General features: G+C 76.0%; 46 protein-coding genes, 1 other RNA gene and 1 pseudogene. 28 read left to right on the top strand and 20 right to left on the bottom strand.

All coding sequences use genetic code 11. The features are described 5' to 3' along the window. The 6 genes and pseudogenes from KVT14_RS12375 to smpB form a co-directional block, all read left to right on the top strand. Positions 1-370 (top strand): annotated as a pseudogene (locus tag KVT14_RS12375) (ABC transporter permease); the annotation flags it as partial. A 27-nt stretch (positions 371-397) separates the two neighbouring features. Then, positions 398-1,669 (top strand): ROK family protein, encoded by a 1,272-nt coding sequence (locus KVT14_RS12370; RefSeq protein WP_217615942.1) that lies wholly within the window; start codon positions 398-400, stop codon positions 1,667-1,669. A 204-nt stretch (positions 1,670-1,873) separates the two neighbouring features. Continuing rightward, a complete protein-coding gene (ftsE, locus tag KVT14_RS12365) occupies positions 1,874-2,563 on the top strand; it encodes a cell division ATP-binding protein FtsE (protein ID WP_147794012.1) in 690 nt (229 codons plus the stop codon). A gap of 13 nt (positions 2,564-2,576) precedes the next feature. Beyond that, positions 2,577-3,494: a permease-like cell division protein FtsX gene (gene ftsX / locus KVT14_RS12360; RefSeq protein WP_217615941.1), complete on the top strand. Its 918-nt coding sequence runs from the start codon at positions 2,577-2,579 to the stop codon at positions 3,492-3,494. Between the two features lie 10 nt (positions 3,495-3,504). Continuing rightward, the gene (locus tag KVT14_RS12355) at positions 3,505-4,842 is read left to right on the top strand and encodes a M23 family metallopeptidase (RefSeq protein ID WP_217615940.1); all 1,338 of its coding nucleotides are present in this window, start codon (positions 3,505-3,507) and stop codon (positions 4,840-4,842) included. A 106-nt stretch (positions 4,843-4,948) separates the two neighbouring features. Then, complete coding sequence (smpB, locus tag KVT14_RS12350; RefSeq protein WP_147794009.1) at positions 4,949-5,419, top strand: SsrA-binding protein SmpB; 471 nt, start codon at positions 4,949-4,951, stop codon at positions 5,417-5,419. 102 nt (positions 5,420-5,521) lie between these two features. Here smpB and KVT14_RS12345 read toward each other — a convergent pair whose 3' ends face one another. Beyond that, the gene (locus KVT14_RS12345) at positions 5,522-7,690 is read right to left on the bottom strand and encodes a thioredoxin domain-containing protein (protein WP_217615939.1); all 2,169 of its coding nucleotides are present in this window, start codon (positions 7,688-7,690) and stop codon (positions 5,522-5,524) included. A 121-nt stretch (positions 7,691-7,811) separates the two neighbouring features. Here KVT14_RS12345 and KVT14_RS12340 point away from each other — a divergent pair, with 121 nt between their 5' ends. Together KVT14_RS12340 and KVT14_RS12335 are read left to right on the top strand one after the other, a co-directional pair. Beyond that, positions 7,812-8,663 carry an alpha/beta fold hydrolase gene (locus tag KVT14_RS12340; RefSeq protein WP_217615938.1) on the top strand — a complete coding sequence of 284 codons (852 nt, stop codon included), beginning with the start codon at positions 7,812-7,814 and terminating at the stop codon, positions 8,661-8,663. Further along, entirely contained in the window at positions 8,657-9,358 is a 702-nt protein-coding gene (locus KVT14_RS12335) for a triacylglycerol lipase (protein WP_217615937.1), read from the top strand. Before KVT14_RS12340 ends, KVT14_RS12335 begins: the two co-directional genes overlap by 7 nt. A gap of 109 nt (positions 9,359-9,467) precedes the next feature. On the opposite strand, the gene KVT14_RS12330 is transcribed toward KVT14_RS12335, so the two are convergent. The 5 genes from KVT14_RS12330 to KVT14_RS12310 all read right to left on the bottom strand — a co-directional run bounded on the left by KVT14_RS12330 (position 9,468) and on the right by KVT14_RS12310 (position 14,614). Next, a complete protein-coding gene (locus KVT14_RS12330; RefSeq protein WP_217615936.1) occupies positions 9,468-10,841 on the bottom strand; it encodes an NAD(P)/FAD-dependent oxidoreductase in 1,374 nt (457 codons plus the stop codon). A gap of 98 nt (positions 10,842-10,939) precedes the next feature. After that, a complete protein-coding gene (locus KVT14_RS12325; RefSeq protein WP_217615935.1) occupies positions 10,940-12,019 on the bottom strand; it encodes an ATP-dependent DNA ligase in 1,080 nt (359 codons plus the stop codon). Between the two features lie 72 nt (positions 12,020-12,091). Further along, positions 12,092-12,844, bottom strand: a complete 753-nt coding sequence (locus KVT14_RS12320; RefSeq protein ID WP_217615934.1) for a histidine phosphatase family protein — start codon at positions 12,842-12,844, stop codon at positions 12,092-12,094. A gap of 61 nt (positions 12,845-12,905) precedes the next feature. Continuing rightward, positions 12,906-13,640, bottom strand: a complete 735-nt coding sequence (locus KVT14_RS12315; RefSeq protein ID WP_217615933.1) for an ABC transporter permease — start codon at positions 13,638-13,640, stop codon at positions 12,906-12,908. Then, positions 13,637-14,614 (bottom strand): ABC transporter ATP-binding protein, encoded by a 978-nt coding sequence (locus tag KVT14_RS12310; protein WP_217615932.1) that lies wholly within the window; start codon positions 14,612-14,614, stop codon positions 13,637-13,639. Before KVT14_RS12310 ends, KVT14_RS12315 begins: the two co-directional genes overlap by 4 nt. A gap of 197 nt (positions 14,615-14,811) precedes the next feature. Here KVT14_RS12310 and KVT14_RS12305 point away from each other — a divergent pair, with 197 nt between their 5' ends. Then, positions 14,812-15,624, top strand: coding sequence for a TetR/AcrR family transcriptional regulator (locus KVT14_RS12305; RefSeq protein ID WP_217615931.1), 813 nt, complete (start codon positions 14,812-14,814; stop codon positions 15,622-15,624). Between the two features lie 13 nt (positions 15,625-15,637). Here the strand turns inward: KVT14_RS12305 and KVT14_RS12300 are convergent, their stop codons facing one another. After that, positions 15,638-16,165: a DUF6328 family protein gene (locus KVT14_RS12300; RefSeq protein ID WP_217615930.1), complete on the bottom strand. Its 528-nt coding sequence runs from the start codon at positions 16,163-16,165 to the stop codon at positions 15,638-15,640. 217 nt (positions 16,166-16,382) lie between these two features. Here KVT14_RS12300 and ssrA point away from each other — a divergent pair. Both ssrA and KVT14_RS12290 read left to right on the top strand, forming a co-directional pair. Continuing rightward, positions 16,383-16,749: a transfer-messenger RNA gene (ssrA, locus tag KVT14_RS12295) on the top strand. A gap of 249 nt (positions 16,750-16,998) precedes the next feature. After that, entirely contained in the window at positions 16,999-18,849 is a 1,851-nt protein-coding gene (locus KVT14_RS12290) for an HNH endonuclease signature motif containing protein (protein ID WP_217615929.1), read from the top strand. Between the two features lie 28 nt (positions 18,850-18,877). Here KVT14_RS12290 and KVT14_RS12285 read toward each other — a convergent pair whose 3' ends face one another. After that, positions 18,878-19,327 carry a MarR family winged helix-turn-helix transcriptional regulator gene (locus KVT14_RS12285; protein WP_217615928.1) on the bottom strand — a complete coding sequence of 150 codons (450 nt, stop codon included), beginning with the start codon at positions 19,325-19,327 and terminating at the stop codon, positions 18,878-18,880. Positions 19,328-19,373: 46 nt separating this feature from the next. Between KVT14_RS12285 and KVT14_RS12280 the strand changes: the two genes are divergently transcribed. Next, the gene (locus KVT14_RS12280) at positions 19,374-19,766 is read left to right on the top strand and encodes a VOC family protein (protein ID WP_217615927.1); all 393 of its coding nucleotides are present in this window, start codon (positions 19,374-19,376) and stop codon (positions 19,764-19,766) included. Positions 19,767-19,836: 70 nt separating this feature from the next. On the opposite strand, the gene KVT14_RS12275 is transcribed toward KVT14_RS12280, so the two are convergent. The 3 genes from KVT14_RS12275 to KVT14_RS12265 all read right to left on the bottom strand — a co-directional run bounded on the left by KVT14_RS12275 (position 19,837) and on the right by KVT14_RS12265 (position 22,187). Next, positions 19,837-20,283: a GNAT family N-acetyltransferase gene (locus tag KVT14_RS12275; protein WP_217615926.1), complete on the bottom strand. Its 447-nt coding sequence runs from the start codon at positions 20,281-20,283 to the stop codon at positions 19,837-19,839. A gap of 13 nt (positions 20,284-20,296) precedes the next feature. Beyond that, the gene (locus KVT14_RS12270; RefSeq protein ID WP_217615925.1) at positions 20,297-21,640 is read right to left on the bottom strand and encodes an ABC transporter substrate-binding protein; all 1,344 of its coding nucleotides are present in this window, start codon (positions 21,638-21,640) and stop codon (positions 20,297-20,299) included. A 115-nt stretch (positions 21,641-21,755) separates the two neighbouring features. Next, the gene (locus KVT14_RS12265; RefSeq protein ID WP_217615924.1) at positions 21,756-22,187 is read right to left on the bottom strand and encodes a type II toxin-antitoxin system PemK/MazF family toxin; all 432 of its coding nucleotides are present in this window, start codon (positions 22,185-22,187) and stop codon (positions 21,756-21,758) included. Positions 22,188-22,379: 192 nt separating this feature from the next. Between KVT14_RS12265 and KVT14_RS12260 the strand changes: the two genes are divergently transcribed. Continuing rightward, on the top strand, positions 22,380-25,085 hold the full coding sequence (locus KVT14_RS12260) for a right-handed parallel beta-helix repeat-containing protein (RefSeq protein WP_217615923.1): 2,706 nt from the start codon (positions 22,380-22,382) through the stop codon (positions 25,083-25,085). Continuing rightward, complete coding sequence (locus KVT14_RS12255; RefSeq protein ID WP_217615922.1) at positions 25,082-25,843, top strand: DUF429 domain-containing protein; 762 nt, start codon at positions 25,082-25,084, stop codon at positions 25,841-25,843. The genes KVT14_RS12260 and KVT14_RS12255 overlap by 4 nt, the downstream gene beginning before the upstream one ends. On the opposite strand, the gene KVT14_RS12250 is transcribed toward KVT14_RS12255, so the two are convergent. Further along, positions 25,827-26,930 (bottom strand): winged helix DNA-binding domain-containing protein, encoded by a 1,104-nt coding sequence (locus tag KVT14_RS12250; protein WP_217615921.1) that lies wholly within the window; start codon positions 26,928-26,930, stop codon positions 25,827-25,829. The two genes, KVT14_RS12255 and KVT14_RS12250, sit on opposite strands and share 17 nt — an antisense overlap. A 31-nt stretch (positions 26,931-26,961) precedes the next feature. Continuing rightward, positions 26,962-28,335: an FAD-binding oxidoreductase gene (locus KVT14_RS12245; protein ID WP_217615920.1), complete on the bottom strand. Its 1,374-nt coding sequence runs from the start codon at positions 28,333-28,335 to the stop codon at positions 26,962-26,964. Between the two features lie 134 nt (positions 28,336-28,469). On the opposite strand from KVT14_RS12245, the gene KVT14_RS12240 reads away from it, so the two are divergent. The 6 genes from KVT14_RS12240 to KVT14_RS12215 all read left to right on the top strand — a co-directional run bounded on the left by KVT14_RS12240 (position 28,470) and on the right by KVT14_RS12215 (position 30,995). Beyond that, positions 28,470-28,760, top strand: coding sequence for a DUF1905 domain-containing protein (locus tag KVT14_RS12240; RefSeq protein ID WP_217615919.1), 291 nt, complete (start codon positions 28,470-28,472; stop codon positions 28,758-28,760). 1 nt (position 28,761) lies between these two features. Further along, complete coding sequence (locus KVT14_RS12235; protein WP_217615918.1) at positions 28,762-29,037, top strand: hypothetical protein; 276 nt, start codon at positions 28,762-28,764, stop codon at positions 29,035-29,037. An 85-nt stretch (positions 29,038-29,122) separates the two neighbouring features. Next, positions 29,123-30,058 (top strand): aldo/keto reductase family oxidoreductase, encoded by a 936-nt coding sequence (locus KVT14_RS12230; protein ID WP_217615917.1) that lies wholly within the window; start codon positions 29,123-29,125, stop codon positions 30,056-30,058. 57 nt (positions 30,059-30,115) lie between these two features. After that, positions 30,116-30,349 carry a YlcI/YnfO family protein gene (locus KVT14_RS12225; RefSeq protein ID WP_217615916.1) on the top strand — a complete coding sequence of 78 codons (234 nt, stop codon included), beginning with the start codon at positions 30,116-30,118 and terminating at the stop codon, positions 30,347-30,349. Then, on the top strand, positions 30,349-30,654 hold the full coding sequence (locus tag KVT14_RS12220) for a type II toxin-antitoxin system PemK/MazF family toxin (protein WP_217615915.1): 306 nt from the start codon (positions 30,349-30,351) through the stop codon (positions 30,652-30,654). The genes KVT14_RS12225 and KVT14_RS12220 overlap by 1 nt, the downstream gene beginning before the upstream one ends. Before the next feature lie 38 nt (positions 30,655-30,692). Next, a complete protein-coding gene (locus KVT14_RS12215) occupies positions 30,693-30,995 on the top strand; it encodes a DUF1905 domain-containing protein (RefSeq protein WP_217615914.1) in 303 nt (100 codons plus the stop codon). Positions 30,996-31,016: 21 nt separating this feature from the next. Here the strand turns inward: KVT14_RS12215 and KVT14_RS12210 are convergent, their stop codons facing one another. Continuing rightward, the gene (locus KVT14_RS12210; protein ID WP_217615913.1) at positions 31,017-31,364 is read right to left on the bottom strand and encodes a hypothetical protein; all 348 of its coding nucleotides are present in this window, start codon (positions 31,362-31,364) and stop codon (positions 31,017-31,019) included. 154 nt (positions 31,365-31,518) lie between these two features. Here KVT14_RS12210 and KVT14_RS12205 point away from each other — a divergent pair, with 154 nt between their 5' ends. Next, on the top strand, positions 31,519-32,421 hold the full coding sequence (locus KVT14_RS12205) for a LysR family transcriptional regulator (RefSeq protein WP_217615912.1): 903 nt from the start codon (positions 31,519-31,521) through the stop codon (positions 32,419-32,421). Between the two features lie 45 nt (positions 32,422-32,466). Further along, a complete protein-coding gene (locus KVT14_RS12200) occupies positions 32,467-33,714 on the top strand; it encodes an FAD-dependent oxidoreductase (protein WP_217615911.1) in 1,248 nt (415 codons plus the stop codon). Positions 33,715-33,732: 18 nt separating this feature from the next. Here the strand turns inward: KVT14_RS12200 and KVT14_RS12195 are convergent, their stop codons facing one another. Genes KVT14_RS12195 through KVT14_RS12185 form a run of 3 tightly spaced genes read right to left on the bottom strand, consistent with a single transcriptional unit; the run spans position 33,733 to position 36,403 of the window. Beyond that, the gene (locus tag KVT14_RS12195; RefSeq protein WP_217615910.1) at positions 33,733-34,242 is read right to left on the bottom strand and encodes a DUF6584 family protein; all 510 of its coding nucleotides are present in this window, start codon (positions 34,240-34,242) and stop codon (positions 33,733-33,735) included. Continuing rightward, a complete protein-coding gene (locus KVT14_RS12190; RefSeq protein ID WP_217615909.1) occupies positions 34,190-35,395 on the bottom strand; it encodes a glycosyltransferase family 2 protein in 1,206 nt (401 codons plus the stop codon). Before KVT14_RS12190 ends, KVT14_RS12195 begins: the two co-directional genes overlap by 53 nt. Before the next feature lie 3 nt (positions 35,396-35,398). Beyond that, positions 35,399-36,403: a phosphodiester glycosidase family protein gene (locus KVT14_RS12185; RefSeq protein WP_217615908.1), complete on the bottom strand. Its 1,005-nt coding sequence runs from the start codon at positions 36,401-36,403 to the stop codon at positions 35,399-35,401. Between the two features lie 193 nt (positions 36,404-36,596). Between KVT14_RS12185 and KVT14_RS12180 the strand changes: the two genes are divergently transcribed. From KVT14_RS12180 to KVT14_RS12160, 5 genes are all read left to right on the top strand, one after another. Then, a complete protein-coding gene (locus tag KVT14_RS12180; protein ID WP_254630835.1) occupies positions 36,597-37,481 on the top strand; it encodes a class I SAM-dependent methyltransferase in 885 nt (294 codons plus the stop codon). A gap of 69 nt (positions 37,482-37,550) precedes the next feature. Next, the gene (locus KVT14_RS12175; RefSeq protein WP_217615907.1) at positions 37,551-37,973 is read left to right on the top strand and encodes a VOC family protein; all 423 of its coding nucleotides are present in this window, start codon (positions 37,551-37,553) and stop codon (positions 37,971-37,973) included. Further along, positions 37,940-39,832, top strand: a complete 1,893-nt coding sequence (locus tag KVT14_RS12170; RefSeq protein WP_217615906.1) for a bacterial transcriptional activator domain-containing protein — start codon at positions 37,940-37,942, stop codon at positions 39,830-39,832. Before KVT14_RS12175 ends, KVT14_RS12170 begins: the two co-directional genes overlap by 34 nt. Positions 39,833-40,019: 187 nt before the next feature. Next, positions 40,020-40,310 carry a hypothetical protein gene (locus tag KVT14_RS12165; RefSeq protein WP_217615905.1) on the top strand — a complete coding sequence of 97 codons (291 nt, stop codon included), beginning with the start codon at positions 40,020-40,022 and terminating at the stop codon, positions 40,308-40,310. Continuing rightward, positions 40,307-40,618 (top strand): hypothetical protein, encoded by a 312-nt coding sequence (locus KVT14_RS12160; RefSeq protein WP_217615904.1) that lies wholly within the window; start codon positions 40,307-40,309, stop codon positions 40,616-40,618. The genes KVT14_RS12165 and KVT14_RS12160 overlap by 4 nt, the downstream gene beginning before the upstream one ends. 22 nt (positions 40,619-40,640) lie before the next feature. On the opposite strand, the gene KVT14_RS12155 is transcribed toward KVT14_RS12160, so the two are convergent. Together KVT14_RS12155 and KVT14_RS12150 are read right to left on the bottom strand one after the other, a co-directional pair. After that, on the bottom strand, positions 40,641-41,417 hold the full coding sequence (locus KVT14_RS12155; RefSeq protein WP_217615903.1) for a peptidase M10A and M12B matrixin and adamalysin: 777 nt from the start codon (positions 41,415-41,417) through the stop codon (positions 40,641-40,643). A gap of 277 nt (positions 41,418-41,694) precedes the next feature. Further along, positions 41,695-43,062 (bottom strand): NYN domain-containing protein, encoded by a 1,368-nt coding sequence (locus KVT14_RS12150; protein WP_217615902.1) that lies wholly within the window; start codon positions 43,060-43,062, stop codon positions 41,695-41,697. Positions 43,063-43,142: 80 nt separating this feature from the next. Here KVT14_RS12150 and KVT14_RS12145 point away from each other — a divergent pair, with 80 nt between their 5' ends. Further along, entirely contained in the window at positions 43,143-44,696 is a 1,554-nt protein-coding gene (locus KVT14_RS12145; protein WP_217615901.1) for a PucR family transcriptional regulator ligand-binding domain-containing protein, read from the top strand. Here KVT14_RS12145 and KVT14_RS12140 read toward each other — a convergent pair whose 3' ends face one another. After that, positions 44,697-45,257 (bottom strand): hypothetical protein, encoded by a 561-nt coding sequence (locus tag KVT14_RS12140; RefSeq protein WP_217615900.1) that lies wholly within the window; start codon positions 45,255-45,257, stop codon positions 44,697-44,699. Positions 45,258-45,352 lie beyond the last annotated feature (95 nt).

Raw genomic sequence — 45,352 nt, 5'->3', positions numbered from 1 at the left:
GACGCGGACCGCGTTCGGCCGTCACGTGTACGCGGTCGGCGGGAACGCCGAGGCCACCCGCCGGGCGGGCATCCCCGTGGCCGTCGTCCGGCAGCTCTGCTTCATCATCTGCTCGACCATGGCGGGGGTGGCGGGCGTGTTCGCGGCGTCCCGGGCCACGTCGGTCGCCCCGATCGCCGGCGGGTCCAACGCGCTGCTGTATGCGGTGGGCGCGGCCGACAACGGCGGGACCGCCGTCATCGACAACGGCATGGGCCTGCTCGGGTACTCGGCGGGCGTCAAGTACGTTGTCACCGGCGGCGTGCTCGCGCTGGCCGCAGCCGTGGACGCCCTGTCCCGGCGCCGGGCGCGGGCCACCGGCCGCGTCTGAGGACGGCGACGACGAGGAGGGCGGCCCGTGCGGCTCGGTGCTGGCCCGCCGGTGCGGCGCGCGGACGCCTCGGGCCCGGTCGAGGTGCGGCGCGCCAACCTGTCGGCGGTGCTCCGCCAGCTGCACGTGGGTGGTGCGGCGACCCGGTCGGACATCGTCGCGGCCACCGGGTTCAACCGCTCGACGGTCGGCGCGCTCACCTCCGAGCTGGCCCGGGTCGGGCTGGTGCGGGAGCGGCCCGGCGTCGTGCGCGGCAAGGGCCGCCCGTCGCTCGTGGTCGAGCCGGTGAGCACCAGCGCCCACGTGCTCGCGCTGGACGTCACGCAGTCCAGCGTCGGCGCGGCGGCGGTCGGGCTCGGCGGCTTCCTGCTCCAGGTGCGCCGGCGGCTGCACCGCACCGACCCGTCGGACGTCGCGGGCGTGGTGGCGCTGGTCGCGGGGCTCGCGGCCGAGATGCAGGCGCGCGCGACCCCGGGCTCGGTCTGCCTGGGGATCGTGGTGTCGATCCCGGGCAGCGTGCGGCAGCCCGACGGCCTGGTGCGGCGGGCGCCGTCGCTGCGCTGGCTCGACGTGCCGTTCGCCGACCTGCTCCGGGCCGCCACCGGCGGGACGCTGCCGGTGACGGTCGGCAACGACGGCGACCTCGGCGTGGTGGCGGAGCACCTGCGCGGCGCGGGCCGCGGGTTCCGGGACGTGCTGTACGTCCGCGGCGAGGCGGGTGTCGGCGGCGGCGTGGTCGTGGACGGCGAGCTGCTCAAGGGCGTCGGCGGCTACGCGGGCGAGGTCGGGCACATCGTCGTGCGTCCGGGCGGCCGGCCGTGCGCGTGCGGCGCCCGCGGCTGCTGGGAGGCCGAGATCGGCGACGCGGCGATCATCCGGGCGGCCGGCCGGGACCCGCGGGAGTCCGACATCGAGGACGTGCTGGCGGACGTCGCGGTCGGCAACCGGCGCGCGGTCGCGGGGGTGCGGCGCACGGGGGAGTGGGTCGGCACCGGGCTCGCGACGCTGGTGAACCTGTTCAACCCGGCGGTCGTGGTGCTGGGCGGCACGCTCGGAGCGCTGTACCCGACGATGGAGCCCGCGCTGGAGGCGACCTACGCGCGGGCGCTCGGCCCGATCCGGGAGCAGGCGGCCCTGGTCCGGTCGGGGCTGGGCTCGGACGCGCAGCTCGTGGGCGCGGCGGAGGTCGCGTTCGCGGACGTGCTGGAGGACCCGGTCGGCACCGTCGAGACGCTGCGCGCCGGCGCGGCGCTGGTGCCGCACCCGCGCGGGGGCGAGCCGGCGGCGGACCCGGCGTGACGCGGGTCGCACGGGGTCCGCGGGGCGTGCGCGGCGGGGCGAACCGGACGATCTACGCGATCCGGGCGCAGCGGCCGTTCTCACAGGGAGCGACCGGCGTGTCACGGACGGGTCACGACGGGCCGCTGCCTACGCTCGACGCGGCCAGGTCCCGCACCACCCTCCGCACGCCCTCAGTCCCCGACCGGCTGGCCGCAGAACCCCGTGATCAGATTCGAGAACGTCACCAAGGTCTACGCGCGCGGCGCGCGACCCGCGCTGGACCACATCAGCCTCGAGGTCGAGCGCGGCGAGTTCGTGTTCCTCGTCGGCGCGTCCGGCTCCGGCAAGTCGACCTTCCTGCGGCTGGCGCTGCGCGAGGAGCGGCCCTCGGCGGGCAAGGTCTTCGTCGCGGGCAAGGACCTCACTACCCTGTCGTCGTGGAAGGTCCCGCACCTGCGCCGCCAGATCGGCGCGGTGTTCCAGGACTTCCGGCTGCTGCACAACAAGACGGTGTTCGAGAACGTGGCGTTCGCGCTCCAGGTGATCGGCAAGCCGCGGCACCACATCCTCACCACCGTGCCCGACGTGCTCGAGATGGTCGGCCTGGCCGGCAAGGAGAAGCGCCGCCCGCACGAGCTGTCCGGCGGCGAGCAGCAGCGCGTGGCGATCGCGCGCGCGTTCGTGAACCGGCCGTCGATCCTGCTGGCCGACGAGCCCACCGGCAACCTCGACCCGACGACCTCCCTGGGGATCATGCGCCTGCTCGACCGGATCAACCGCACGGGGACCACGGTCGTCATGGCGACGCACGACGACGAGATCGTCGACCAGATGCGCAAGCGCGTCGTGGAGCTGTCCGGCGGCGAGATGGTGCGCGACCAGTCGCGCGGCGTCTACGGCTCGGACCGCTGAGGGGAGGATCGACGTGCGACTGCAGTTCATCCTCTCGGAGATCGGCATCGGCCTGCGCCGGAACCTCTCCATGACCATCTCCGTCGTCCTGGTCACCTTCGTGTCGCTGACGTTCGTCGGCGCCGCCGCGCTGCTGCAGATGCAGATCGGCAAGATGCAGGACGACTTCTACGGCAAGGTCGAGGTCGCGGTGTACCTCTGCCCGGCCGGGACCTCCTCCGAGCCCACCTGCGCCGGCGGCGAGGTCACCGACGACCAGAAGCAGGCGATCCTCGACGCGCTCGACGCGCCGGACGTGTCCCCGTACATCGAGAGCGTCACGGCGGAGTCCAAGGAGCAGGCGTTCGAGACGTTCCAGCGCCAGTTCGAGGGCCAGTACTGGGCCCAGGTGATGACCGTCGACGACATGAACGAGTCGCTGCGGATCAAGCTCACCGACCCGGAGAAGTTCGAGGTCGTCGCCGACGTGCTGCAGGGCCGGCAGGGCGTCGAGACCGTGCAGGACCAGCGCGAGCTCTACAACACGCTCTTCCGGGTGCTGAACTCCGCGACCCTGCTGTCGCTCGGCCTCGCGGGGGTGATGCTGCTCGCCGCCGTCCTGCTCATCACGACGACGATCCGGCTGTCCGCCCTCAGCCGCCGGCGCGAGACCGGGATCATGCGCATGGTCGGCGCGTCCAACCTGTTCATCCAGCTGCCGTTCATGCTCGAGGGCGCGATCGCCGCGACCATCGGCGCGGCGCTGTCCGTCGCCGGGCTGTGGGCCGGCGTGCGGTATCTCGTGACCGACTGGCTCGGCGGCCAGGTCGCGTGGATCCCGTACGTCACCACCAACGAGGTGTGGCAGGTGGCGCCGTTCCTGGTGGCGGCCGCGATCCTGCTCGCCGCGATCTCGTCCCTGGTCACCCTGAGCCGCTACACGAAGGTCTGAGATGGCGAGCATGCGCACCCGCACCCCCCGCCGCGCGCGCGGCACCCGCGCCGTCGCCGCGTCGCTCGCCGGCGCGCTCGCGGTGCTGCTCGGGCTGACCGCGGCCGGGTCCGCCGTCGGCGACGACCTCGACGACCGGCAGGCCGCGCTGCAGCGCCAGCAGCAGCAGAACGAGCAGCAGCGGGCCGACGCCGAGGCGGCGCTGGAGGGGCTCAGCGCGCAGTACCAGCAGACCGCGCAGGACCTGCTCGCGGTCCAGCAGCAGCTCGCCCCGGCGCAGGCGGCGCTCACCGCGGCGCAGGCGGCGCTGGCCGGCTACGAGCGCGAGGCCGAGCTCATCGCGGCGCGGCTGCAGGACGCCGAGGACCAGGAGACGTCGATCAGCTCGACGATCGCCACGGACACCCAGCGCTCCGACGAGATCCGCAGCCAGATGCGGCAGATGGCGCGCCAGGCGTACCAGGGCGGCCCGAGCCTGTCCGGCCTCAGCATCATGGTCGGCGCGCAGACCGTCGAGGAGTTCACCGAGCAGTACGGCCTGGCGTCCGCCGCGCAGCGCACCCAGAACCAGGTGCTCGACGAGCTCGCCGACATCGAGGCCGCCAACAAGAACAGCCAGGCGCGGCTCACGGCCGTGCGCGAGCGGATCACCGAGCTCAAGGCCGAGGCGGACGCCAAGGTCGAGGAGGCGGAGCGGGCGCGCCAGGAGGCCGCCGACCGCCAGGCCGAGGTCGAGCGGCTCATCGCGGAGCAGACCGCCAAGCAGCAGGCCCTGGCCTCGCAGAAGGCGGCCGCCGAGGCCGAGGTCGCGTCCATCGACGCGGAGAAGAAGTCGATCGAGTCGGAGCTGACCAAGGTCGCGAACGAGCAGCGGGCCCGCGCGGCGGCGGCCGCCGCCGCGGCGGGGCAGCCGGCGCCCGCCGCCGGGCCCGTCTCCGGCGCGCTGTTCGGCAACCCGACGTCGATCAACCCGATCCACGTCACCAGCGAGTACGGCATGCGGCTGCACCCGATCCTCGGGTACTACCGGCTGCACGCGGGCATCGACCTGCGCACCTACTGCGGCACCCCGATCTACGCGGCCCGCGAGGGCACCGTGCAGTGGGCGCGCTGGCGCAACGGCTTCGGCAACCAGGTCATGGTCGACCACGGCCTGTACAACGGCAGCTCGCTGATGACGTCGTACAACCACATGACGAGCTTCGTGGTCGGCGGCGGGCAGCACGTGTCCCAGGGTCAGCTGCTCGGCTACTCGGGCAACACCGGGACGTCGGCGGCCTGCCACCTGCACTTCGAGGTGTACGTCAACGGCGCGACGCAGAACCCGCGGCCGCTGCTCGGCCTGTAGCGGAATCCGGGCGACGCGCGGGGCGGGGCCGGTTAGGCTGCTGCGTCGCCCCCCGGATCCGTCGGGGCACCCGCACGATCCCGTGCACGACCCCAGGAGGAGAGTCATGGCCAAGCAGAGCGGTCGGTCGCTCGTCGCGTCCAACCGCAAGGCGCGCCACGACTACCTGATCGAGGACGTGTTCGAGGCCGGCGTCGTGCTGAGCGGCACCGAGGTCAAGGCGCTGCGCGCCGGTCGCGCGTCGCTGGTCGACGGCTGGTGCTCGGTCGACGGCGGCGAGGCCTGGCTCGAGGGCGTGCACATCCCCGAGTACTCGCAGGGGACGTGGACCAACCACGCCCCGCGGCGCAAGCGCAAGCTGCTGCTGCACCGCGAGGAGATCGACCGGCTCGAGGCGAAGACGCGCGAGAAGGGCCAGACGATCATCCCGCTGTCCCTGTACTTCCTCGACGGCCGTGCGAAGGTCGAGATCGCGCTGGCGCGAGGCAAGCGCGAGTACGACAAGCGGCAGGCCCTGCGCGAGCGCCAGGACAACCTCGAGGCGGTCCGCGCCATGCGGGAGAAGCGCGACCGCTGACGCGCGGCGCGGGTCTCGCTCCGCCCCGTCTCGCCGAGTCTCCGTCTCCGGACCGTTCGCGCGCGGGTGCGGGGAGACGAGAGACGGAGACTCGGCGAGGGGCTACGCGAGCGACGCGCGCAGGGCGCCCGGGTCGGTCGTCGGGCGGTCGCAGACGAACCCGCGGCACACGTACGCCGCCGCGCGGTCGCCCACCAGCGGGCGGTCGCGGAGCAGGCCCACCGCCGCGGGGTCGGCGGCCACCTCGTCGGGGTCGCCCTGCGCGAGCACCAGCCCCGGCGCGGGGGAGCGCAGCGCTGCGCGCACCAGCGCCACCCGGCCCGGGTCGTCCGCCCGGCCGAGCACCGCGACCTCCCGCGGCCCGTCCAGCACCGCCTCGGCGGTCGCCAGCGCCCAGGCCACCGCGCGCGGGTGCTGGTGCGCGATCGACAGCGGCCCGGCGAGCGCGAGCTCCGCGGCGCGCCGGTCGGTCGCCGAGCCGGTCAGCGCCGCGCGGGCGAGCAGGGCGCCCGCCGCGGCCGACTGCCCCGCGGCCGAGGGCCCGTCCGCGACGTCCGGCCGGGTGGACAGCCGCGCGACGACCGGGTCGGTCTGGTCGTCGGCGGTGTCCCGGAACCCGTGGCCCGGCGCGCGGAACCGCGCGAGCACCGTGTCCAGCAGGGCCGACGCGCGCGCGGCCCAGCGCGGGTCCCCGGTCACGCCGCCGAGCACCCCGAACCCCTCGGCCACCGCGGCGTAGTCGGTGAGCACCCCGGGCGCCGTCCCCACCGCGCCGTCCCGGGAGGTGCGCGCCAGCCGCAGCAGCCCGTCCCCGCCGTCGAGCGTGTGCACGGTGTCGAGCAGCTCCGCCGCGTCCGCCGCCGCCGCGACCCACTCGCGGCGCTCCAGGGCGGCGCCCGCCTCGGCGAGCGCGGCGACCGCCAGCCCGTTCCACGCCGCGACCACCTTGTCGTCCCGCGCGGGCTGCGGCCGGGCGGACCGGGCGCGCAGCAGCGCCCGGCGCACCCGCGCGAACCGCACGTCGTCCTCCGGCGCCGGGTCCGCGCGCAGCTGCAGCACGGAGGTGCCCGCCTCGAACGTGCCGGCCTCCGTGACGCCGAACAGCTCCGCCGCCCACGCGCCGTCCTCGGCGCCGAGCGCCTCGTCGAGCGTCGCCCGGGTCCACACGTAGGTCGCGCCCTCGACGCCGTCGGTGTCCGCGTCGAGCGACGAGGCGAACGCGCCCTCGGGCGTCCGCAGGTCGCGCAGCAGCCAGTCGGCGGTGCCCTCGACGACGTGCCGGGCCAGGTCCGATCCCGTGCTGCGCCACCAGTGCACGCCGATCCGGAGCAGCATCGCGTTGTCCTCGAGCATCTTCTCGAAGTGCGGCACCGTCCACGTCGCGTCCACCGCGTACCGGGCGAACCCGCCGCCGACCTGGTCGGCCATGCCGCCGCGCGCCATCGCCTCCAGGGTGCCGGTCGCCATCGCGAGCGCGCGCTCGTCGCCGGTGCGGGCGTGCCGGCGGAGCAGCCACTCCAGGGTCGTCGACGGCGGGAACTTGGGTGCCCCGCCGAAGCCGCCGTGCTCGGCGTCGTACGACGCGGCGAGCGCCTCCACCGCGAGGTCGGAGACCCGGGCGACGGCGTCGAGGTCGAGGGCGGCGGTGCGGTCTTCGGCGGCGTCGCCCGCCCGCGCGCCGGTCGCCGCGTCGTTGTCGTCGGCCTCCGTGCCCGCCGCCGGGACCGCCCCCTCCGCCGGGGCGCCGCCCGCGGTGCCCGCGCCCGGCGCCGCCCCGCCGCCCAGGTGCGCCAGCAGCTCGGCGGCCCCGCCCCGGACCTCGTCCCGCCGCTCCCGCCACGCGCGGGACAGCGCCTCGAGCACCTGCCCGAAGGCCGGCCGTCCCGCCACGGGGACCGGCGGGAAGTACGTGCCGCAGAAGAACGGGTCGCCCTCGGGCGTCGCGAACACCGTCATGGGCCAGCCGCCCTGGCCGGTCATCGCCTGGGTCGCCGCCATGTAGGCGGCGTCGAGGTCCGGGCGCTCCTCGCGGTCGACCTTCACGTTGACGAACCGGCTGTTCATCACGGCGGCGACCGCCTCGTCCTCGAAGGACTCGTGCGCCATCACGTGGCACCAGTGGCACGCGGCGTAGCCGATCGACACGAGCAGCGGCACGTCCCGGCGGCGGGCCTCGGCGAACGCCTCCTCGCCCCACTCGTACCAGTCGACCGGGTTCCCGGCGTGCTGGCGCAGGTACGGGCTGGTGCTGCGGGCGAGGCGGTTCGGCATGCGTCCCACTCTCGCCCGGCGCCGCGGGGCCCGCACCCCGCGCGGGTGCCCCGGGTGGCCCGGCGGCGCGGAGTCCGCCAGAGTACGGATCCCGCCCGCTCGACCCCGAGGAGCCCCGTCCGTGCTGTCCACGCCCCCCGACACCCCGGCGGACGACCGCACCGGCGACCGCGCCCGCGACCGCCTCGACCGGCGCCCCGGCGGCCGGCGGCCGGGCCGGCTCCTCGCCCGGACCGTCGGCGGCGCCCCGCCCCGCGGGCTCGACCCCGCTGCGGGCGTCGTCGTCACGGACGTCGGGCGCCCGGACGACCCGGCGGTGATGCTGGTGCACGGCATCGGCGTCTCGGAGCGGTACTACCGCGGGCTGACCCGCGAGCTGGCGACGGACCGGCGGGTGCTGGTCCCGGACCTGCCGGGGTTCGGCCGCAGCCCGCGCCCGGCGCGCGTCCCGACGATCGGCGACCTCGCGGACGTGGTGCTCACCGTGCTCCGGCACCGCGGGATCGACCGCGCGACGCTGGTCGGGCACTCGATGGGCGCCCAGGTGGTCGCGGAGGCGATGCTGCGGGCGCCCGACGTCGTGGAGCGGGTCGTGCTCGTCGGCGCCGTCGTCGACCCGGGGGCGCCGTCGGTGCTGCGCCAGGCGCTGCGGCTCGCGAAGGACGGGCTGCACGAGCCGCCGGGCGTCAACGCGGTCGTCGCCAGCGACTACCTGCGCACGGGCCCGTCCTGGTACGCCGCCGTGCTGCCGCACATGTTCGCCTACGACACCGCCGACGCCGTGTCCCGGCTGCCGGGCCCCGCTCTGGTGGTGCGCGGCGAGCACGACCCGGTGTCGTCGCGGGGGTGGGCGCGTCGGCTGGGCGCGCTGGCGCCGCGGGGCGACGTCCGGGAGGTGCCCCGCGCCGGGCACGTCGCGATGGCCAGCCACGCGCCGCTGCTCGCCCGCTGGGTGCGGGAGAACCCGTGCTGACCGCGGGGGAGACCGCCCGCCGCGCGGTCTGGTGGGGCCAGGACTACGCCTACGCCGGCTGGCGGCAGGCGCGCGGGCTGCTGTCCCGGACCTCGCCGGACTCGTACACCCGGCCCGCGCCGGCCCGCCGCCCGCCGGTCCTGCTGCTGCCCGGCGTGTGGGAGACCTGGCGGTTCCTGGAGCCGCTGGCGCGCGGGCTGTTCGCGGGCGGGCACCCGGTGCACGTCGTCGCGCCGTTCGGCCTGAACCGGGGGAGCGTCCCGGACATGGCCGACCTGGCCGCGGCCCAGCTGCTCGACGCCGACCTGCGCGGGGTGGTGCTCGTGGCGCACTCCAAGGGCGGGCTGATCGGCAAGAGCGTCATGGGCCGCACCGACGTCGGCGACCGGGTCCTCGGCATGGTCGCGATCAACACGCCGTTCTCCGGGTCGCCCTACGCGCGGCTGCTGCCCCTGCGGTCGATCCGGACCTTCCTGCCCGACGACGAGGTGCTCACGGCGCTCGCCGCCCAGCGCGCCGACCACGGGCGCATCGTGTCCGTGGCGACGTGCTTCGACCCGCACATCCCGACCGGCAGCGAGCTGCCCGGGGCCAGGAACGTCCGCCTGGCGACCCCGGGTCACTTCCGCTCGCTGACCGACCCGGCGCTGCTCCCGCTGCTGGAGCAGGAGCTCGCGCGCCTCGCGCCGGCCTGACCGCGGCAGGGCCGCGCCGGTGAGGTCGGCACATCCTCGTGAGGTCGGCACACACACGTGACGACCTCGTCGCGTTGTGCCGACCTCACCGCGGCGCGGAGACGGCGGGTCAGTCGTCCAGGACCTGGCGGGTCGGCACCGTGGGCTTGTCGACGCCCCGCGTGCGCAGGGCGCCCCGGCCGACCACCTGCTGCCACGTGGCCGTGCGCTCGGACCGCCCGCGGCCGATGAAGCTCACGGCCCAGTGCAGCAGCGTGGTGATCCGGTTCTTGAACCCCACCAGGTAGAACAGGTGGACCCCGAGCCAGAGCAGCCACGCGCCGAACCCGGCGGTCTTGACCGGCCCGATCTTCGCGACCGCCTGGAACCGGGACACCGTCGCGAGCGACCCCTTGTCCTGGTACCGGAAGGGCCCGGCGCTGGGCTCGCCCTGCACGCGGCGGACGATCTCCTGCGCGGCGTACCGGCCGGTCTGCATCGCGGCGGGCGCGACGCCGGGGACGCCCGGACGCAGGGCCATGTCGCCGACCACGAACACCTCGGGGTGCCCGGGCAGCGAGCCGTTCGGCTCCACCCGCACCCGGCCCGCGCGGTCCACCTCGGCCCCGGTCTTCTCGCCGAGCTGCTTCCCGAGCGGCGACGCCTGCACGCCGGCGGCCCAGACCTTCGTCTGCGACTCGATGGTGGTGCGGTTCCCGTCGCCGTCCTCGACCGTGACCGAGGACGCGTCGACGTCGACGACCTTGTGGCCCATCAGCAGCTCGACGCCCAGGCCCTCGAGCACCCGCGCCGCCGCGTCCTGCAGCTCCTCCGGGTTCCCGGGCAGCACCTTCGGCACCGGGTCGACGAGGAGGATGCGCGCCTGGGTCGGGTCGAGGCTGCGGAACGAGCCGCGCAGGGACCGGTGCGCCAGCTCCGCGAGCTGCCCGGCCATCTCGACGCCCGTGGGTCCCGCGCCGACGACGACGAACGTCGTGAGCCGCGCGCGCTCCGCCGGGTCGGTGGCGAGCTCGGCCAGCTCGAACGCGCCGAACACCCGGCCGCGGATCTCCAGGGCGTCGTCGATGCTCTTGAGGCCGGGGGCGAAGTCGGCGAACTGGTCGTTGCCGAAGTACGACTGACCCGACCCGGCCGCGACCACGAGGCTGTCGTACCGGGTGCGGGTCTCGCCGAGCGGCGAGGCGGACACGACCTCGCGCTTCTCGAGGTCGATGTCCGTGACGACGCCCAGCAGCACCCGGGCGTTGCGCTGGCTCTTGAGGACGTCGCGGGTGGCGGGGGAGATCTCGCCGACCGACAGCACCCCCGTGGCGACCTGGTAGAGCAGCGGCTGGAACAGGTGCGTCGCGGTCCCGTCGATCACGGTGACCCGGACGGGGGCGTCGGCCAGCGCCTTGGTGGCGAACAGGCCGCCGAAGCCGGACCCGATCACGACGACGTCGTGGGGCTTGCCGGGCGTGCGCGAGGGGACGGAGGCGCTCATTCCACGGGGTCCTTCCGCGGTCGGGTCTGGCGGACCCGACCGACCCTACGAGCGGGCCGCGCGGAGCGCGCGCGGAGGGTGCCGGGGCCGTCCGCCGGTCACGCGGGCGGCGCGAGGATCTCCGACAGCCGGAAGTTCACCGGCTCCTCCAGCTGCGCGTAGGTGCAGGTCGCGGGGTCGCGGTCCGGGCGCCAGCGCTTGAACTGCGCGGTGTGCCGGAACCGGTCGCCCTCCATGTGGTCGTAGCCGACCTCGACGACGAGCTCCGGGCGCAGCGGCACGAACGACAGGTCCTTGGTCGCGTTCCACCGGCTGACCGCGCCGGGCATCCGCCGGCCCTCGTGCGCCGACTGGTCCGCCCAGTCGCCCCACGGGTGCTCGGACAGGTCGTCCGCCCGCAGCGGCGCCAGCTCCTCGACCAGCGCCTTGCGCCGGGCCATCGGGAACGATGCCGCGACGCCGACGTGCTGCAGCCGGCCGTCGTCTGTCCACAGCCCGAGCAGCAGCGAGCCGAGGACGTCGCCGGACTTGTGCCAGCGGAACCCGGCGACCACGCAGTCGGCGGTGCGGGCGTGCTTGACCTTGAACATCGTCCGCTTGTCGGGCTGGTAGGTGCCGTCGAGCGGCTTGGCGACGACACCGTCCAGCCCAGCGCCCTCGAACTGGGTGAACCACTGCTGCGCCACCGCGAGGTCGCCCGTCGCCGGGGTGACGTGCACGCGGGGGTCGTCGCCGGTGATCGTGGCGCCGAGCGCGTCGACGAGGCGGGCGCGCCGGTCGCCGAACGGGGTGCGCATCAGGTCGTCGTCGCCGAGCGCGAGCACGTCGAACGCCACGAACGACGCCGGCGTCTGCCCGGCCAGCAGCCGGACCCGGCTCTCCGCGGGGTGGATCCGCTGCTGGAGCGCGTCGAAGTCGAGCCGGTCGCCGGACACGATCACGATCTCGCCGTCCAGCACGCACCGCTCCGGGGTGGACGCCCTGATCGAGTCGACCAGCTCCGGGAAGTACCGGGTCATGGGCTTCTCGTTGCGGCTGCCGAGCACGACCTCGTCGCCGTCCCGGAAGACGATCGTGCGGAACCCGTCCCACTTGGGCTCGGTGTGGCCGAGGTCGGGGATCTCCGGCACGGCCTTGGCCAGCATCGGGGACACGGGCGGCATCACGGGCAGGTCCATGGCGCCCATCCTGCTCGGCGGGGGCGGGCGCGGCCAGGGGTGGGCGTCGGCGGGGCGGCGGGACGGTGGTGGTCAGGCGCCGTCCGGGCGCTCCGGGGAGCGCACCGGCTGCTCGGTCCCGGGCACCGGCAGCCCCGGTGCGCCCTGAGCAGCCGGGTCGTACCCGAACGTCCGCACCTCCCGCTCGCCGTCCGGCCCGATCCGGACCGTCGACACGCTCGCGTTCGCCAGCGGGTCCATCGGCACGGTGCCGGCCATCGCCAGGTAGGCCAGCAGCGTCACGCCGTGGCTGACCACCAGGACGTCGCCGCCGCCCGCGTGCTCCCGCTCGATGCGCCCGAACGCGTCGGCGACCCGCTCGAGGTACGCGGTGGTGCGCTCCGCGCCGGGCAGGCCCGGGTAGGTGCCGGTGAGGATGCCGCCGAACAGCTCGACCGGGTCGCCGAGCGCCAGCAGCTCGGCCTCCGGGCGGGCCTCGAGGTCGCCGAAGTGCATCTCCCGGAGGCCGGGGTCGGTGGTGAGCCCGACGCCGGGGTGCGCGGTGAGCAGCTCGCGCGCCGTCGCGACGGTGCGGCCCGCCGGGCTCGCGTACGCCGCGGCGAAGGTCCGGTCCGCGAGCACCCGCGCGGTGGCGCGGACGCCCGCCAGGCCGTCCGCCGTCAGCGGGGAGTCCGACCAGCCCTGCAGCAGCCGGGCGGTGTTGAACTCCGTGCGGCCGTGCCGCACCAGGTAGAGCGTCGTGGTGCCGTCGGGGGCCGCCCCGTCGTCGAGGCTGGTCGTCGGGCCGTGCTCCGCCGCGTCGGCGGACGTCGCGAGGAAGGGCATGCCCGCGATCCTAGGCACGGCCCCGGCGCCCGTGGTCGGGTCGCCGGGGCCGTGCGGGCGCCTACGCCCGGCGGCGCAGCGCCCAGGTCGCGCCCGCCACCGACGCCGCGCACCAGGCCAGCAGCACGACGAGCGAGCGACCGGGCATCGTGAACGTGTCGCTCGCGAGCCCGGACCGGACGAGCTGGGCCATCGGCTCGAAGGGGAACCACTCGTGCGCCGTCTGCAGCCACGCGGGCATCCGGTCGGCCGGGTAGCTGACCGGGGTGAACAGCAGGATCACGAACACCAGCACCTGGGTCATCAGCATCGCCAGGGTGGGCTTGAGCAGCGACGCCACCCCGTAGCCCACCGCGGCCGCCGTGAGCGACACGAGCAGCGTCGCGGGGACCAGCCAGGGCGCGGGCGACAGGTGGACGTCGAACCGGAGCACGCCGGTGACGATGCCGAGCACCATGCCGGGCAGCGCGATCAGCGTCCAGACCAGCAGGTCGCTCACCAGGAACGAGCCGCGCGGCACCGGCAGCGTGCGCATCCAGTCGAGGCTGCCCTCCGTCCGGGACTGGGACAGCATCTGCGGCGTCATCACCAGTCCGACCATCACGAGCGTGATCGTCGGGGCGCCGGTCGCCAGGTAGAGGGCCTGGTCCGGGGGCGGGTCGCCGATCACGAGCCCGAAGCCCAGGATCGTCGCGACCGCCAGGAACACCTGGACCACGACGAGCAGCGGCAGCATCGTCGCCTGCCGGCGGAACTGCCACTGGGTGAGCAGGAGGGTCTGCTGGACGGTGGTCACGCCGCCACCCCCGCACCCGCGGCGCGGCCCGCGTGCTGCTCGTGGCCGACGAGGTCGACGTACACGTCCTCGAGCGACGCCGGCGTCAGCGCGTACCGCTCGAGGCGGTGCGCCGCGACCTCGTCCTGCGCCCAGCGCACGACCTCCGCGGCGTCGGCGGCGCGGACCGTGCCGACCTCCCGGCCGCGCGCGCCGGCCACCTCCCGCACCGCGGGGTGCCACCGCCAGCCGGCGTCGACGGCGCCGGGGGAGAGGTCGGCCTCCACGGTGAGCGTGCCCTGCAGGTGCGCCGTGAGGCCCGCAGGGGTGTCGTCCGCCAGCACCCGGCCTCGGTCCAGCACGACGAGCCGGTCGACGACGCGCTCGGCCTCCCGGACGTTGTGGGTCACGAGCAGCACCGCGCGGCCCTCGTCGGCGAGCGCGCGGATCCGGCCCCAGAGCAGCCGGCGGCGCACGGGGTCGACGTCGTTGGTGGGCTCGTCCAGGACGACGAGCCGGCCCGGCGTGACGACGGTCATCGCGAACGCGGTGAGCCGGGCGATGCCGCCCGAGACCTTCTCCGCGGGGGTGTCGGCCCAGGGGCGCAGGTCGAGGGCGTCGAGCAGCTCGTCGGTCCGCGTGCGCACCGCCGCGCGGTCGGCGCCGCGGATGCGCCCCACCAGCTCGATCGCCCGGCGCGGCGTGAGGCCCGTGATCGGGACGTTGGCCTGCGCCTGGATGCAGGTGCGTCGGCGCGCCTCGGCGGGCTGCGCCACCGCGTCGACGCCGTCCAGGCGGATCGTGCCCTCGTCGGGGCGGACGAGCCCGACGACCTGGTTCACCAGGGTCGTCTTGCCGGCCCCGTTGTGGCCGAGCAGGCCGACGACCTGCCCCGCCGCCACGTCCAGGTCGATCCCGTCGTTCGCCTGCACGCCGCCGCGCCCGCGGTACCGCTTCCGCAGCCCGCGGACGGTCAGCACACCCGCTGCGTCCATCTCCGCACTCCCTCGCTCGTCGCCTCGGTCGGTTCGCATACCGACCGGTACGTGATGGAACGTAGCAGGATGTGGGCATGAGATACCAGTGGGTATCTCGTCTGTGGCGAGGGATGTCGCAGCACGTCATAGCCGCGGCACGTCGACGGGACCGATGCTGGATACCGGTCGGTACGCGACGCGGTTAGGATGACGGCATGGCGCGCACGCACGACGACCAGACCCCCGACGGGAACGCGGCGGACGACTCGATCGGGGCCGCGACCCGCGCCCTCGCCGACGCCACCGCCGCGCTGACCCGGCTCATCGGCAAGCAGGTGCAGTCCGTCGTCCCCGAGGTCTCCGACGCGGTGGCGGCGAGCCTGCGCGAGGCGTCGCGCGGGCTGGCCGACGCCTCCGAGAGCGTCGGGCGACGTGGCGGGGGCGGTCGTGCCGAGGAGCGGCGCGCCGAGCGCGCGGGCCGCACGCGCTCCGAGCTGCTGGACGCCGCGGCGCGCGCCTTCGCCCGGCAGGGGTACGAGGGCGCGTCGCTCGGGGACATCGCCGCCGACGCCGGGTACACCAAGGGCGCCGTGTACGCGCACTTCGGCTCGAAGCACGAGCTGTTCCTCGAGGTCGCCCGCCGGCAGATCGCCGCCGCCCCGGCCCAGCCCGGCCTGCCCGGGATGGGGGAGGAGGGCCTGGAGGAGAAGGTGTCCGCGGCACTGCTCGGCATGGTCGACGAGACCCAGCTGCTGCTCGCGCTCGAGATCCTGTCCTTCGCCGTCCGGCACCCCGAGGCGCGGGCCGAGATCGGCGCGTTCTACGAGGAGGGGTTCGCGGAGCTCGCCGACCAGGTCGGGCGCGCGCGGCACCCCGCCGACCCCGAGCCGGCCGAGGCCGACTGGGACACCGCGCTCGCGGTGGTCAGCGTCTCGAACATCGCCCTGCTGCTCGGTGCGGTGACCGGCTCGCCGCACGCCTCGCCGGAGGCGGGGTCGCGGGTGATCGCGCGGCTGCTGCGGGGCTGACGGCCGGCGCGCGTCAGGCGGTCTCGCGGCGCGCGCGGTGGGACAGCCGCCAGGGGAGCGCGACCCACACGACGGCGAGCCCGGCCAGCGTGACGGCGCCGGCGACGATCCCGGCCGTGCGCCCGACCACCACGTCGAACAGCAGCAGCGCCGAGCCGCCGAGGACCAGCGCCAGCGCCGCGAGCCCCGTCTGCGCCATCCGGTCCGCCGAGTCCACGAGCTCGCGCTTCAGGTGCCGCCGGAACAGGATCCGGTGCAGCGAGACCGGCGCCACGATGAACGCGGTCGCGGTCAGGGCCAGCACGACCAGCACCAGGTAGACGGTCTTCTGGTAGTCGTCCAGGTCGAGGAACCGCTGCTGGAACGGGACCGTCAGCAGGAACCCGGTCAGGATCTGCACGCCCGTCTGGGCGACACGCAGCTCCTGGAGCAGCTCGTTCCAGTTCCGGTCCATCCGCTCCGTGGCGGTCTCGCTGCGGCCGTCGCGGGGATCGGCGTCGAGGTCCTCGGGGCGGGTGCTCTCGGAGTCGTGCTGCGGCATGGTCGGTCCTTCGCGCGGTGCGCGCCGCCCGGGTCCTCGGCGGCGTCTGCGCCGATGGTGCCCCGGTCGATCGCAGGACGCAGGTCGAGCGGGCAGTCCCACGGGAATCACGGTGCGGGCTGCGGCGTTGCACCCGTATGCTGGACCTGCTGCGGCCGGCGGCCGGGAGCCCGTGAGGGCGACCGGGCGAGGGGCGCGGCGATTGACAACTCCACATGGGGGTGATCGGTTTCGACGGTGATCGTCGAGCCAGGAGAAGCGGGCCGAGGACACACGGTTATCTCGCTAACGATCCGTGTAAACCCATAGGTGCCGATAACAAGCGCACCGACTTCGCCCTCGCCGCCTGAGCGAGCCTCGAAGTCCGTCAGCCTGAGCTAGCTTCCGACTCAGTTCCTGGCGTCATCTAGGGAGCCACTGCTCGTAGCCTTCGTCACGGGGGCTGCGGGGACTTTCACGTGACTGAGCCTGTCCACCACTTGTCTGCGTGATGGTGGGGGCCGAGAAAAGCGCAGCAGACTGCGCCCGGAGAAGTCCTGGTTCCACGTCATCGGACGCGGGTTCGATTCCCGCCACCTCCACTCGAGTGCCGAGAGGCCCGTCCCCGCCGGGGGGCGGGCCTCTCGTGCGTCATCGGTCGCGGGCTGTGCCGGCGGCCGTTCGGGCTGCCGGGGCCGCGAGGCCCGCCCGCAAGACCCGCTGTGCGGGACCCCGCGCGCGGGACCCGCCGCTGCGGGGCGCCGAGTCGTCCACAGGTGCCGTGGACGTGCTCCGTCCCCAGGCCAGGGGCCGGTCGCCGGGGTCGTGTCGGTGGGCGTCGGTAATGTCGTTCCATGGCATCTGACCTGCAGGAACACCCCGACGGCGACCCGGCCGCCGCCGTCGTGCTGCCGGTCTACGGGCCCGACGGGACGTGCCTGACGGACTTCGGCCCGGACCCCGTCGTCGCGGCCGGTGGGGCGCCGCGCACGGGCGAGCAGCGGCAGATCGAGGCGATCCGTTCCTGCGAGCCCGGACCCGAGCTGGACGCCTGGCTGCGAAGGCTGGACCCGCGCGTGCTGCCCTCGGCGATCGTGGTCGAGGTGATCGCCGCGCAGACCCGGATCGAGTCCTACCAGCACGCCCGGACCCTGGGCATGATCGCCGAGCTCGCCTCCCGGGACGAGATGAGCCCGGAGTGGTCGCCGCTGGCGGGTGCCCCGCCGACGCAGGCGTGCGTGGCCGGCGACGAGCTCGCGATGCGCCTGGGCTGGCCCCGGGTCACGGCGACCAAGACCGTGCACCGCGCGCTGGTGCTCGACGGGATGCTCGGCGCGACCCGCGAGGCCCTCGAGGTCGGGCACCTCGACCCCGCCAAGGCCCAGGTCCTGACTACCGGGTTGGCGGACCTGCCGTTCCAGGTCGCCCACGCCGTCGAGGACGCGGTCCTGCCCGAGGCCGACCAGTGCTCCGTCGCCGAACTGCGCCAGCGCGTCGAGCGGGAGATCCGGCTGGTCGACCCCGAGGGCGCCGCGAGTCGCCGCGAACGCGCCCGCTGCACGAGGAAGGTCTCCCACCCCCGCCCGCAGCCGGACGGCATGGCCTCCATGTGGCTGGTCCTGGACGCGGCGGACGCGCTGCGGGTCGACGGGGTCCTGACCCACGCCGCGACGACCGCCAAGGCCCTCCGCGACGACCGGACCCTGGACCAGCTGCGCGCCGACGGGCTGCGGGACCTGGTGGTGGGCGACGTCCCCGCGTCGGATGGTCCGGCGTTCGAGATCCACCTGTCCCCGGGCCTGCCGGTGCCGCCGGAGCCGAACCGGTCGTGGAACGGGGCGACCTTCACCGACCGGGACGGTGTGGTGCTCACGCGCCCGGTCGAGCCGATCCCGATCGCCACCCTCACCCCGCTCAGGGACACCGCGACGGACCCAGCGCCCGGCCAGGACCACCCGGTTCCCCCGGCGGAAGCACCTCATGCACCGACCGGGACCGAGCCTGCGACCGACACCCACAACAACACCGACACCGACACCGACAGCGACACCGAGTCCCCGACCGCGACCAGGACGAGGACCGTCGCCACTACGTCCAGCGCACCGACCGGAGCCACCGCGCCCGCGCCCGCGCGCCGCGGCTGCACCCGCTGCTCAGGCCGCCCCGGAACCGAGGTCCGGATCACCATCCCCGCCTCGACCCTGCTCGGCCTGGACGACCAGCCCGCGCACCTCGACGGCCACGGTCCCATCGACGCCGTCCAGGCGCGGGCCCTGGCGATCGGCGGGGTCTGGCAGCGAGTCGTCACCGACCCGCTCACCGACCGGGTCCTGGACGTCGGCCGGGAACGCTACCGACCACCCGCCGCCCTGGCCGACCTCATCCGGATCCGGGACAAGACCTGCGCGGCACCCGGCTGCAGGGTCCCCGCCTGCGCCTGCGAGCTCGACCACACCCAGGAGTTCCACCCCCGACCCGGCGGTGACCCCGACGCGCCCCTGGGCGGCACCGACGCCGACAACCTCGGACCGGTCTGCCACCGGCACCACCGCCTCAAGACCGACGGCGGATTCCGACTACGGCAGATCGAACCCGGGCTATTCGAGTGGGTCACCCCCACCGGTCACCGGTACCTGACTCGGCCGGGCACCGGGCAGACCCACGACGCCACCGCCGACCCCTACGACGCCCCACCGCCGTTCTGACGAACCACCTCGGTTCTGAGGCGCGCGATCAGTCGTCGCCGGCGAGCAACGCGTCCCTGCTCGCCCCGAGCGCGTCCCGCAGCGCCGACCGCGCTGCGGCGTCGAGCCCGCCGAGCATCCGCTCCATCACCCCGGCCACCCGCACCTCCGCCTCCGCCAGCGCCGCGGTGCCGGCGCGCGTCGGGGCCACCGCCCGCTCCCGCCGGGGCCCCGGTTCCGCGGCGCGCTCGACCAGCCCCTGGCGCTCCATGCCCTGGACGAGCACGTTCATCGACTGCCGGGAGACGAACGTGCGCCGCGCGAGCTCGGACCCGGTGATGCCCGGCTCCGCGCGCAGGGTGGTCAGGCAGGCGTACTGGGACACCGTGAGCCCGAGCGGCCGCAGCGCCTCGTCCATGCGGTGGTGCAGCGCGGCCTGCGTGGCCTTCAGCAGGATGCCGAGCTCCTTGGCGAGAGCGGCGTCGGCGGCGTCGTTCATGTCAGCATCTTGACACAGGCCCCGGCGGGAGTGTCAGGATGTTGACATGAACTCCACCCCCACCGGCACGACCGGCCCCGACTTCGTCTCCTTCCAGGTCCGCGACCTGGCCGCCTCCGCCGACTTCTACGAGCGCCTCGTCGGCCTGACCCGGCTCCCGGCGTCGAACCCCCAGGCCGTGGTCTTCTCCACCGGCGCCGCCGGAACGACGGCGTTCGCGGTGCGGGTGCCCTTCCCGGGTGTCGACCTCGATGCGGCAGGGCAGCTCGGCACCGGGATCGGGGTGTGGTTCCACCAGCCCGACGCGGCGGCGCTGCACGCACGGTTGGCCGACGGCGGCGTGCCGATCGTGCAGGAGCCGTTCGACAGCCCGTTCGGGACGACGTTCTCGTTCCGCGACCCCGACGGCTACGTGGTCACCATCCACTCGAAGCCCTGACCCGGGCGGCGGCCCGGCCCGGGCGGCGGCCCGGCCCCGGCGGCGGCCCGGCCCGGGCGCCCGGCGGTCGTCAGCCGAGCGGGATCTGGTAGTGGATCATCCCGGACCGGGTCGCGACCCGGTCGTAGAGGGCCCGGGCCGTGGCGTTCGACTCGGCGGTGAGCCAGCACACCTTGGCGGACCCGTTCTGCTCGGCCCACGAGCGCACGTGCTCGACGAGCGACCGGCCCGCACCGGCGCCGCGCCCGCCCGGAGCGACGAACAGGTCCTCGAGGTAGCAGTAGCTCGTCGTGGTCCAGGTCGCGGCGTGGGTCAGCCAGTGCACGAGGCCGACCGCCGCGCCGGAGTCGTCCCGGGCGAGCGCCCCGTGCAGGCCCGAGCCCGGGTCCACGAGCCGGGCGAACGTGGCGGCCGTCGTGTCCTCGTCGAGGGTGGTCTCGTAGAACGCGAGGTACCCGTCCCACAGCGCGCGCCACGCGGCGCGGTCGTCCGGGGTGAGCGGGGTGACGGTGGCCATCCGCGCAGCGTAGTCAGCCGTCCGCGGCCGCCGCGGCGACGTCCGTCAGCGACGTGAGCACCCCGTCCAGCGCGCCCGGGTCCTGCACGAGCCGGAGCATCGCCGCGCTCCACGCCGACTGGACCTCGGCCGGCATCGCGTCCCCGGCGCCGAACCGCACGACCTCGGCGCCGGTCAGGTGCTCCGCGACCGAGCGAGCCACCGCGTCGGGGTAGGCCGAGGCCGGCACGCCGCGGTTGACGGAGGTGTACCCGCCCAGCCCGGCCCACCGCGCCTGCGCGTCGGCGCCGGTCAGGTAGGCCAGGAACGACCGGGCGGCCGGGGTGTCCCGGAGCGCGACGACCAGGTCCGCGCCGACGGTCGCGGCGCCCGCGAGCGCGGGGTCGACGGCCGGGAACGGGAACCAGTCGTAGCCCGTGCCGGGCGCGAGATCGGGGTAGGCCTCGGTCACGAACGCCTGCGCGAACGACGCCATCGGGTAGACGTACGCCTCCGGCGGGTCGGCGAACACCGGCAGCACGCCCTCGGCGTCACCGGTCGTCAGGATCGCCGGGACCCCGCCCAGCACCCGCCCGGGGGCGGTCACCAGCGTCAGGAACCGGTCGAAGGACCGCCGGACGCACGCGTCGGTCCAGGGGACCTCGGCGGCGACCCACGCGTCGTAGGTCGCGGGGCCGCAGCCGCCGAGCGCGAGCGAGGCCACCCAGTCCGTGAGCGCCCAGCCGCTGCCCGGGCCGCGGGGTGCGACGACCGAGAGCGGCGTCCGCCCGTCGGTGACGGCGTCGTCCGCCCATGCGACGAGGTCGTCCCAGGTCCCGGGCACGGCGTAGCCGGCGGCGTCGAACGCGGCGGGGGAGTAGCAGACCGTGGAGCGGTCGGTGGCCTTCACCGGGAGCGCGAAGAGCGCGCCGTCGACGGTCCCGAGGTCCGTCCACGCCGCGGGGTAGTCGCGGGCGACGGCGGACGGGTCGAGCAGGTCGTCGAGCGGCAGGAGGGCGCCCGCGCCGACGAGGTCGCGCAGCAGGCCGGGGTTCGGCAGGACGGCGACGTCGGGAGGGGCCCCGGCGGCCACCGCGGCTGCCAGGTCGCCCGCGAGGTCCCGGGACCCGGTCCACGCGACGGTCGCACCGGTGGCGTCCTCCCACGCCCCGGTGACCGTGGCGAAGGCGTCGCGCTCGGGGCCGCTCCACAGGCCGAGGACGGACACCACCGCGCCGTCGAGGTCCGGCGGCCCGGATGACCCCGACGACGGCCCCGAGGGGGCGGTGGTCGGGTCCGGGCCGCTCGACCCGGTGCACGCCGCGACCGCCAGGGTCAGCACGGCGGTCGCCACGACGGCCACGCGGCGCAGCGTCATGGTCCGCCTCCCGCGTCGCTCTCGGCCCGGCGCCGGGCCGCCCGGTCCCGACGTCGCGCACGCTACGCGCGGGGCTCGCGGCGGGCGCCGCCCCGTGCGCCCCTCGAGCCGCCGGTCACCGCAGGTCGCGCGCCGCCTCCTCGTACCAGCGCAGCCACGCCCGCCCGGCGTCCCCGGTGCGCCGCCGCAGCGCGCTCCGGCGCAGGTCCAGCGGCCGCAGATCCACCCAGCTCCGCCGGTCGAGGCCCGGCAGCGTCTCGGGCGACCGGGCGTAGCCGCCCCGCCCGTCCTGGTCCCGGGAGGTCAGCCGCACGACGGTGCATCGCCGCCCGCGCGACGACAGCACCACCACCGGGCGGTCCTTCGCACCCGTGCCGTCGCGGTACGGCACCATCGCGAACCACACGTCGCCCCGGCGCGCCCGCGGCGCCCCCGCCCGCCCGAGCAGCCGCAGCACGAGCGCCACCGCGCCGACGACGAGGACCAGCAGCCACGGGCGGTCGGCGACGAGGTCGGCGAGGACGCCGGGAACGATCTGGTCGGTCATGCACGGGAGTGTCGCAGGCCGGTCGACCGGTGGGCGCGCGGGTCCGCCCGCGGCGCGTGCCGGTCCGGGCCACATCCGCGTTGACGGCCGACCGTCGCTGTCGCTACGTTCCCAGGAACCGGTTTCCCGCTGACTTCGGCGGGGTCGCCGCACACCGGCTCCCTGCACGACGACGACGTCGAAGGAGCACGTGTGCGCGCCCGTCCTCGCCCCACCCCGCTCGTCCTCGGAGCCGCGGTGCTCGCGTCCGCGCTCGCGTGCGCGCCGGCCGCCTCCGCGGCGCCGGCGCCCGAGACGACCGCGCCCGCCCCGGCTCCGGCCTCGGACCCCGACCTGCCCCCGGGTCCGCCCGCCGAGCGCACCTGGCGGTCGGCCTTCGTCGGGAACGTCTCCGGGTCCGGCGCCAGCGCCGGCTCGGTCGAGGTCCTCGACGACGGGTCGGTGCGCCTGACGTCGGTGGACGGGAAGATCGCCGAGTCGGAGGACGGGTTCGTCTACCACTACACCGAGATCGACCCGGCGACGGAGAACTTCACGCTGACCGCGACGTTCCACGTCGACGACGCCTCCGCGGTCGACAACCAGAGCGGGTACGGCGTGATCGCCCTCGACACGTTCGTGCCGGGCAGCAAGGGCGCGCGCTACTTCAACTCCGCGGCGGCCGCGTTCGCCCGGCAGACCGACCCGGAGACCGGGCAGTTCCGGTACGGCACGGCCGGTGGGCGGTTCGTCTCCGGCTACACCGAGGCGCCCGACGTCGCGTCCACCGGCCGATCCGTGCGGGACTCCGCCGCGTTCGACTGGGGGTTCCGCTCCGACCTGGTCACCGAGCAGAACGCCAACCCGCCCAAGATCCTGACCGGAGACACCTTCACGCTCACGCTGCGGCGCTCGAACACCGGCTTCCACGCCTGGCTGGGCGACGAGGTCGACCGGCAGGTGATCGCGTACGACCCGGCGATGCTGCTGCAGCAGACCGACGACGCGATGACCGTCGGGGTGTTCGCGGGGCGCAAGATCCAGGTGACCGTGACGGACCTCAGCCTGACGACCGTGCACCCGGACGACGACGACCCGGCGGTCTCGCGCCCGGCCACCCTCCTGGAGCCGGCGCTGGCGCTGGACTCGGCCACCACCACGCCGTCCCGGGACTACGCGCCGGGGTTCACGGCGAACGTCCGCGGGGCGGTGCACGTGCGCGACGCCTCCGGGGCCGTGCTCGGCGGCCCGGTGCCGGTCGCGCCCGGCGTCCCGGCCCGCGTGCCGCTGCACCTGCCGGACGGGCACTCCCGCCTCACCGCCGTCCTCGAACCCGCGCCGGAGGCGGAGCAGGAGCTCGACGAGGGCGTCCGGCTCGCCTCCACCGAGCCGGTGCCGCTGTCCGTCGACCTCGAGGTGCGGCGCTACGGGGTGGCCGGTGACGCCCTGCACGTGGCGCCCGCGGCGGAGGCGGACGTCGCGGCCGGCGGCCCGCCCGGGTCGCCCGACGGCGCGGGCACCCGTGCGGCCCCGCTCGACCTCGCCACCGCCCTCGCCTTCGCCCAGCCCGGGCAGCAGGTCGTGCTGCGCGGCGGCACCTACCGGCCGGAGCGGGCGCTGGTGATCCCCCGAGGGCGCGACGGGAACCCCGACGCCCGCATCCTGCTCACCTCGGCGCCCGGCGAGCACGTCCTGGTGGACCTGTCCGGCTCGCCCGACGGCGGGTTCGTGCTCCGCGGCGACTTCTGGCACGTCCACGACATCGAGGTGACCGGCGCCCGCGGGCGGCAGAAGGCGTTCTCGGTCATGGGCAACGACAACGTCGTCGAGCGGTTGCACACCCACCACAACGGCAACACGGGCCTGCAGATCTCGGGCGACGACACCGAGCCCCGGTCGATGTGGCCCGCGCGGAACCTGGTGCTGTCGAGCGTCTCGCACCACAACGTCGACCCGGAGCGGAACGACGCGGACGGGTTCGCGGCCAAGCTGACCGTCGGCGACGGCAACGTGTTCCGGTACTGCATCGCGCACCACAACGTGGACGACGGGTTCGACCTGTACGCCAAGTCCACGCTCGGGCCGCACGGGTCGGTGACGATCGAGCACTCGGTGGCCTACCGGAACGGCTACCTGACGGACGACCCGGCGGAGGTCTCGCCGCAGAGCGGGAAGGGCTTCAAGCTCGGCGGCGAGTCCATCCCGCTGGGCAACGTGCTGACGAGCTCCGTGGCCTACGGCAACGTGACGCAGGGCGTGTCCAGCAACTCGAGCCCGGACGGCACCGTCCAGGGGGTCACGGCGTACGCCAACGAGCAGAACAACCTGACCCTGTCCACGACGACGCACCCCGTGACCGACTACCGGGTGACCGGCTTCCTGTCCGTCGGCCCGCGCGGGGCCGACCAGATCAGCCTCCGCGAGCAGGCCGACACCATCCGGACGGATCCGAGCAACTACCTCGACGGCGTCAACGCGCTCGGGGTGGAGGTGCGGGACGACTGGTTCGTCCACCTCGACACCTCCGTCGCCCCGACGATCGCCGCCGACGGCAGCATCGACATGCACGGGCTGCTGGAGCTGACGGACGCGGCACCGGCCGGGACCGGCGCGCGGCTGCTGCCGAACCCGGACCCGACGGAGATCGTGCTCGGGCCCGAACCCGGATCGACCGCCCCCGGCGGCTCTGTGCCGCCCCAGGGGCCCGGGCCGGCGGTGCCGGAGGCCGCGGAGCGGGACGGTGCTGCCGGCGTCGACGCCGGCAGGCCCGGCCCGCTGGCCGCGACGGGCGGGCCGGCCGGCACGACGGCTGCGCTCGCGGCGCTGCTCGTGGCCGCCGGCGGCATCGCCCTGGGCATGTGCCGGCAGGCATCCGTCGACGTCACCGGTCGGCGGGGCCGGGCAGACTGGCGCGCGTGACGCCCCCCGCCCTGCACGTCGGCCTCGACCTCGCGTGGTCCACCGGAGTGACCGGCCTGGCGGTGGTCGACGACGCGGGCCGGCTGCTCGGCTCCGGCTCGTGCCGCACGGACGACGAGATCGCGGCGTGGCTGGCCCGGCTCGACGCGCCCGTCGCGGTCGTCGGCGTCGACGCCCCGCTGGTCGTCCCGAACGCCACCGGCCAGCGCGAGGCGGAGCGGGCGATCGGCCGGGCGTTCGGCGCCTACGGGGCCTCGGCGCACACGGCCAACCGCGGCACGTTCGGGGGTGCGGACCCGCGGGCCTGGCGGTTGGCGGAGCGGTTCGGCTGGGCGACCGACCCGGGGACGCCGGTCGGCGGCGGGCGCACGGTGTGCCTCGAGGTGTACCCGCACCCGGCGCTGGTCGCGCTGTTCGGGCTGCCCTACCGGCTGGACTACAAGAAGGGTCCCCGGGAGCGGCGGCAGCCGGGGTTCGCCGCGCTGGTGGCGCACCTGGAGTCGGTGCCGGGGCTGCGCGCCGCGGAGAGCCCCCGGTGGGCGCACCTCCGAGGCGTCGTCGCCGAGCCCGGGCCCGGTGACCTGGACCGGGTCGAGGACGAGCTCGACGCGGTGGTGTGCGCGCACCTCGCGTGGCTGTGGCACCACCGGCCGGGCTCGCTCGAGGTGTACGGGAGCGCGGCGGGCGGGTACGTGGTGGCACCGCCGCCGCCCGCGCACCCGGCGGTGCGGCCTCCGCGGGTCACCGGCCGAGCGTGACCCCGTCGGCGTCGAGGTCGAGGAACGCCGCCATCCGCGCGCCCTCCGCGAGCACCTCGTCCTCGACGCCCGCGGGCAGCGGGACCAGGGGGTGCACGGCGAGCGAGCCGTCGGCCACGGTCCAGGTCGCCGCGACGAACCCGTCGAGCAGCACCGTGGCGTGCACCATCGAGTAGCCGGGTATGACCGTCGTCCGGTGCTCCTCGGGGAGCAGCCGCGTGCGGTCGCGGTGGCCGAGGACCGCGTTGTCGAACGCCGCGAGGAACCGCACCGGCGCCGGGGCGTCCTCGTCGGCCAGCTCGGCGTCCGCGAGGTCGAGCAGCTCGGCGCCGTCGGGGCCGCGGTACGTGCGGAGCCCGGCACCCGGGTCGTCGCGCAGCGCGTCGGTCAGCGGCCGCAGCCGGGTCAGGCCGGTGTACGCCTGCACGTCCATGACCGTCGCCGGGCCGAAGGCCGCGAGGTACCGGCGGACCAGCGCGCCCGGGTCCGCGTCGCCCACCGGACGGCCCAGCCACGCGCCCGCGTCGGCGACCCGGATCGACCGCCGGCTCCACCACGAGCCGAACGCCGACGTCGCGGGCCCGTGCACCACCGGCGACCGGGCCTCCACCGCCGCGGCCAGCACCGCTCCCCGGCGGCCGGGCCAGCGCGCGGCCAGCGCGGCGGCGAGATCCTTCCGCGGCACCAGGTCCGTCCCGAGCACCTCGCGGGCCAGCGCGACGAGCTCCCCGGGGTCGATCCCGTCGGTCTCCCGCCGGTAGTACGTCGACCGCGCCAGGCGGTCGAGCACGGGCGCGACGGTCGGCCGGAGCCACGCGTAGTCGTCGGCGGTGACGAGGTGCTGGGTGCCGCGCAGCAGCGGCCCCCGGACCAGGGTCCGGGCCTCGACCGCCGCCTCGAGGTCCGCGCGCTCGACGCCGGCGACCCGGGACCACAGGCCGGCGAACACCCAGTTCGGCTCCTGGGCCTGGACGGCGAGCAGCCGGGCGACCGCGTCGGCGACCGGGACCTCGGCCCGCGCGTCGAGCAGCTGCCGGCGCAGGAGGGTCCGGTTGAGCCGGCGCAGCGTGAGCGTCGTCGAGGTCACCCCGGCATCGTGCCGTGCCCGGCCACCGCGGTCACCCCGCCGGCGGCACGTTCTGGTTCCGCCGGAACAGGTTGCCGGGGTCGTAGACCGCCTTGGCCGCCGCGAGCCGGTCCCACGTCGCGCCCGGGTACGCCGCGCGCACCCGCTCCGGGCCCTCGTCGCCGAGGAAGTTCACGTAGGCGCCGGCGTCGCACTGGTCGAGGAGCGCCGCGGTGCCCTCGACCCACGCGGTGCGCTCCGCCCGGTCGCCCGGTCCGGTCACGAACGCGGCGACGTTGCCCATCAGCCGGCTCGACCGGTGCGCGAACGCGGTCGCGTCCGCGGGCACCCGCCCGATCGCGCCACCCAGCGCGCGGAGCTGGACGACGCGCATGCCGTCGAGCGCACCCAGCCGGTCGATCACCGCCTCGGCGAGCGGCAGGTCGACGTGGTCCAGCAGCAGGGTCCGGGCCACCGCGGTCGGGTGGTACTCGGGGTCGGCCGGCGGGAACAGCTCCGGGTAGGCGACCGGCCGGACCAGGTCGGCGATCGGCTCGGCGAGCGCCCGGACAGGCGCCAGCGCGGCGTCGGCGGCCTCCGGCGGCCCGGACCAGCAGACCAGCGCCATGACGGCGAGGGCACCGTGGTGCTCGGCCGGGACGAACGGCAGCGGCGGGCAGGGCATCACGTTGACGATCGCGGTGAGCTCGTCCGGCCCGGCCTGTAGCGCGCCGAGGAACCCCGCGACGACCGACGCCGACGCGGGCAGCAGCAGCATCCCGCCGGTCACCCCGTCGAGCGGGTGCGGCCGGAACCGGAACCGGGTGACGACGCCGAGGTTGCCGCCGCCGCCGCGCAGCGCCCAGAACAGCTCCGGGTGCTGCTCGGCGTCCGCGCGCACCACCCGGCCGTCGGCGAGCACGACGTCCGCCGCCAGCAGGTTGTCGACGGTGAGCCCGTGCGCGCGGGACAGGAACCCCACCCCGCCACCGAGCGTGATCCCCGAGACGCCGACCGACCCGGTGTCCCCGAACCCCACCGCGAGCCCGTGCGCGGCGGTCGCGGCCGTGGTCTCCCCGGCGGTCGCGCCGGCCTCGACCCAGGCGGTGCGGCCCCCGGGGTCGACGTCGACCGCGCGCATGTCCCGGAGGTCGACGACGAGGCCGTCGTCGACGGTGCCGTGGCCGGCTCCGCTGTGCCCGCCGCTGCGGACCGCCAGCGGCAGCCCGGCGTCCCGGGCGAACGCGACCGCGGCGGCCACGTCGGCGTCGTCCAGCGGTCGTGCGATGACGGCGGGACGGGGGTCGGCGCCGCCGAGCACGACCACCCGGAGGGTGTCGTACTCGGGGTCGTCCGGCAGCACGAGGCGGCCCGAGAACCGGGTCCGGAGGCTGTCGAGGTCCTGGGTGCTCACCGATGCGGTCATGCGGGCGCTCCTTCGCGCTGCGGCTGGTGCGGCGGCGGGGACGCCTCCCAGCGTTCTCCCGGTCGCGGCGGGGAGGCAAGGGGTTTCGGGGCGGTCCCGGCGCGCGGCCGCGGGGCCTTTCGTACGCTGGCGCCATGGACCTGCGGTTCCGCGGCGAGATCGTCCACTGGCGCGGACCGGCGCCGTACCACTACGTGGCCGTCCCCGGTCCCGAGGCGGACGAGCTGCGGGCGGCGTCGTCGCTGGTCTCGTACGGCTGGGGCGTCATCCCGGTCGCCGTGACGCTCGGCCGGACCCGGTGGGAGACGTCGCTGTTCCCCAAGGACGGCGGGTACCTCGTGCCGATCAAGACCGCCGTGCGCCGGGCCGAGGGCGTGGACCTCGGCGACGAGGTGGAGCTGCGGCTCCGCGTCGAGGTGCGCTGAGGTGGCGGGGGAGCGGTCGCGCGCCGCGGCCACGCTGCCGTGGCTGGTCGCCGTCGCGGGCGTCGTGCTGACGGTGGTCGGCGTGTGGTTGCTGACCCGCCCCGTCGTCGCCTGGTTCGCCTATGCGCCGCTGAGCGGCGACGCACTGGTGCCGAGCCCGCGCCCGTCCGTCGCCGGGATCGTCGCGCTCGGGCTCGGGTGCGCGCTGTGGGGCGGGGCGCTCGGCGCGCTGCTCGCCCGCCGGCGGGCCCGCGCCGTCGGGGACCCGCCGGCTTGACGCGCGGCGGTGCGGGCGGCGCTCGTAGAGTCGGTGGCGCGCCCCGGTCACCGGGCGCACGTCACCGTCGACCCGAAGGACCAGCATGAAGACCTTCACCCTGCCCGGCACCGACATCCTCGCCCCGAACGTGGTCCTCGGCCTGATGCGCATCCAGCAGAAGTCCGACGACGAGGTCCGGGAGCTGATCCGCGCGGCCCGCGACGCGGGGATCGCGTTCGTCGACCACGCCGCCGTCTACGGGGACGAGAAGCACGGCTGCGAGGCGCGGTTCGCCGAGGCGCTCGACCTGACGCCGTCGCAGCGCGACGAGTTCGTCATCCAGACCAAGGCCGGGATCATCAAGGACGGCCCGTACTTCGACTTCTCGTACGAGGAGATCGTGTCCTCGGTCGAGGGATCGCTGCGCGCGCTGCGCACCGACCACGTCGACATCCTGCTGCTGCACCGCCCGGACGCCCTGGTCGAGCCGGACGAGGTCGCCCGCGCGTTCGACGAGCTCTCCGCCGCCGGCAAGGTGCGCGCGTTCGGCGTCTCCAACCACACGCCGCAGCAGATCGAGCTGCTGAAGAAGTCGGTGCAGCAGCCGCTCGTGGTCAACCAGCTGCAGCTGAGCATCACGCACGCGCCGCTGATCGCGCAGGGCGTGGCCGCGAACATGGCGGCACTCGACCAGTCGATCTCGCGGGACAACGGCCTGCTCGACTACTGCCGGCTGCACGACATCACCGTGCAGGCGTGGTCGCCGTTCCAGAAGGGGTTCTTCGACGGGGTGTTCCTGGAGGACCGGGAGACCTACGGCGAGCTGAACGCGGCGATCGACCGGCTCGCCGAGAAGTACGGCGTGACACCGACCGGCATCGCGGTCGCCTGGATCACCCGGCACCCCGCGCAGATGCAGGTCGTGCTCGGGACGACGACGCCGTCGCGGGTGACCGAGTCGGCGGCGGGGTCCGAGGTGCCGCTGACGCGGGCCGAGTGGTACGAGCTGTACCGCGCAGCGGGGCACACGGTGCCGTGATCCACCGATCTCGGGGACGGGGTTCCGCATGCATCCCACCGTGAATACCATGGTGGGATGAGCACGCAGATCGCGGTCAGGCTGCCGGACGAGATGGTCCAGGTCGTCGACGCCCTCGTCGCATCCGGGCGGGTGCGGAGCCGCGCGTCGATCGTCGAACGCGCGCTGGCCCGGGAGATCCGGCGCATGGAGACCGAACGCGACGTCGCGGTCCTGCGCGGCGACCCGGCGCCGGACGACCTGGCCCCGCTCGCGGCGTGGGCGGCTCGTCAGCCGCTGGACCTCGACTGATGCGGGCGATCCATCTCGCGTCGCTGGACAAGACGAGGCCTGTCCTCGTGCTCACCCGCGAGCCCGTGCGCCCGTTCCTGCGCCACGTGACCGTGGCTCCGATCACCTCACGGGTACGTGGCCTCACGACCGAGGTGCCCGTGGGTCCGGAGAACGGCCTCGACCAGGCGTGCGTGGTGTCCTGCGACAACGTCACGACGATCCCCGTCGAGCTGCTCGGTCGGGAGGTCGGCGCCCTGCTCCCCACCCAGGAGCACCTGCTCACCCGAGCTTTGGCGGGGGCGTTCGACCTGCAGCCGGACTGAACGGCGCGCGTGTCGGCGGGGTGCGGCAGCATCGGGGCATGACCTTCGACTTCGAGGCTCCGCTCTGGCTGTGGGAGGCGCGGCGCGCCGAGCGCTGGACCTTCGTCAGCGTGCCGGAGGACGCGTCCGACGAGATCCTCGAGCGGGCCGGCGCGTTCGCGCGCGGGTTCGGGTCGCTGCGGGTCGAGGTGACCGTCGGCGGGACCACCTGGCGGACGTCGATCTTCCCGGACGGTGGGAAGCGGGCCTACTCGCTGCCGATCAAGAAGGCGGTGCGGGCAGCGGAGGGCCTGGAGGTCGGCGGGTCCGTGCGGGTCCGGCTGCGGGTGCTGGACGTCTGACCGAGCGGGCCCGACCAGGCGTCAGGCCGCGAGGTCGACCACGCGGGCGGGCACCGGCTCGACCGCCACGGCCGGCACCTCGACGACCTGGGCCGCCGCGCGCTCCACGGCCTCGCGCTGCCGCTGCCGCCGGGCCTTCAGCACCACGGAGACGGCGTGCGCGCCGACCACGGCCCACACCGCGTTGGTGACCACCGACGGCCACACCCCGCTGCTCGCGGCGACCAGGCCCATGAAGAGGCCGGACACGACGTTCGCGAGCTGGTAGCGCCCGGACGTGGGCGCCCACTTCCCGCGGGTGACGAGGACGTAGGCGACGAGGCACGTGACCGCGCCGACCCAGCCGAGCGCGGTGACGAGAGCGGACACGGGCGTACTCCTGGCAAGGCAGAGGGGTGGGTGGAGGGCCGGCCGCGCGGGGTCCCGCGGTTCGCCGGCAGCAGAATCATGCGGCCAGATCGGGTTCAGCACAATCGAATGATGTTGCGACAGGGGTGCAGCAGAACTGAATTAGGATGAAACGGTGCCGACCGACCCGCGCCGCCTCGCCGTCCTGCTCGCCGTGCACCGTGCCGGCGGCGTGCTCGCCGCCGCCGATCTGCTGCACGTGACGCCCTCCGCGGTGTCCCAGCAGATCGCCCGGCTGGAGTCGGAGGAGGGGGTCGCGGTGCTCGACCGCAACCCCCGCGGCGCGACCCTGACGGCCGCCGGCCGGATCCTCGCGGAGGCCGCCGAGCGCATCGAGTCGGAGCTCGTCGAGGCGCGGAAGTCGCTCGCGGAGCTCGGCGGTGAGCTCTCCGGCCGGGTGACCGTCGCGGCGTTCCAGACCGCCATCCGCGCCGTGATCGCCCCGGCGTTCGCCGTCGTCGCCGAGCACCACCCCGGCATCGAGCTGCTGATCGAGGAGCGCGAGCAGGGCGAGTCGATGCGCCGGCTCCGGGAGGGGGACGCGGACATCGTGCTGCTGGAGCGGGACGAGGACGCGGACACGCACGTCCCTCGGGGGCAGCGCGACGTGGTGCTGCTGGAGGAGCCGTGGCGGCTGGTGCTGCCCGGGTCGGTCGCGACGCCCACGCAGCTGTCCGACCTCGCCGGGGTGACCTGGTTGGCGGCCGAGCCGCAGACGGCGGCGGCCCGCGCGATGGGCCGGGTGACGGCGGCCCTCGGACCGGTCACCTCGCGGCACCTGTACTACGACTTCGACGTCGCGCTCGCGCTCGTGGCGGCGGGCCAGGGGGTCGCGCTGCTGCCGGCGCTCGCGCTGCAGGGCGAGCTGCCGGACGGCGTCACGGTGGCGACCGTTCCGGGGCTCGGGTCGCGGCGGCTGGTCGCCCGGCACCGCGCGACCCGGCGCGAGCCCGGACCGGCGGTGGTGGCGGTCATCGACGAGCTGCTGGCCGTGGCGTCCGGGATCGACCCGGTGTGACGCCCCGCCGGGCGCCGCGCGCACCCCGCCCCTAGGCTCCGGCGCATGGACTGCGACGTCGTGGTGGTCGGGGCCGGGTTGGCCGGGTTGACCTGCGCACGGACCCTGCACGCGCGCGGGCTGGACGTCCGGGTGCTCGAGGCGGGGCCGGCCGTGGGCGGCCGGGTGCGCTGCGAGCAGGTCGACGGGTTCACCCTCGACCGCGGGTTCCAGGTCATCAACCCCGCCTACCCGGCGCTCCGGGAGGTGGTCGACGTCGACGCCCTCCGGCTGCAGCCGTTCCTCCCCGGCGTCGCCGTGCGGCGGGACGACGGCCTGGCGGTGCTCGCGGACCCGCGGCGCGCGCCGGCGCGGCTGCCCGAGACGCTCGGCAGCGGCTACGTCCGGGTCGGGGAGCTCGCGGCGCTCGCGCGCTGGGCGGCCCCGGCGCTCGGACCCGTCCGCGCGCTGGAGGACGGGCCGGACACCACGCTCGCGGAGTCGCTGACCGCGGCCGGGGTCGACGGGCGGCTGCGGCACGAGGTGCTGGAGCCGTTCCTCGCGGGGGTGCTGGCCGACGAGTCCGGGGCGACGTCGGCGACCTTCGCCCGGCTGGTGGTGCGGTCGATGCTGCGAGGGACGCCGGGGCTGCCGGCCGGGGGAGCCGGGGCGCTGCCCGCGCTGCTCGCGGAGGGCCTGCCGCACGTGACGACCGGCGCCCGGGTCGCGGCCGTCGAGCGGGTCGACGGCGGCCGGGCGGTGCAGGTCGAGGGCAGCCGGGTGCGGGCGCGGGCGGTGGTCGTCGCGGCGGACCCGGTCACGGCGGCCGACCTCGCCGGGGTCGAGGCGCCGCCGATGCGTGGCCTCACGACGACCTGGTGGGCGGCCGAGGGCATCCCGCGGGTCGACGCGGTCGTGGTCGACGGACGGCGGCGCGGGCCGGTGGTGGACGCGGCGCTGATCTCCGCGGCCGCCCCGTCGTACGCGCCGGCGGGCGCCCAGCTGGTGCAGGCGACCTCGGTGCTGCCGTCGGGCCCGTGGGACGCCGCTGCCCGCCCCGACCCGGCCGAGGTGCGGCGCCAGGCGGGGGAGATGCTCGGCGTCGACCCGCGGGGCTGGCGCGAGCTCGCGACGCACGAGATCGCGCACGCGCTCCCCGCGGCGACGCCGCCGCTCCGGGTGCGGCAGCCGGTCGACCTGGGCGACGGGCTGTACGTGTGCGGCGACCACCGGGACACGCCGTCGCAGCAGGGCGCGATCGCGTCGGGCCGGCGCGCGGCGCGGGCGGTGGCGCGGCGGCTGCTCGGGGTGTGACGAGGGCTGCCGAGCCGCTCAGAGGACGAGGCCGACCAGCCAGCGGACCACGGTGATCGCGCCGACGACGAGGAACGTCAGCAGGACGCCCAGGACCGCCACCGCGAGGAGGTCGCCCCACCACGGCACCGGCTGCGGGTCGGGCCGCGGGCGGCGCCAGGCCCAGGGCTCGCCGGCCAGCTCCTCCGCGCGGGCGCGCAGCTCCCGTAGACGCTGCTCGGCGAACGCGGAACCGGTGCCGTCCTCGGCCCCCTCCCACCGCAGAGCACGCGCCATGTGACGGGCGTCGCCGCGGTGCGCCCGCTCGAACGCCCGGATCTCCTCGGGGGTCGTCCGCTCGGACAGGTAGCCCCAGCGTCCCGCTTCCTGGGGCTCGCCGAGCGTCCGGTGGACCTCTGACAGCCGCTCGCGCACGTCGAGCCGCCGCGGGGCGTGCTCGACGAGGCTGCGCAGGCGCACGCGCGCGCCGTGCGGGTCACCGGTCGCGAGCAGGTGCTCCGCCCGCGCGAGGGTCTGCTCGATGGGCACGCGCGGACTGTAGCGCGACGCCGCAGGTCGGCGCGGGTGCCTGCTCCTCGGCGCCGGGGGACCGGCCGACCCCGTCCGAGGCAGGCGGACGACCGCCGCCGGCGAACACAAACCGGCGCTGGACCTGGAAGCTCACGAGGTACAGCGCCGCCTCGGTGGCGACCTTCGCCGGCAGCAGGCCGATGCCGAGGGCCGTGAGCGCCGCCAGGAGCAGGTAGCTCGCGCCGAGCAGGAGGACGGCGAGCGTCGCGTACCGCGCGGCGGCCCGGCCCCACGGCGCGCGGGGGGTCGCGCGGCAGCCGTCCGGTCCGCTCCGGCCGGCGCGCCCGAACACCAGCTCCCGGTTCACCGCGAAGTTCACCCCCGCGCTCAGGACGCGCGCCCCGAGCACCGAGGTCGCCAGCGACCCCGTCGCCGCGTGCAGCGCCAGCAGCGCCACGGTGTCGACCGCGAACGCCGACAGCGACGACAGCGAGAACAGCAGCAGCGGCGCGAGCACCCGCGCCGAGTCGGCGAGCGGCCGGAAGTGCGAGGACGCATTGCCCTCCAGGTAGATGGTGGCGATCTCGACCTCCTCGACCGGCTGCCCCTCGGCGGCGGCGCGCAGCAGCAGGTTCTGCTCGTACTCGAAGCGCTCGCCGCGCACGGTCCGCAGCCAGGGCAGCAGCGCGGCCGGGTAGCCGCGCAGGCCGGTCTGGGTGTCGCGGAGCCGCAGCCCGGTGGCGAGGTGGAACACCCGGGCGGTGACCCGGTTGCCGAGCACCGACCGTGCCGGGACCCGCCCGGTGAACGCCCGCACGCCCAGCACGGTCGCGGGCCGGTCGGCGGGCTGGGCGTCCAACGCGGCGGCCACTCGGAGCACGTCGGCGACCGAGTGCTGGCCGTCGCTGTCGGCGCACACGACCGGCTCGCCGGGGTGGTGCCGCTCGGCGTGGGCGAACCCGGTCTTGAGCGCGCAGCCCTTCCCGCGGTTGCCCGGGTGGGTCAGCACCGTGCAGCCCTGTGCGCGGACCCGGTCGAACAGGGCGCGGGACGCCGGCCCGGAGCCGTCGTCGACCACCAGCACGCGTACGCCGGGGGCGGAGGCCCGCAGGTCGCCGACCAGCCGCACCAGGCGCTCGTCGGGCTCGTAGGCCGGGACCAGGACGATCACGGCTCAGCCCCCGATGTACAGGATGTCGGAGGTGCCGCGCTCGGTGCCCGTGCCGAGCGGGTCGTTCACGAGGGAGCCGTCGAAGTACATCGTCGAGGAGCCGCCGCCGTCGATGTTGTACGCGGTGGTGGCCCCGAGGGACTGCATGATCTCGGCGAGCCCGGTCATGTCGACGCCGGCGGAGTACCCGGGGGACCGGCCGTCCACGACCACGAACACCAGGTGGTTGTCGTCGACCACGCCGACGGCGGTCCGCGGCTGGTCGCCCTGGATCGAGTGGTTGCCGACGTTGGTGTCGACCTCGACGTCCTCGATGCCGTCGACGACCTCGCCGCCGGAGACGAGCGCCGGCCCGAACGACAGGGTGTTCCACACCCCGTCCGCCACCAGCGCGTCGGCCGTCGTGGCGGTCTCGTCGTAGACCTCGACGTGGCCGTCCGTGTAGAAGGCCAGCCCCTCGCGGGCGCCCTCGTCGCGGTAGACGACGCCGTTCCGGATCACGATGCCCGTGTCCCGGAACCCGTAGTAGTCGCCGTTGATCGCGAACACCGCGTCGTTGTCCTCCGCGATCGCGGACGTCGTCTCGGTGATGTTGGTGCCGAACTGGTTGTTCGCGAAGGCCGAGCGGAGCACGGTGGCGTCCGACAGGGTCACGTCGGCGACGTAGTACGTGACCTGGTCGTCACCGCTGCCGGTCACGACCGTGGAGATGCTGATGCTCGCGTCGTCGGACTCGTAGGTGGTGCCCGTGACGGTCGCGTCGGCGTCGGCGCCCGCGTCGGTCGCCGCGGCGTCGGCCGTCGTGCCGTTCTGCGCGGCCTCGTACGCCTGGACGTCGGCGATCTCCACGTGGTCGATGACGAACCGGTCGAGGGCCCAGGCCGACCCGCCGCCGACGGCGAGCAGCAGGACCAGAGTCGAGACCAGCAGGGACCGGCGGAGCCGGCGGCGGCGCGGGGGCCGGCCGGCGGGTGCGCCGTCGGGCCGGGTGCGGGGGTTTCGGGTCATGCGGACAGGTCTACGGAGGCGGTCCAGGGCCTCCCGGTGCGGGTGCTGTGCGCGCCGTGTGAGCCGGCGGGCGGGTCGGCGGGTGGGTCTGTCGCGGCGTCACACGCCCGCGCACACGCCGCGGGGGTTCCGTGGTCCGCATCCGGGCACCGGCAGGAGGGCCGGGCCCCAGGGCGAGGAGCAGGTGGACGAGATGATGACGATCGTCGGGGGAGCGCGCGCGACGGACGACGCGGCCGCGACGGCCCTGAAGCAGCGGCACCGCGCGATGTGGGCGCTGGGCGACTACCCGGCGCTCGCGGCCGAGGTGGTCGGCGGGCTGGGGCCGGTGCTGGTCGACGCGGTGGGCGTGCGTCCCGGGGAGCGGGTGCTCGACGTGGCCGCCGGGACGGGGAACGCGGCCGTGCCCGCGGCGCTCGCCGGGGGCCGGGTGGTGGCGTCGGACCTGACGCCCGAGCTGCTCGACGCGGGGCGCCGCGCGGCGGAGGCGCGGGGGATCGCGCTGGACTGGCGGGAGGCGGATGCCGAGGCGCTGCCGTTCCCGGCCGGGGCGTTCGACGTCGTGACGTCGTGCATCGGGGTGATGTTCGCCCCGCGGCACGAGGTCGCCGCCGCGGAGCTGCTGCGGGTGTGCCGGCCCGGCGGCCGGGTGGGGCTGGTCGCGTGGACGCCGACCGGGTTCATCGGGCGGCTGTTCGCGACCATGAAGCCCTACCTGCCGGCGCCGCCGCCGGGCGTCCAGCCGCCGCCGCTGTGGGGCGACGAGGCGCACGTGCGCGGCCTGCTCGGCGCCGGGGTCGAGGACGTCCGGGTCGAGCGCCGGTCGCTGACCGTCGAGGCGTTCGGCACGCCGGAGGCGTTCCGGGACTACTTCGCGAGCCGGTACGGCCCGACCATCGCCGCGTACCGGGCGGTCGCGGACGACGCGGACCGCACGGCCGCGCTCGACGCCGACCTGGTCGCGCTGGCCCGGGACGCCGCTCGGGATGCCGCGCGGGGCGGCCGCGGCGGGGGGAGGTCGCTGGACTGGGAGTACCTGCTGCTGACCGCGCGCCGGACGGGCGCCGGCGCGTCTTGACGGCGGCGAGACGACGGCGGCACTGTGAGACAGGTCACACCATGTCGTCGTCCCGGACAGGAGCCAGCCATGCCCACGCGCCTCAACCCGTACCTCGGCTTCCGTGACACGGCCCGCGAGGCCATGGAGTTCTACCGGTCCGTGTTCGGCGGCGAGCTCACCGTCAGCACCTTCGGGGACTTCCAGGCCAGCGACGACCCGGCCGAGAAGGACAAGGTCATGCACTCCCAGCTCGAGACGCCCGGCGGTCTCGTGCTCATGGCGTCGGACACCCCGAACGCCATGCCGTACACCCCGGGCGACAACTTCTCGGTCTCGCTCAGCGGCGGCGCGGACTCGGAGGCCGAGCTGCGCGGGTACTGGGACAAGCTGGCCGACGGCGGGAACGTGGTCGAGCCCCTGGCCACGGCGCCGTGGGGCGACGCGTTCGGGATGGTGGCGGACAAGTTCGGCACGATGTGGCTCGTGAACATCGCGGGCGAGGCGGGCTGACCCCGGGGGCGGTCGCCCTGCTCGGCCCGCCGGCGATCCGGCGGGCCGAGCCGCACCCGCCCGCGCCACCGGGCCCGCGCGGGAGCAAGGCGTGGCTGCTGCTCGCCTACCTGGTGCTGGCCGGCCGCGGGGTGCCGCGGAGCAGGCTGACCGGCCTGCTGGTCGGGGACGCGGACGACCCCGGGGCGGCGCTGCGGTGGAACCTGTCGCAGCTCCGGCGCGCGCTCGACGGTCTCGCGGACGTGGGCGGGGACCCGCTCGTGCTGGACCTGCGGCCCGGCACGGTCGTCGACGTCCGGGTGCTCGCGTCGGGGGCGTGGGCGGACGCCCTCGCGCTCCCCGGGTTCGGCGGCGGGCTGCTCGAGGGGCTGACCCCGCGGGGCAGCGCCGCGCTCGAGCTGTGGCTCGCCGCGGAGCGCGAGCGGGTCGCCGGTCTGACCGCGGCGATCCTGCACGAGGCCGCGCACGCCCGGCTGGCCCGGGGGGACGCGGCGGGGGCCGTCGACCTCGCGGCGCGGCTGGTCGCGGCCGAGCCGCTGGCGGAGCGCGGGCACGAGCTGTGGGCCCGCGCGCTCGTCGCGGCGGGGGACCGGGCGGGCGCCGAGCGGCGGGTGGCCGAGTGCCGGGCGCTGTTCCGGCGCGAGCTCGGGGTCGAGCCCTCGCCGAGCCTGGCGGCGGCGCTGCGCTCGCGCGACCTCGCCGGCCCGGGGACGCGGGTCGCGGGTCCCGGCGGGCGGCGGGGCGGGACGGGGTCGATCGCGTCCGGCACGCCCGCCGCGGTCGACGCCGCCGTCGAGGGCGGCGAGGGTGCCGCGCACGTCGGGGCGTACGAGCGCGCGATCGACCTGCTGCGCGCCGGTGTGGACGGGGCCCGGGACCTCGGCGAGGACGCGCGGCTCGCGACCGCCCTGGGCGCGCTCGGCCGGGTCCTGGTGCACGGCGTCCGCGGGAGCGACGAGGAGGCGGTCGCGGTCCTGCACCAGGCGCTCGTCGCGGCGCGGCGCAGCGGGTCCGCGGACGTGGCCGCGCGCGCCGCGCTCGAGCTCGGGCACGTCGAGACGCTGCGCGGGCGGTACCCGCGCGCCGGGATGTGGTTCCGCCGGTCGCGGGAGCTGGGCGGCGACGACGCCCGGTTGCGGGCCTGGGTCGGGGTGTTCGACGGCATCGGCCGCAGCGACCAGGCCGACTACGCCGGGGCTGCGGCGACCCTCGCGGAGGCGACCGAGGACGCGCGGTCGGCGGGCGACCTGCGCGCCGAGGCGTACGCGCTGACCGCCCTCGGCCGCCTGCGGGTGCTGCGCGACGAGCCGGGTCCGGCGCTCGCGGCCCTGGACCGCGCGTGCGCCGTCGCGCAGGACCTCGGCTGGACGTCGTTCCTGCCCTTCCCGCGGTCGCAGCGTGCGGAGGTGCTGCTCCGGGCGGGCGACCTCGCCGGCGCCGAGGCGGGGTTCGAGGGCGCGTACGCGCTGGCCTGCCAGGTCGGCGACCCCTGCTGGGAGGGCTACGCGCTGCGCGGGCGCGGCCTGCTCGCGGCGGCCCGCGGCGACGACGCCGCCGCGCTCGACCTGCTGACGGCGGCGCCCGGTGCCTGCCGCCGGCAGCGCGACGCGCACGACTGGGTGGAGGCGCACTGCCTGGACGCGCTGTGCGGGTTCGCGGTGCCGCGCGAGGTGCCCGGGACGGCGGCGTGGGTCGACGAGCTGGAGGGGTTCGCCGCGCGCCGGGGGATGCGCGAGCTCGTGGCCCGGGCGGGCCTGCACCGCGCGGCGCTCGGGCAGCCGGGGGCGGCGGAGCACGCCGCGGCCCTGGTCGCGGGGATCGACAACCCGGCCCTGGCCGCCGCGCCGACCCGGGGCTGACGGGCTTCGCGCGGCGGTCCGCGGTGCACGCGCGCCTCGGGCGGACCCGCGCCCCGGGCGTGCGCCGGGACGACCACAGGCGTCCGTCACCTGCGGCGTCCCCAGGACGTGCGCGGCTCGTCCGCGGCCCGGTTCCGCGGATCCGTACGGTCGCCCCTCTCGGATGGGGGTGGGCGTGCACGACAACGTGCGTTACATTCGGTGGACGATCGTGGAGCTGGCGTGGACCCGGGACGCCGAGGACCACATCGCCCGGCACGCGGTCGCGCGGCAGGACGTCGAGGACGTGCTGGGCGGGCGGTACTGGCAGGCCCGGGGTCGCTCCGGCACCGCCCTCGTGTACGGCCGCACCCGGGGTGGCCGTCCGCTCCTGGTCGTGCTCGCCCCCGGGCGAGACGGTGCGGCCGCGGTCGTGACCGCCCGGGACCTCACGCCCGCCGAGCGGCGCGCGCTCCGACGGAAGGAGACGGCACGATGACCGAGAGCGTCCGGCGCCTGCGCCGGCACTACGACCGCACCGACACGAGCGCGGAGCTCGCGTCGGCGGAGCCCGTCGAGCCCGTCGAGCCCGGCGAGGGCCGCATGGTCGGCATCACGATCCGGCTGCCGCAGACCACCCTGGACGCCGCGCGCGCGGTGGCCGACGAGGAGGGCGTGAAGGTCACCGCACTGCTGCGCGCGTGGGTGGAGCAGCGGCTGGCGGAGCGGGTGGACGACCGCACGGTGGTGCCGGTGGCGGACCTCCGCAGGCTGATCGCGCGCGCGGCGCGGCGGCACCCGGGCTGAGCGGGCGGCCCGTACGCCGGGGTCAGACGCCCGGGGCGCACGCGCCCTGGCCGAGCGCCGCGAGGCCCGCCAGGTCGCCCGCCTGGAACGTCGAGACCGTCGCGACGGGGTTCATCAGCTGGGTGGGGTCGTCGACGTGGTCGAGGCCGACGAGGTGGGCGAGCTCGTGCCGCAGCACCGCGGGCCACGGCGTCGCGGTCAGGCCTGGCCGGAGCAGGTCCGTGTCCAGGTAGACCACGCCGGTCACGTCGGACGTCCGGCCGCGCGCGTCGGTCACCGACTGCGGGCCGCCCACCCCCACGACGTCGCCGGCCAGCGACGGCACGGTCGCCGCGTCGGCGAACCGGACCAGCACCGGCGCCCACCGGTCGCCGTACCGGTCGGGGAGGAACGCGTACCGGTCGGGGTCGGCGGGCTCCGCGACCACGCCGTCGTCGACGAACGTCAGTCCGGTCGCCGCGGCGAGCTCGGCCGTGGCCGCCTGCACCTGGGCGGCGAAGTCCGCGGGTGCCCCGGTCGGGTCGACGACGACGTGGATCGGGCGGCAGGGCGACCACGTCACGGGGACCGTGGCGCCGGTGCTGTCCCGCTGGGTCGCGAGGAACGCGTAGGACGTCGCCGGCGTCGCGGGGACGACGGCGGGGGCGAGCCGTCCGTCCGCCTCCTCGACGCCCGGGCGCGGGTGGTCGCGCGCGGACGCCGCGACGAGCGCGAGCCACGGGGCCTCGACGCCGAGCGCCGGCAGCCACCGGGTCCCGTAGACGGCCGCGACCGTGAGCACGACCAGCCAGGGCAGCACGGTCGCGGCGCGCCGGCGCCGCCGCGCTGGCAGCGGCGCCGGGGCCGGCGACCACGCGCGCGGGTCGGACGACGGGGACCAGCCCGGCGGGGGTCGGTCGCGGCGGCGGAACGGCACACCGTCCCATCGGCCGGCGCGGCGGGCGGGTTGAGCCGCGCCGCGCGGCCGGGCCGACGCCGCCTACGCCTCCCGGCCCCGCCGCCGGTGATCGTGGTGGGCGGGGCCGGAAGGCGTAGGCGGGGCGGAGGCGCGCGGAGGCGGGTCCCGCCCGGGCGGCTCAGTCCTCCAGGTCGTCCAGCAGGCCCCCGCCGACCCAGTCGTCGATCGCGACCTCGTCGGCCTCGGTCAGCTCCATGCGCGCGCCGCGGCAGAGCCCGACGACGTTGTCCGCCCAGGCCTCGGCCACGTCGACCGCGGTGACCGAGTCGTCGAGCTCGAGCCCGACGTACAGCACGCCCGAGATCACGGTGTTCACGGTCGACCGGCCCACGGCCGCGCCGGCCGCCTGGCAGGCGTCGCGGACCCGGCGGGCGGTCGCCGTGCGCTCGAACGGGTGCGCCCGGACGTCGTCGGCGAGGGCCGTGAGCAGGACGCGGTAGTTGTCCCGGCTCAGCCCGGGGGTGTCGGTGACCGCCACGACCTGGCGCTGCAGCGCGGACGAGTCCGTGCCCGGTGCCGCGGCGCCGGGCAGGTCGGCCTCGCCGAACCGCTTCGGGTCCCACACGTACCCCGGTGACGGCCGCGCGGCGACGCCGAGCTCCGGGACGGCCGCGGCGAGCCACGGCAGGAAGCCGCCGGTGCCGGCCCAGCGGGTGCTCGGGAGCGTGGGGTCGGCCTTCTGCGCGGCCTGCGCCACGGCGCCGGTCGGGACGGGGCGGTCGGCGGACCGGACCCGCTGCAGCACGGCGCGGCGCGCGGCGAGCGAGCCGGCGGAGCCCGTGGCCGCGGCCGGCTGGTCCTCGCGGCGGGCGCCGCCGCGGGACCCGGACCCCTCGCGGGCGGGCTCCGGTGCCGTCGGGGCGCTCGGCTCCGGCCCGGTCGCCGCCGGCTCGGACTCGGGACCCGGCGGCACGTCCGCGGCCTCGGCCGCGCCCTGCCCGGCCGTCACCAGCTCCGCCAGGTCGTCGGCGGTGATGACCGTGTCCGCGACGGCCCGGTACGCGCTGGCCGCCGGGCTCGCGGTGATGATCGTGACCCTGCGGTCGGCGGCGCGGCACCGCTGCACGAGCGGCGTGAAGTCGGCGTCGGCGGAGACGATGACGAACTCGTCGTACCGGGTGTCGGCGTCCAGCGCGTCGACGGCGTCCAGCACGAGGTTGATGTCGGCGCTGCTCTTGCCCTGCTGGGTCAGCGACGGGCAGTCGACGACCTGGAAGCCGGCGCGCGTGAAGTTCGGGCGGAACCGGCTGAAGACCGAGGGGTTGAGGTAGCAGGCGCGCACCAGGAACCGGCGGGTGAAGTCGCCGTCCGCGTCGGTGCCGCTCTCCAGCTCGGCGAGCCAGTGGCCGGGGTCGGTCGCGAACGCCTCGGCGGCGTCCGGGTCCAGACGGCGCAGGCCGATGTAGACGTTGTCGAAGTCGACGAACATGGCCGTGCGCAGGCGGCGCGGCACGTCGGGGCGGCTGGGGTCGAGGGCTGACGTCACGTCGCCATCCTGCCGCGAAACCGGCCGGGCCGCCCCGCTCGTACACTGTCCCGGTGCCGAGCGGGACCAGGTGGTGAGCAGTGGACGTCCGTGACCTCCTGGCCGCACCCGACCTCGGGCTGAGCGTGGTGGCCGCCGAGCCGGACGCGCTCGACCGCCCGGTGACCGCCGCGTACATCACCGACCTGCCCGACCCGTCGCGGTTCCTGTCGACGGGCGACGTGGTGCTCACCAGCGGCCTGTGGCTCGACCGGCCGGACGGCGCGGCGGTCTTCCTCGGCGCCCTGGCGCAGCAGAACGTGGCGGCCGTCGTCATCGGGCTCATCGAGATCGGCGTGATCCCCGACGAGGTCATCGCGCTCTGCCGCGCCCGCGGGCTCACGCTGCTCACGGTGTCGCCCGGGGTGTCGTTCCGCCGGATCGCCGACGAGATCGCCTCCCGGCAGCCGGGCTCGGCCGCGGGCCTGGCGAACCGGACGATGCGGTTCAGCCGCCGGATCGCCGACACGGTGTCGCGCGGCGGCGGGGTCGCCGAGCTGCTGGCGCAGTTCACCGCGGAGTTCGCGGTCGGCTGCTGGGTCATCGACGAGACCGGGATGCTGCTGGCCACCGCGGGCGCGGCCCCGGACCGCGCGCAGGTCGCCGAGCAGTGGAACGCCGTCATCGCCCGGGAGCACGACAAGCGCGTGATCCTGCCCGGGGAGGGCACGGAGCACGGCCCGGCCACGATCGTCCGCACCGGCGCCCGCGACCGGTCGGGGTTCTTCGGCTGCTGGGGCGACCACCGGTCGTTCTCGGACGAGGTGGCGCTCGCGCTGGACGCGGTCGTGGGCGCGCTGCGCGTCGAGATGGAGCTCGCGGCCCGCTGGCGCGAGACCCGGGACGCGCAGGTCGCCGCGCTGATCACGGCGATCCGCGACCAGGAGGCGTCGCCGGGTGCGATCTCCGCCCGGATGCGCCTGGAGGGCATGGCCCCGTCGGACGAGACGACGATCGTCACGGCCCGGGTCGACGACCCGCGGTTCCCCCGCGCGGCGGTGCTCGAGATGCTGCAGCGCACGCTGACGGCCCGGGGGCACCGGGTCCTGGGCTGCCGGGCGGACGACCAGGCGATCCTGCTGGTCAACGGCGCGGGCGACGACGAGCGGCCGCTCGCCGAGCACCTGGCCGAGGAGTACCTGCTGCTGCTCGACGGCCGGCAGCTGCGCGTCGGGATGAGCGACCCGGTCAGCGGGGTCAGCCGGCTGAACTCGGCGATCGCGACGGCGGTCGAGCGGGTGCAGAACGCCTCGGGCCCCGAGCCCGTGGTGGTGTCGACGTCGCTGCACGTGCAGACGCACCGCGCGCTGCTGCGGATGCTCGGCGAGAGCACCCGGTCCGGCTACGCCCGCGAGGTGCTGGCGCCGCTGCTGTCCTACGACGAGCGGCACAACGCGGACCTGGTGGGCACGCTGCGGGCGTTCCTCGACGGCGGCGGGGCGTGGCAGGAGACGGCACGGCAGCTGCACCTGCACACGAACACGCTGCGCTACCGGATCGCCCGCATCGAGGAGCTGACCAACCGCGACATGAGCACCATGTCCGACCGGGTCGATCTGTTCCTCGCGATGACCTGCCTGGACGAGACCGAGTAGCTAGCCCGCGGCGGGCAGCGCCGGGGAGGCCACGACGTAGACACTGCGGCTCCAGCCCCAGTCCGCCAGCAGGGCCGAGCCGTCGAACCACGCCCGGTCGCCGTCGGCGAGGTGCACGCCCGCGGCGTCGCCCGGGACCGCGCCCCGGTCGTCGACGCTCGCGACGAGCGCGAACTTCGTGCCGTTCGAGTAGTAGAGGTAGTGCTTGGCGCCGTACACCGTCCGGCAGTCGCCGCCGGTGCCCGCCGGGTCGCGCGGGATCGCCTCGATCGCGGCCTCCCGCTCGAGCGCGGCGAGGAACTCCACATCGGCGTCGCTGTCGAACCGGCCCTCGGCGCAGGTGCCCGTGCTGAGCGGGTAGCCGCCGTGCTGGTCGGCGTACCGCTCGAGCGCGGCGGCCAGCCGGTCGAGGTCCGCGACCCGCTTGGCGTCGCCCCGGGGGAGGGCGCCCGCGCCCGCGACCGTGGGCCCGACGATCCCGACCAGGGCCGCGACGAGCGCGCCGGCGATGAGGACCACCAGCGCGACGAACCGGACCCGCGTCGAGCCGAGGCGGCTCACGGGGTCACCCCGCCGGTGCCCCGGGCGGCCGCCGCGGCGACGGCCGGGGCCCCGACGGACCCGGCCCGCTGCGTCGGGATCAGCGCCGCGGGCGC

Source organism: Cellulomonas sp. GbtcB1 (genome assembly GCF_019091725.1).
Lineage (GTDB): Bacteria > Actinomycetota > Actinomycetes > Actinomycetales > Cellulomonadaceae > Cellulomonas.
This window is presented reverse-complemented; position numbering and strand designations above follow the sequence as displayed.

What these genes read in the sequence shown, in the direction of transcription:
- KVT14_RS12355 (WP_217615940.1), top strand. Translation starts at nt 3,505, where the DNA reads ATGCGCACCCGCACCCCCCGCCGCGCGCGCGGCACCCGCGCCGTCGCC.
- smpB (WP_147794009.1), top strand. Translation starts at nt 4,949, where the DNA reads ATGGCCAAGCAGAGCGGTCGGTCGCTCGTCGCGTCCAACCGCAAGGCG.
- KVT14_RS12345 (WP_217615939.1), bottom strand. Translation starts at nt 7,690, where the DNA reads ATGCCGAACCGCCTCGCCCGCAGCACCAGCCCGTACCTGCGCCAGCAC.
- KVT14_RS12330 (WP_217615936.1), bottom strand. Translation starts at nt 10,841, where the DNA reads ATGAGCGCCTCCGTCCCCTCGCGCACGCCCGGCAAGCCCCACGACGTC.
- KVT14_RS12325 (WP_217615935.1), bottom strand. Translation starts at nt 12,019, where the DNA reads ATGGACCTGCCCGTGATGCCGCCCGTGTCCCCGATGCTGGCCAAGGCC.
- KVT14_RS12320 (WP_217615934.1), bottom strand. Translation starts at nt 12,844, where the DNA reads ATGCCCTTCCTCGCGACGTCCGCCGACGCGGCGGAGCACGGCCCGACG.
- KVT14_RS12310 (WP_217615932.1), bottom strand. Translation starts at nt 14,614, where the DNA reads ATGGACGCAGCGGGTGTGCTGACCGTCCGCGGGCTGCGGAAGCGGTAC.
- KVT14_RS12305 (WP_217615931.1), top strand. Translation starts at nt 14,812, where the DNA reads ATGGCGCGCACGCACGACGACCAGACCCCCGACGGGAACGCGGCGGAC.
- KVT14_RS12300 (WP_217615930.1), bottom strand. Translation starts at nt 16,165, where the DNA reads ATGCCGCAGCACGACTCCGAGAGCACCCGCCCCGAGGACCTCGACGCC.
- KVT14_RS12290 (WP_217615929.1), top strand. Translation starts at nt 16,999, where the DNA reads ATGGCATCTGACCTGCAGGAACACCCCGACGGCGACCCGGCCGCCGCC.
- KVT14_RS12285 (WP_217615928.1), bottom strand. Translation starts at nt 19,327, where the DNA reads ATGAACGACGCCGCCGACGCCGCTCTCGCCAAGGAGCTCGGCATCCTG.
- KVT14_RS12280 (WP_217615927.1), top strand. Translation starts at nt 19,374, where the DNA reads ATGAACTCCACCCCCACCGGCACGACCGGCCCCGACTTCGTCTCCTTC.
- KVT14_RS12275 (WP_217615926.1), bottom strand. Translation starts at nt 20,283, where the DNA reads ATGGCCACCGTCACCCCGCTCACCCCGGACGACCGCGCCGCGTGGCGC.
- KVT14_RS12270 (WP_217615925.1), bottom strand. Translation starts at nt 21,640, where the DNA reads ATGACGCTGCGCCGCGTGGCCGTCGTGGCGACCGCCGTGCTGACCCTG.
- KVT14_RS12265 (WP_217615924.1), bottom strand. Translation starts at nt 22,187, where the DNA reads ATGACCGACCAGATCGTTCCCGGCGTCCTCGCCGACCTCGTCGCCGAC.
- KVT14_RS12245 (WP_217615920.1), bottom strand. Translation starts at nt 28,335, where the DNA reads ATGACCGCATCGGTGAGCACCCAGGACCTCGACAGCCTCCGGACCCGG.
- KVT14_RS12240 (WP_217615919.1), top strand. Translation starts at nt 28,470, where the DNA reads ATGGACCTGCGGTTCCGCGGCGAGATCGTCCACTGGCGCGGACCGGCG.
- KVT14_RS12230 (WP_217615917.1), top strand. Translation starts at nt 29,123, where the DNA reads ATGAAGACCTTCACCCTGCCCGGCACCGACATCCTCGCCCCGAACGTG.
- KVT14_RS12225 (WP_217615916.1), top strand. Translation starts at nt 30,116, where the DNA reads ATGAGCACGCAGATCGCGGTCAGGCTGCCGGACGAGATGGTCCAGGTC.
- KVT14_RS12220 (WP_217615915.1), top strand. Translation starts at nt 30,349, where the DNA reads ATGCGGGCGATCCATCTCGCGTCGCTGGACAAGACGAGGCCTGTCCTC.
- KVT14_RS12215 (WP_217615914.1), top strand. Translation starts at nt 30,693, where the DNA reads ATGACCTTCGACTTCGAGGCTCCGCTCTGGCTGTGGGAGGCGCGGCGC.
- KVT14_RS12200 (WP_217615911.1), top strand. Translation starts at nt 32,467, where the DNA reads ATGGACTGCGACGTCGTGGTGGTCGGGGCCGGGTTGGCCGGGTTGACC.
- KVT14_RS12185 (WP_217615908.1), bottom strand. Translation starts at nt 36,403, where the DNA reads ATGACCCGAAACCCCCGCACCCGGCCCGACGGCGCACCCGCCGGCCGG.
- KVT14_RS12180 (WP_254630835.1), top strand. Translation starts at nt 36,597, where the DNA reads ATGATGACGATCGTCGGGGGAGCGCGCGCGACGGACGACGCGGCCGCG.
- KVT14_RS12175 (WP_217615907.1), top strand. Translation starts at nt 37,551, where the DNA reads ATGCCCACGCGCCTCAACCCGTACCTCGGCTTCCGTGACACGGCCCGC.
- KVT14_RS12160 (WP_217615904.1), top strand. Translation starts at nt 40,307, where the DNA reads ATGACCGAGAGCGTCCGGCGCCTGCGCCGGCACTACGACCGCACCGAC.